46 protein-coding genes, 1 tRNA gene and 1 pseudogene (1 of these 48 only partly in view) are annotated in these 52,512 nt (G+C 65.8%); 31 read left to right on the top strand and 17 right to left on the bottom strand.

The window, feature by feature from the left end; translation table 11 throughout:
• Positions 1-156 precede the first annotated feature (156 nt).
• The 6 genes from G9408_RS07770 to G9408_RS07745 form a co-directional block, all read right to left on the bottom strand.
• Complete coding sequence (locus G9408_RS07770; RefSeq protein ID WP_328804408.1) at positions 157-828, bottom strand: spermidine synthase; 672 nt, start codon at positions 826-828, stop codon at positions 157-159.
• 3 nt (positions 829-831) lie between these two features.
• Complete coding sequence (locus G9408_RS07765; protein WP_168453374.1) at positions 832-2,079, bottom strand: N-succinylarginine dihydrolase; 1,248 nt, start codon at positions 2,077-2,079, stop codon at positions 832-834.
• 3 nt (positions 2,080-2,082) lie between these two features.
• Positions 2,083-3,084, bottom strand: coding sequence for an arginine N-succinyltransferase (locus tag G9408_RS07760; protein WP_168453373.1), 1,002 nt, complete (start codon positions 3,082-3,084; stop codon positions 2,083-2,085).
• Complete coding sequence (locus tag G9408_RS07755; RefSeq protein ID WP_168453372.1) at positions 3,081-4,292, bottom strand: hydrolase; 1,212 nt, start codon at positions 4,290-4,292, stop codon at positions 3,081-3,083. Before G9408_RS07755 ends, G9408_RS07760 begins: the two co-directional genes overlap by 4 nt.
• A gap of 64 nt (positions 4,293-4,356) precedes the next feature.
• Positions 4,357-5,259 carry a hypothetical protein gene (locus G9408_RS07750; RefSeq protein ID WP_210423199.1) on the bottom strand — a complete coding sequence of 301 codons (903 nt, stop codon included), beginning with the start codon at positions 5,257-5,259 and terminating at the stop codon, positions 4,357-4,359.
• A 414-nt stretch (positions 5,260-5,673) separates the two neighbouring features.
• The gene (locus G9408_RS07745; RefSeq protein ID WP_168453370.1) at positions 5,674-5,973 is read right to left on the bottom strand and encodes a WYL domain-containing protein; all 300 of its coding nucleotides are present in this window, start codon (positions 5,971-5,973) and stop codon (positions 5,674-5,676) included.
• Between the two features lie 214 nt (positions 5,974-6,187).
• Between G9408_RS07745 and G9408_RS07740 the strand changes: the two genes are divergently transcribed.
• The 4 genes from G9408_RS07740 (at position 6,188) to trhO (ending at position 12,774) form a co-directional block, all read left to right on the top strand.
• Positions 6,188-8,293 (top strand): malate synthase G, encoded by a 2,106-nt coding sequence (locus tag G9408_RS07740; protein ID WP_168453369.1) that lies wholly within the window; start codon positions 6,188-6,190, stop codon positions 8,291-8,293.
• Positions 8,294-8,625: 332 nt separating this feature from the next.
• Complete coding sequence (locus G9408_RS07735; RefSeq protein ID WP_168453368.1) at positions 8,626-9,777, top strand: hypothetical protein; 1,152 nt, start codon at positions 8,626-8,628, stop codon at positions 9,775-9,777.
• A gap of 208 nt (positions 9,778-9,985) precedes the next feature.
• The gene (locus tag G9408_RS07730) at positions 9,986-12,001 is read left to right on the top strand and encodes a GMC family oxidoreductase N-terminal domain-containing protein (RefSeq protein WP_168453367.1); all 2,016 of its coding nucleotides are present in this window, start codon (positions 9,986-9,988) and stop codon (positions 11,999-12,001) included.
• A 44-nt stretch (positions 12,002-12,045) separates the two neighbouring features.
• Complete coding sequence (gene trhO / locus G9408_RS07725; RefSeq protein ID WP_168453366.1) at positions 12,046-12,774, top strand: oxygen-dependent tRNA uridine(34) hydroxylase TrhO; 729 nt, start codon at positions 12,046-12,048, stop codon at positions 12,772-12,774.
• Positions 12,775-13,010: 236 nt separating this feature from the next.
• Here the strand turns inward: trhO and G9408_RS07720 are convergent, their stop codons facing one another.
• Complete coding sequence (locus G9408_RS07720) at positions 13,011-14,333, bottom strand: caspase family protein (RefSeq protein ID WP_168453365.1); 1,323 nt, start codon at positions 14,331-14,333, stop codon at positions 13,011-13,013.
• Between the two features lie 16 nt (positions 14,334-14,349).
• Positions 14,350-14,973, bottom strand: a complete 624-nt coding sequence (locus G9408_RS07715) for a class I SAM-dependent methyltransferase (protein ID WP_168453364.1) — start codon at positions 14,971-14,973, stop codon at positions 14,350-14,352.
• Between the two features lie 93 nt (positions 14,974-15,066).
• On the opposite strand from G9408_RS07715, the gene trxB reads away from it, so the two are divergent.
• A complete protein-coding gene (gene trxB, locus G9408_RS07710) occupies positions 15,067-16,032 on the top strand; it encodes a thioredoxin-disulfide reductase (RefSeq protein ID WP_168453363.1) in 966 nt (321 codons plus the stop codon).
• A gap of 120 nt (positions 16,033-16,152) precedes the next feature.
• On the opposite strand, the gene G9408_RS07705 is transcribed toward trxB, so the two are convergent.
• The 4 genes from G9408_RS07705 to G9408_RS07690 form a co-directional block, all read right to left on the bottom strand.
• The gene (locus G9408_RS07705; protein ID WP_168453362.1) at positions 16,153-16,953 is read right to left on the bottom strand and encodes a hydrolase 1, exosortase A system-associated; all 801 of its coding nucleotides are present in this window, start codon (positions 16,951-16,953) and stop codon (positions 16,153-16,155) included.
• Positions 16,938-17,624 (bottom strand): alpha/beta hydrolase family protein, encoded by a 687-nt coding sequence (locus G9408_RS07700; RefSeq protein ID WP_168453361.1) that lies wholly within the window; start codon positions 17,622-17,624, stop codon positions 16,938-16,940. The genes G9408_RS07705 and G9408_RS07700 overlap by 16 nt, the downstream gene beginning before the upstream one ends.
• Before the next feature lie 115 nt (positions 17,625-17,739).
• Positions 17,740-18,006: an acyl carrier protein gene (locus tag G9408_RS07695; RefSeq protein WP_168453360.1), complete on the bottom strand. Its 267-nt coding sequence runs from the start codon at positions 18,004-18,006 to the stop codon at positions 17,740-17,742.
• The gene (locus G9408_RS07690) at positions 18,003-18,998 is read right to left on the bottom strand and encodes a GNAT family N-acetyltransferase (RefSeq protein WP_168453359.1); all 996 of its coding nucleotides are present in this window, start codon (positions 18,996-18,998) and stop codon (positions 18,003-18,005) included. The genes G9408_RS07695 and G9408_RS07690 overlap by 4 nt, the downstream gene beginning before the upstream one ends.
• A 35-nt stretch (positions 18,999-19,033) precedes the next feature.
• On the opposite strand from G9408_RS07690, the gene G9408_RS07685 reads away from it, so the two are divergent.
• From G9408_RS07685 to G9408_RS07590, 21 genes and pseudogenes are all read left to right on the top strand, one after another.
• A complete protein-coding gene (locus tag G9408_RS07685) occupies positions 19,034-20,566 on the top strand; it encodes an acyl-CoA ligase (AMP-forming), exosortase A system-associated (RefSeq protein WP_168453358.1) in 1,533 nt (510 codons plus the stop codon).
• Positions 20,563-21,792, top strand: a complete 1,230-nt coding sequence (locus G9408_RS07680) for a pyridoxal-dependent decarboxylase, exosortase A system-associated (protein ID WP_168453357.1) — start codon at positions 20,563-20,565, stop codon at positions 21,790-21,792. The genes G9408_RS07685 and G9408_RS07680 overlap by 4 nt, the downstream gene beginning before the upstream one ends.
• A gap of 173 nt (positions 21,793-21,965) precedes the next feature.
• Positions 21,966-22,622 (top strand): XrtA/PEP-CTERM system exopolysaccharide export protein, encoded by a 657-nt coding sequence (locus G9408_RS07675; RefSeq protein ID WP_168453356.1) that lies wholly within the window; start codon positions 21,966-21,968, stop codon positions 22,620-22,622.
• 48 nt (positions 22,623-22,670) lie between these two features.
• Positions 22,671-24,218, top strand: a complete 1,548-nt coding sequence (locus G9408_RS07670; protein WP_168453355.1) for an XrtA system polysaccharide chain length determinant — start codon at positions 22,671-22,673, stop codon at positions 24,216-24,218.
• A 14-nt stretch (positions 24,219-24,232) separates the two neighbouring features.
• Positions 24,233-25,246, top strand: a complete 1,014-nt coding sequence (locus G9408_RS07665) for a P-loop NTPase (RefSeq protein ID WP_168453354.1) — start codon at positions 24,233-24,235, stop codon at positions 25,244-25,246.
• On the top strand, positions 25,246-26,958 hold the full coding sequence (locus tag G9408_RS07660) for a hypothetical protein (RefSeq protein WP_168453353.1): 1,713 nt from the start codon (positions 25,246-25,248) through the stop codon (positions 26,956-26,958). Before G9408_RS07665 ends, G9408_RS07660 begins: the two co-directional genes overlap by 1 nt.
• 33 nt (positions 26,959-26,991) lie before the next feature.
• A complete protein-coding gene (locus tag G9408_RS07655; protein ID WP_168453352.1) occupies positions 26,992-28,242 on the top strand; it encodes an XrtA/PEP-CTERM system-associated ATPase in 1,251 nt (416 codons plus the stop codon).
• Between the two features lie 45 nt (positions 28,243-28,287).
• Complete coding sequence (locus tag G9408_RS07650; protein ID WP_168453351.1) at positions 28,288-29,148, top strand: XrtA system polysaccharide deacetylase; 861 nt, start codon at positions 28,288-28,290, stop codon at positions 29,146-29,148.
• A gap of 20 nt (positions 29,149-29,168) precedes the next feature.
• Positions 29,169-30,212, top strand: coding sequence for a FemAB family XrtA/PEP-CTERM system-associated protein (locus G9408_RS07645; RefSeq protein WP_168453497.1), 1,044 nt, complete (start codon positions 29,169-29,171; stop codon positions 30,210-30,212).
• Positions 30,213-30,222: 10 nt separating this feature from the next.
• Entirely contained in the window at positions 30,223-31,428 is a 1,206-nt protein-coding gene (locus tag G9408_RS07640) for a TIGR03087 family PEP-CTERM/XrtA system glycosyltransferase (RefSeq protein ID WP_168453350.1), read from the top strand.
• On the top strand, positions 31,425-32,903 hold the full coding sequence (xrtA, locus tag G9408_RS07635; RefSeq protein ID WP_168453349.1) for an exosortase A: 1,479 nt from the start codon (positions 31,425-31,427) through the stop codon (positions 32,901-32,903). Before G9408_RS07640 ends, xrtA begins: the two co-directional genes overlap by 4 nt.
• Positions 32,904-32,913: 10 nt before the next feature.
• Positions 32,914-34,809: an XrtA/PEP-CTERM system amidotransferase gene (locus tag G9408_RS07630; protein WP_168453348.1), complete on the top strand. Its 1,896-nt coding sequence runs from the start codon at positions 32,914-32,916 to the stop codon at positions 34,807-34,809.
• A 194-nt stretch (positions 34,810-35,003) separates the two neighbouring features.
• Positions 35,004-36,188, top strand: a complete 1,185-nt coding sequence (locus G9408_RS07625; protein WP_168453347.1) for a GNAT family N-acetyltransferase — start codon at positions 35,004-35,006, stop codon at positions 36,186-36,188.
• Positions 36,185-37,051 (top strand): cupin-like domain-containing protein, encoded by an 867-nt coding sequence (locus G9408_RS07620; protein WP_168453346.1) that lies wholly within the window; start codon positions 36,185-36,187, stop codon positions 37,049-37,051. Before G9408_RS07625 ends, G9408_RS07620 begins: the two co-directional genes overlap by 4 nt.
• 72 nt (positions 37,052-37,123) lie before the next feature.
• A complete protein-coding gene (gene infA / locus G9408_RS07615; protein ID WP_120216844.1) occupies positions 37,124-37,342 on the top strand; it encodes a translation initiation factor IF-1 in 219 nt (72 codons plus the stop codon).
• A 26-nt stretch (positions 37,343-37,368) separates the two neighbouring features.
• Positions 37,369-37,941 carry a Maf family protein gene (locus G9408_RS07610; protein WP_168453345.1) on the top strand — a complete coding sequence of 191 codons (573 nt, stop codon included), beginning with the start codon at positions 37,369-37,371 and terminating at the stop codon, positions 37,939-37,941.
• On the top strand, positions 37,934-38,917 hold the full coding sequence (locus tag G9408_RS07605) for a ribonuclease (protein ID WP_168453344.1): 984 nt from the start codon (positions 37,934-37,936) through the stop codon (positions 38,915-38,917). Before G9408_RS07610 ends, G9408_RS07605 begins: the two co-directional genes overlap by 8 nt.
• On the top strand, positions 38,907-39,089 hold the full coding sequence (locus G9408_RS07600) for a DNA gyrase inhibitor YacG (protein ID WP_120216839.1): 183 nt from the start codon (positions 38,907-38,909) through the stop codon (positions 39,087-39,089). The genes G9408_RS07605 and G9408_RS07600 overlap by 11 nt, the downstream gene beginning before the upstream one ends.
• 96 nt (positions 39,090-39,185) lie before the next feature.
• Positions 39,186-39,261 (top strand) — tRNA-Phe (locus G9408_RS07595).
• Positions 39,262-39,299: 38 nt separating this feature from the next.
• Positions 39,300-39,499, top strand: a pseudogene (locus G9408_RS16565) (pseudouridine synthase); the annotation flags it as partial.
• A 210-nt stretch (positions 39,500-39,709) separates the two neighbouring features.
• Positions 39,710-42,358, top strand: a complete 2,649-nt coding sequence (locus G9408_RS07590; RefSeq protein WP_168453343.1) for a TonB-dependent receptor — start codon at positions 39,710-39,712, stop codon at positions 42,356-42,358.
• 112 nt (positions 42,359-42,470) lie between these two features.
• Here the strand turns inward: G9408_RS07590 and G9408_RS07585 are convergent, their stop codons facing one another.
• Complete coding sequence (locus G9408_RS07585) at positions 42,471-45,458, bottom strand: TonB-dependent receptor (protein ID WP_168453342.1); 2,988 nt, start codon at positions 45,456-45,458, stop codon at positions 42,471-42,473.
• A gap of 437 nt (positions 45,459-45,895) precedes the next feature.
• On the opposite strand from G9408_RS07585, the gene folE reads away from it, so the two are divergent.
• A complete protein-coding gene (folE, locus tag G9408_RS07580; protein WP_120216835.1) occupies positions 45,896-46,498 on the top strand; it encodes a GTP cyclohydrolase I FolE in 603 nt (200 codons plus the stop codon).
• 646 nt (positions 46,499-47,144) lie between these two features.
• Here folE and rplI read toward each other — a convergent pair.
• The 3 genes from rplI to rpsF are packed head-to-tail and all read right to left on the bottom strand — an operon-like array spanning position 47,145 to position 48,393.
• Positions 47,145-47,774: a 50S ribosomal protein L9 gene (gene rplI, locus G9408_RS07575; protein WP_168453341.1), complete on the bottom strand. Its 630-nt coding sequence runs from the start codon at positions 47,772-47,774 to the stop codon at positions 47,145-47,147.
• A 14-nt stretch (positions 47,775-47,788) separates the two neighbouring features.
• On the bottom strand, positions 47,789-48,013 hold the full coding sequence (gene rpsR, locus G9408_RS07570) for a 30S ribosomal protein S18 (RefSeq protein ID WP_088440322.1): 225 nt from the start codon (positions 48,011-48,013) through the stop codon (positions 47,789-47,791).
• A gap of 11 nt (positions 48,014-48,024) precedes the next feature.
• Positions 48,025-48,393, bottom strand: a complete 369-nt coding sequence (gene rpsF, locus G9408_RS07565; protein ID WP_137869468.1) for a 30S ribosomal protein S6 — start codon at positions 48,391-48,393, stop codon at positions 48,025-48,027.
• 253 nt (positions 48,394-48,646) lie between these two features.
• Here rpsF and G9408_RS07560 point away from each other — a divergent pair, with 253 nt between their 5' ends.
• Complete coding sequence (locus tag G9408_RS07560; protein WP_145985977.1) at positions 48,647-48,928, top strand: hypothetical protein; 282 nt, start codon at positions 48,647-48,649, stop codon at positions 48,926-48,928.
• On the opposite strand, the gene G9408_RS07555 is transcribed toward G9408_RS07560, so the two are convergent.
• Positions 48,925-50,307, bottom strand: a complete 1,383-nt coding sequence (locus G9408_RS07555; protein ID WP_168453340.1) for a Mur ligase family protein — start codon at positions 50,305-50,307, stop codon at positions 48,925-48,927. The genes G9408_RS07560 and G9408_RS07555 overlap by 4 nt on opposite strands.
• A gap of 156 nt (positions 50,308-50,463) precedes the next feature.
• Between G9408_RS07555 and G9408_RS07550 the strand changes: the two genes are divergently transcribed.
• The 3 genes in view from G9408_RS07550 to fabG are tightly spaced (at most 45 nt apart) and all read left to right on the top strand, a layout consistent with a single transcriptional unit that may run on beyond the window.
• Positions 50,464-51,291: an LD-carboxypeptidase gene (locus tag G9408_RS07550; RefSeq protein WP_168453339.1), complete on the top strand. Its 828-nt coding sequence runs from the start codon at positions 50,464-50,466 to the stop codon at positions 51,289-51,291.
• A gap of 45 nt (positions 51,292-51,336) precedes the next feature.
• Positions 51,337-52,275 carry an ACP S-malonyltransferase gene (gene fabD, locus G9408_RS07545; protein WP_168453338.1) on the top strand — a complete coding sequence of 313 codons (939 nt, stop codon included), beginning with the start codon at positions 51,337-51,339 and terminating at the stop codon, positions 52,273-52,275.
• A gap of 25 nt (positions 52,276-52,300) precedes the next feature.
• A protein-coding gene (gene fabG, locus G9408_RS07540) for a 3-oxoacyl-[acyl-carrier-protein] reductase (RefSeq protein WP_168453337.1) crosses the window boundary here: on the top strand, positions 52,301-52,512 show its beginning. Its footprint extends 532 nt past the window's final position; only the first 212 of its 744 coding nucleotides appear in the window; its start codon is at positions 52,301-52,303; the stop codon falls past the right edge of the window.

Genomic DNA, 52,512 nt, shown 5'->3' with positions numbered 1-52,512 from the left:
TAGGGGCCAGCGGCCTTGCGCAAGGCCGACGGCCCCCACCCCACTACGACTAGGCAGCAAGCTGCCAAGTCTCCGTTGCCCCTCCCCTGAAGGGGAGGGGCTGCCTCTTCGCTACGTCCTACTTCACTCGCTCGCCACCCACCGCGTGGCACGCGCCTAACCCGCCCGCGCAAACCAGATCATATGGCGCGGACCCTTGCCATTGCTGCGCGCGCGCACGCCGACCTCTTCGACCTCAAAGCCCGCGGCGCTCAATCGGCGGGTAAAGCGTGTGTCGGGCGCCGCCGACCAGATCGCCAATATGCCGCCAGGGCGCAGCGCCGCCCTGGCCATCGCCAACCCGGTCGACGAGTAGATCTGGTCGTTGGCGGCCCGCGTCAGGGCGTCGGGCCCATTGTCGACGTCGAGCAGGATCGCATCGTAACGGCGCGTCGCCGACCCGATCACGGTCGCGACGTCGTGCAGGACAAGCTCGACCCGCGGATCGTCGAGGCAGCCGGCGGCAAGGTCGGCCATCGGTCCGCGCGCCCAATCGATGATTCCGGGGACCAGTTCGGCGACGGTGATCCTTGCGTCCGGCCCCAGCGTCGCCAGCGCGGCGCGCAGCGTAAAGCCCATGCCATAGCCGCCAATGAGCAGGTGCGCGCTATCGGTGCTGCTCAGCCGGTCGCAGGTCATCGTCGCCAGCGCTTCTTCCGAACCGCTCATCCGGCTGCTCATGAGCTCATTGCCCTCGACCGCTATGATGAAATCGTCGCCGCGCCGAAACAGCCGCAGTTCGTCGCCGCCCGGGACCAGCGCCGTGCCGATCAGTTCGCGCATTTTCACGGGTCAGGCCAATATGCTGAGGTCGAGCGCTTCGAGCAGCGCGGCGCGCGCCTTGCGAACCTCGCCCGCCAGCGTTGCGGACGCCAGGTCGCCCGGCGCGATCGCTTCGGGCCAATGCTTCGCGACCACCGCGGCGATCCGGTCGAGCTTCGCCGCGTCGGCGACAAAGCGCGGATCCACCGTCACCGGGTCGGCGACGACGCGCAGCCGCAGGCAAGCGGGGCCGCCGCCGTTCGCCATCGACTGGCGGACGTTCACCGGCAGCAGTTTGCGGATCGGGCCATTGCCCGCGACATGCGCCTCCAGCCACTTCCAGACCGCGGGTGTATCCTGCGCCTCGGTCGGCAGCACCAGCCCCATGCCGCCCTCGGGCAGGCTGACGAGCTGGGCGTTGAACAGATAGGATTTGATCGCGTCGGGCAGCGTCACCGCGCTTGCGGGAACCTCGACGATTTCGACTGCGGGAAAGGCAGCGCGGATTTCCGCGTGCGCGGCCTCGCGATCCTCGAACGCGGTTTCATGGGTGAACAGCACATGCTCGTTCGCCACCGCGACGACATCGTTGTGAAAGGCGCCGCCCTGGATCGCGATGTCCGACTGGCGGATGAACAAGGTGCGCGTCGGATCGAGCCGGTGGTGGCGCGCGATCGCTTTCGATGCGTCGAGATGCTGGCGCGCGGGAAAGCGGCCGCCGCTCAACCCATAAACGAAGATTTCGACGCCCGCGGCTTCATGTCCGCTGCACAGCCGCATATGGTTTGCCGCGCCCTCGTCGCCAAAGGGCGCAGGGATTGGCGCGTGGACCGCAAAGGCCGGGTTGGCGAAGGCCAGCCGCAGCTGCGCCAACGTCCCCGGCCATTCGTGGCTGCGGTGCGGCATGGTGACCAGGTTGGCGACGGTCAGGTGGCACTTGCCGTCGGCGCTGTCGGGGGCGGGCGAGACGGTCGCGGCGTTGGCTGCCCACATCGACGACGCCGACCAGGCCTGCGCGCGAAGGTGAGCCTCGGCGCCTTTTTCGGTCGTGCCTAGCGTTTCCAGCCAGCGTGTATCGGGGCGATCGAGCGGCACGAAAAAGCCCTGCGGCAGGCCGAGCGCCAGATTATGGCGCATCTTGTCGATGCCCTGCAGCGCCGCTGCGCGCGGCTGCGACACGTCACCCGCGTTCGACGCCGAAGCGATGTTGCCGCGGCTGAGCCCCGCATAATTGTGGCTGGGGCCGATGATCCCGTCGAAATTGATTTCGGTTAGCATCGGTCAGCGTCCGATCCAGCTGATCTGGTCGCCCTTGTCGACGCGCAAGATGCGTGCTGCGTCGGCATCGATCGTGCCGTCCGCGCCGACCTTGCCAAAACAGCAACGGAAATCGGCGAGACGACCGGTCGCAATCAGCGCGTCCTCGCCGCCCTCACCGATGCCGGTGACCTCGACATGCTTTGCATCGCGGATGCTCGCCACTTGGTCGGTGCGCGCGGTCATCGTCGGGCCGCCGTCAAAGATGTCGACATAATTTTCGAACGCAAAGCCTTCATTCTCCAGCATCCGCATCGCGGCGCGGCCGGTGGGGTGGGGGACGCCGATGACGCTCCGCGCATGTTCGCCCAGCATCGCGATATAGACCGGATGCTTGGGCATCAGGTCGGCGATGAACTGGTTGCCGTGGACCGCGTTGAACTGGTCGGCTTCCTGGAAATTCATCCCGAAAAACTTGCCCGCGACCCCGTCCCAGAAGGGCGATCCGCCGGCTTCGTCGATCACCCCGCGCAGCTCGGCAAGGATACGGTCGCCGAAGCGCGCGCGGTGGCGCGCGATGAACAGGTAGCGCGATCGCGCCAGCAACAGCCCGAGCCCGCCCGCGCGCGCGGCGGGGTGCAGGAACAGCCCGCCGACCTCGCTCGCGCCGTTGAGATCATTGCTGAGCATCAGCACCTGCGCGTGGAAGGTGCGCCCCAATTGTTCGCTATGCTTGCTGTCGGTGCCGATACGGTACGAGTAAAAGGGCCAGCGCTGGCCGACCTGACCGAAAATCTGGCAGGTGCCGCGCACCTCGCCGCTGTCGAGATCCTCGAGCATCATCAGATACAGCTCGTCGGCGGGATATTCCTTTTCGGACGCGAAACTGGCCTCGGCGCGCTCGAGCTTGGCGCGCAGCGCCTTTTTGTCGGGGGGCAGGTTGGTGAAGCCGCCGCCGGTCAGCTTCGCCATCTCGTAAATGCTTTGCAGGTCGCCCGGTTTGGCCGCCCGGATCACATAATTCACACAGTCCCCCGTTCCGCTATTCTGGTTATGGCGAGCGCCGACAGCTGCGCGCGTTCGGCGAGGCTGTCGACGATCAGAAATTCGTCGGATGAATGGATCGCGCCGCCGCGCGGCCCCATGGTGTCGACCACGGGAATGCCGCACGCCGCGATATTATTGCCGTCGCACACGCCGCCCGTCGCGTTCCAGCGGATCGGCGGCAGGCCGAGCGCGGCGCCGCAGTCGCGCACCAGTTCGAACAGGCGCGTCGCGGCGGCGTCGAGCGGCTTCGGCGGACGGTTGAAACTGCCGTGGATATGGCAGTGCACGTCATGGTCGCGCGACACCGCGGCGACCGCAGCGCGCAGCGCGGCTTCGGCCTCGATCATCGCTTCGGGGGTCGATGGCCGCATGTTGACGCGCAGGATCGCCTGATCAGGGACGACATTGTTCGGGCCGCCGCCGTCGATCTTTGCGGGGTTGACCTTGAGCTCGGCCGATTTGAGCGCCGAGAGCCGCAGCGCAAGGTCGGCGGCGGCCAGCAGCGCGTTGCGACCGTCGTCGGGATTGCGCCCCGCATGCGCGGACAGGCCGTGGACGACGACCGAGAAATTGCCGCTGCCCGGCCGCGCCCCCGCGAGCGTGCCGTCGGGCAGCGCGGGTTCATAGGTCAGCGCCGCGGTCTTGCCCTTCGCCAGCTCGGAGATCAGCGCGGCGGAGGCGTGGCTGCCGGTTTCCTCGTCGCTGTTGATCATCACGTCATAGCCGACGCGGTTCGCGAGCGGCGAGGCTTCGAGCGCGGTGAGCGCGGCCAGGATCACCGAAATCCCCGCCTTCATGTCGGCGGTGCCGGGGCCGTTGAGGACACCGGGCTCGCGCCATTGCAGCGACTGGAAGGGGTGATCGGCGGCGAATACCGTGTCCATATGGCCGGTGAAGAGGAGCTGGACCGGCGCTTCGGGCCGCACGCGCAGGTGCAGATGGTCGCCGCGCTGCGTCGTCCGGATCTGCCCCGCGGCGTCCACGCTCTCGATCGGGTCGGGGGTGATCAGGCGGATGTCGCCGGGTAGCGATGCGAAGGCGTCGGCGAGCTGGCCCGCAACATTTTTCAGGCCCACAAGGTTGCCGGTCCCGCTGTTGATAGCCGCCCAGCGTTCGACCTGCGCCAGCATCGGCGCATCGGCGGCGCGCTCGATCGTAGCGGTTTCGGTGGCCGAGATGGAAGTCATGCTGCGGCTATAGCCGCGAGTGGAGTCGTTTGGCGACCCCCGAGATTGCGTGACGCACTGCGCGTCAGGGAGCCTTTTCGGACTTCGGCGACGGCTGCAGCAGCCGAGCATAGCCGTGAAGCTGTAGCGCCTTTCGCGGCGAAAGATCGGTGGTGAGGGGCGCGAGTGCCTGCTCTGCCCGGCGCGCCTGCTCCTGTGCAAACAGCGTCCGCGCCAATTCGACGCGGGCGCGTTGCCGCACATCGAGATTGCCAAAGGGGTCGAAGAACGAATCGATCCGCGAGCGATCCTTGACGCCATTCCAGGTAAAAGGCACTGCTGCCGACGCGTCGTTGGCGATCAACTCGTAACGCCGCGCGGCATCGGTAAGCGACAGTTTTCCCGTCAGCACTGCGTGCCGCGTCTGGAACAGCTTCGCTTCGGGTGAAGGTGTTGCTCCCGCAAAATCGGTGAGTACGCGCTCGATCCAACCCCAGTTCACGTTGCCCGTCGCCGCCTGCATTCCGAGCAGGTTGAACGCGAGGATCGCGCCGCGATGTTCCGCGGTCGTAGCAGCGCGCACCGCCGCGTCGGTCGGCCGACCAACGCTGGTGGCGGGTACCAGTTCGATCGTGGGGTCATGCTGCAGTATCGCTTCGATATCGGGTTTGTGGAAGTGGCCGACAACGACAAGAACGGTTTGGCCGCGCCTCTTGTGCGCGATGGCACGAATGCGCTGCGCCTGCATGTAAGTGCGATAAAGATAGAGGCGACGTGGCAGGTCGCGATCGGCGCGCGGCGCTGGTTCGGCCGCCCATTTTTGCGCGGGGGCCAAGGTTTCGGGCTTTTCAGCGGCGAAGAAGTCCCAGTCCAACATTTTGGCATCGGGAAACGTCAGGAAACCCTGAAACCCTTGCGGGCGCCGTATTTCGAGCGGGGTGTCGAGATCGACGCCAAAGCCCAATAGCTGGTCGTCGATCGGGGGCATCCAGTCGATCGGACATAATTCGATGCCCCGGCCGGTCGCATAGGGCAGGATGATCCCCTGAACCTCATAGGTGAACTCATAAAAATCCTGACGAGACGCCTGCTCCGGCGGTCTTTCGATGCAAATCGCCGCAGGCTTCAGGAGATCGAAATAGGCTGGGTAAATGCCGGGCTGGTCCCGTTCGGCAACAAGTTGGGCGGCATGGTCGACGCCCAGAATCACGAGCCTGCTCTTGGCTTCCTGCGCAGCGACGAGCGATGGAAATGCGATCGCGAGCGAAACAAGAATCCATGCAAAAACAGTGCGGGGACAAATGTTCTTCATGATCGTTCATCCGATGGCTGGCGTTCGGCGACCCCATAGCCATGGTGCGCTCAATCGGCAATCCACGCCAATTTGGCGTGGGCCCGGCGCTCAAATCGCGAGAAGCAACGTGTCGTCGCTTTGCGGCGCGGCGGCCTCGAACGAGGGGAGGGGGTCGAATTCGGCGTCGATGATCGCCGGGGAAACCAGTCCGTCGAGCTTGAAATGGCCAAGCCGCCGTTCGTCGTCGGACCGCCAATTCTTGTCGAGGTTGAGCGCGCTCACGAACAGGTCGCCGCGGCGTTCGAACATCTGGTGCGGCGCCAGCTTCATTTGCTGGCCGTTATATTGTGCGGTCACGACGCGCTTGCGCGCGATCGCTTCCATCAGGGTGAGCCGGGTTTCGCTCATGATCTAGCCTTGGAGAGGGGAGGAGAGTTTTGTTGTGCGTTGCAGCATAATGCACATGGCGAAGGCTCCGGCAAGTGTCGAAACGCAACTTATTCCCTGAAATCCTGCGCGCGATATCGTCGCCATTGCCATATCGGGCCAATCGCGGCATAGGGCGCTGGCCCTTTCCTCCCCGGGTCCACTGGCGCAGCCGCGCCGACCAGAGGGTGCATAAATGACCGAATTTCTCGACCGTGCCGGGCTGTCCGTCGATTCGCGACTGGCGGAGTTTATCGAGGCGCGTGCACTGCCCGGCACCGGGATCGATGCCACCAAATTCTGGGCCGACTTTGCCGCCTTGCTGGGCAGATTCGCGCCCGAGAATGCGGCTTTGCTCGCCAAGCGCGAGGATTTGCAGGCGCAGATCGATGCCTGGCACGAAGCGCGGGCGGGGCAGGCGCATGATCCGGAAGCCTATCAGGCGTTCCTGCGCGATGTCGGCTATCTGGTCCCCGAACCCGCGCCGTTCAAAATCGGCACCCGGAATGTCGACCCCGAAATCGCGACGATGGCGGGGCCGCAGCTGGTTGTGCCTGCGCTCAACGCGCGCTTTGCGCTGAACGCCGCCAACGCGCGTTGGGGCAGCCTTTATGACGCGCTCTATGGCACCGACGCGCTCGACGCGCCGCCTGCAAAGCCGGGGGGCTATGACGCCGAACGCGGCGCCGCGGTGATCGCGCGCGCCAAGGCGTTCCTCGACGAAGCGGTGCCGCTTGCATTGGGCAGCTGGGCAGATTGGGATTGGCATGGCGGCCAGCCGGAACTTGCCGATCCCGCGCAGTTGGTCGGGCATTGGTCGGACGGTCTCCTTTTTAGGCACAATGGCCTGCATATCGAGCTGTCTTTTGATTTGACCGGAGGCGTGGAACGTCGGGACGGGGACAAATCGCGGATCGCCGATGTCGTGCTCGAAGCGGCGCTGACCACGATCATTGACCTGGAGGACAGCGTCGCGGCGGTCGATGGCGAGGACAAGGTGCTCGGCTACTCCAACTGGCTGGGCCTGATGCGCGGCGATTTGACCGAAAGTTTTGCCAAGGGCGGCGCGACCGTGACGCGCGCTATGGCTGCCGACCGCGACTGGACGTCGCCGTCGGGCGAGCCGGTCACCCTCCACGGCCGCAGCGTGATGTTCGTGCGCAACGTCGGCCACCTGATGACGACGCCGATGATCCGGCTGCCGAATGGCGCCGAAGCGCCCGAGGGGGTGTGCGATGCGGTGATTACCGCGCTGTGCGCGCTCCATGACCTCAAAGGCCTTGGCACGCTCACCAACAGCCGCGCGGGCAGCATCTATATCGTCAAACCCAAGCAGCACGGGCCGGAGGAATGCGGCTTCACCGATCGCCTGTTCAACGCGGTCGAGGATATGCTCGGCCTCGCGCGCTACACGATCAAGGTCGGCGTGATGGACGAGGAACGGCGCACCAGCGCCAACCTGGCCGCGTGCATCCACGCGGTGAAGGACCGTATCGTCTTCATCAACACCGGCTTCCTCGACCGCACCGGCGACGAAATCCACACCAGCATGCGCGCGGGGCCGATGATCCCCAAGGGCGAGATGAAGGCGAGCGACTGGATCGCGTCCTACGAGGACCGCAACGTCCGCATTGGCCTCGCCTGCGGGCTCAGCGGCAAGGCGCAGATCGGCAAGGGCATGTGGGCGATGCCCGACCTGATGCGCGGCATGCTTGACGCCAAGATCGCCCACCCGAAATCGGGCGCGAACACCGCGTGGGTGCCATCGCCGACCGCCGCGACGCTGCACGCGCTGCATTATCATGCGGTCGATGTGTTCGCGCGGCAGCGCGAGATCGCGGGCGAGGCGGTGCCGTCGCTCGACCGATTGCTGAACATCCCCGTCGCCACCGGACGCAACTGGAGCGAGGCCGAGATCACCCGCGAGCTCGACAATAATTGTCAGGGCATTTTGGGCTATGTCGTCCGCTGGATCGATCAGGGCGTCGGCTGTTCGAAGGTGCCCGACATCGACGACGTCGGCCTGATGGAAGACCGCGCGACGTTGCGCATCAGCAGCCAGGCGCTCGCCAATTGGCTGCTCCACGGCGTGTGTTCGGCGGATCAGGTCGACGCCGCGCTCGCGCGCATGGCGGCCAAGGTCGACGCACAGAATGCGGGCGATCCGCTCTACGAAAAGCTGACGCCCGAGGGGGTCGCCTATCAGGCGGCGCGCGCGCTGATCTTTGAGGGCGTGGCGCAGCCGTCGGGCTATACCGAGCCGTTGCTGCACAAATATCGACTGGCGAAGAAGGCGGGGTAAGGGGCACGGCGGCTGGCGACCAGACGCTGCTCCTGACCAAATTCGTCATCCCGGCGAAGGCCGGGATCTCACCCTATCGGATCTACGCACCGGCGAGATCCCGGCCTTCGCCGGGATGACAGAAGAGAAGATGTGCAGGAACGACCGAAGTCGGCTGGGCCCCGGCTTTCGCCGGGGAGCAGAAGGTCCGCCCCCCACCCCAAAGAGGACAAGCCATTGTAAGCATTGCGCGACGAGCGTAGTCCTTCAAGGTCAATTGATCCTTTGGGTGAACAGCTATCGTGGCGAACCGAGCCTTTCGCGAGCTTCAGTCGAACGCGGGTGGTCGACAAATGCGGTTGCGTTCGCGCGCTCGCCTCGCCGCCGCGATTGCGCTGTTCGTCAGCGCCAGTTTCGCGGCATCGCCCGCCGCCCACGCGCAAGGCAATGTCAGCACCGTCATGGAAATCGGCGGCAGCAAGCTCGCCGTGTCGGCGCAGGAAATGCGCGCACTGTCGGCGCTGGGCAATCTGGCGCGCGCTACGCAGTCGGCGCGGCAGGATCGCGCGCTCGCCGATGCCCGGCGGGTGGCGAACAGTCGCGACGCACGCTTCGCATTGGCCCTGTATGAGCTGGAGATCGGAAATCGGCGCGGCGACGATGCCATGCGCGCCGGGGCGCTCGACGTGCTGATTGCCAGCCCCTTGACGCGGCCCGAACGGCTGGTCGGGCATTTGGCGGCCCGCGGGCAGATCGCCTATCGCGCCGGTGATTTCGATACCGCGGGCGCTTTGTGGGGGCGGCTGGCCGAATTGACCCCCGCCGATCCTGACGCGCTGGCCAATGTGGCGCAGGTTCGGCTGGCGCAACAGGATGCGGTGGGCGCGATGGACCTGCTCACGCGCGCGATCGCGGCGCGGACGGCGCTGGGACAGCCGGTGGCGGAGGGCTGGTATCGGCAACGGCTGAGCATTGCGCAGCAGGGGCAGCTGGTTGCGCCCGGCGTCGATGCGGCGCGCGCGTTGGTCGCTGCTTATCCGACCCGCGAAAACTGGCGCATCGCGCTGGTGGTGTATCGGCAACTGGTCGCCACAGAGGGGGCGCTGGAAATCGACCTGTTTCGGCTGACCCGCCAAGTGGGCGTGCTGACGCAGGCGGCGGAATATCAACGGATGGCACAGCTGCTCAACGAAGCGGGCCAGCCGCGCGAAGCGAAGGCTGTGCTGGCGGAGGGGACGCAGCGCGGGCTGCTCGACGCCGCCACGTCGCCGACGCGCGAAATCATCGCCGAGGTCGAGCGGGCGATTGCGCGGCCCGGTGTCGTGCGGCCGGAGCCGCCAAGCGCGGCGGGGGCAGCGGTCCGGTCGGGCATGATGCGGCTGAACGCCGGACAGCGCAGCGAGGCAGAGGCAGCGTTTCGCGTCGCGGCGGACGATCCGGCGGGTGGGCGTTACACCGATCTGGGCTTTTTCTGGCTGGCATGGTTGGCGCAGGGACCAGGTTGAACCGCCGTCGCCCCCGCGCAGGCGGGGGCCGCTGTCGGTGTTACGCAGCAGCGCAGGATCAGACCGATTGCGGCCCCCGCCTGCGCGGGGGCGACGATCGGCTTAGGGGCGCTCGCTCCGTTCCGCGCCGCCGTTTCCATACAATACGCCTTGCCCTCATTCGCTATAACGCGCCATCTTGGGCGCAGGGCAAACTGGGGGCAGGGCGATGACGGCACCGTTTAATTTCGGGCAGCTCAAATTTCTGAAGGCGCTGACCGAGGCGCTTTTTCATGGCGCCGAGATGGTGATTACCGCCGATCAGGTGGTCGACAATATCTGCGACCTGTTCGCCAAGGTCGGCGGGACCAAGCTCGATGAAATCCGCCTGTCGCTGACCGCGACCGAGGTCGTGCTGGGCGGGCCGTTCTTTACCGAGGATGATGTTGCGGGGCGCGCCGCCAAGCTGAAGAACCGGCTTCAGAACAGCCAGATCGACTTGTTTCAGGACATGGCGCGGCTGCGCGGCATCGTTTACGCCTGCTATTACGGCCATTGGCAGCCGGGGCTGGAGCCCGGCGATCAGGACGCCAATGCCGCCAATCCGGTGCACCGCCAGATCGGGTTCAAGCTGCCGAAACACCGTGTCCGCGGCGATGGCGAGGTAGAGATCAAACCGGTCGTCGGCCGCGAGATCGACGAAGCGCATATTCTTGATGCTACAACGCTGGGCGACGAATATGATGTAGTCGTTATCGGGTCGGGCGCGGGCGGGGCGGTCGCGGCGCATAATATCGCGGCGCAGGGTTATAAGGTGCTGATCGTCGAGGCGGGACCTTTTTTCCCGTCGCCCAAGATCAACCACCACGAACTCGACATGATCGCCAGCCTCTACAAGCATGGCGCGCTCCAGACCTCGACCAACCGCGATTTTGTCGTGTTCCAGGGGCGCTGCGTCGGCGGATCGTCGACGATCAACAACGGCATCTGCCTGCGCGTCAACGAAGCGGGACGGACGCATCCCGATGCGTTGGATGTGCTGGCGAAATGGGCCGCCATCGGCGCGCCGATCGACGCCGCAGCGTTCCACGCGAGTTACGACGCGGTGCAGGCAAAGCTGGGCATCGCCCGCATCGAACCGCGCAGCGGGCGCCACAACGGCCCCCATCTGATCGAGGGGTGGAAGACCTATGCTGCGCAGTCGGGCAATCCGCGCGACGCGCGCGCGGTCACCGACTGGTTCGCCAAGAATTTCGGGCCGCCGAACACACCCAACGCCTGCGCCTATTGCGGCTATTGCAATTCGGGCTGTCCCTATGGGCGGCGGATGGGCGTGGCGCAGACCTATCTACCCGCGGCGTGCCGCGATTTTGGCGCGCGCATCCTGCCCGATACGAAGGCCGAGCGGATCGTCTGGCAGACCGCCTATGACGGGCGGCGCGAGGCCGAGGCGGTGGTGCTGATCCTGCCCGGCGATGTGCGGAAAATGGTGCGCGCCCGCGTCGGCGTCGTGGTCGCGGGCGGCACGATCGCCTCGTCGAAGCTGCTCGACCGCAGCGACATCGACGGCACCGGTTATCAGGTGTCGCTCAACGTCGCCTCGCCGGTCGTTGCGTTGATGCCCGAGGGAGTCGGCGGCAATGCGTGGGACGAGGACCAGATGTCGAGCTATGTCGATGTCGGCGACTATCTGCTCGAAAGCCATTTTCAGCCGCCGATGTCGATGGCGTCGCTGATGCCCGGCTGGTTCGCCGACCATGCGAGCCGGATGAAGAATTTCGGCCGCGTGCATTCGGCGGGCATCCTGTTTCCCGCCGACCGGCGCGGGCGGGTGACGGGCGACAAATTGCAGTTCAGCCTCGATCCGACCGACGATCTGCCGGTGCTGCGCGACGCGATGGCGACGCTGACCAAGGTGCATTTCGCCGCCGGGGCGATCGAATGCTATCCGGCGCTGGCGCGGGGGCAGGTGGTGACGCCCGACATGGACGTTGATGCCTTTTTCGCCGCTGCGATTCGCGAACAGGACGACGTGACGCTGTCGAGCAGCCACCCGCATGGCGGCAATGCGATCAACGAAGACCCCGCGCATGGCATCGTCGACCTCGGCTGCCGGGTGCACGGGACGACCAATGTACTGGTCACCGATGCGAGCGTGTTTCCGAGCTGCATCCGGGTGAATGCGCAATGGACCACGATGGCAATGGCGCATTATGCGACCGGGCGGGGAGATCCGTTCGGGTAGAAGGGGCTAATTCGCTCGACACGAACGGCTAAGGGGCGTTGATCATGACCTTCACCGTTGCCGCCCTTTACCGCTTCGCGCCGTTCGACGATCCCGCCGCGCTGCGTCAGCCGCTGATCGACCTGTGTGCCGAGTATGGCGTGAAGGGGACGGTGCTGCTGGCGCGCGAAGGAATCAACGGCACGATCGCAGGCAGCGCCGAGAGCATCGCCGCAGTGATCGACCATATTCGCGCGCTGCCCGGTTGCGCCGAGCTCGATGTCAAATATTCGACCGCCGCAGCCATGCCGTTCCAGCGGATGAAGGTACGGCTGAAGAAGGAAATCGTCACGCTCAAGGTTTCGGGCCTCGACCCCGCGCGCGATGCAGCGCCCTATGTCGACCCCGCCGACTGGAACGCGCTGGTCGACGATCCCGGCACGGTGCTGATCGATACGCGCAACGGGTTCGAGGTGGGCTATGGCAGTTTCGACGGCGCCGTCGATCCCGCGACCAAAAGCTTCGGCGAATTTCCCGACTGGTGGCGCGCCAACGCCGACGAATTTGCCGGCAAACGCGTCGCGATGTTCTGTACCGGCGGCATCCGCTGCGAAAAATCGACTGCCTTCCTGCGCAGCGAGGGCGTCGAGGAGGTCGTGCATCTGAAGGGCGGCATCCTCGCCTATCTGGAACAGGTTCCGGCGGAAGAAAGCCGCTGGCACGGCAGCTGCTTCGTCTTCGACGAACGGGTGAGCGTCGGGCATGGGCTGGTCGAGGTGGGGGAGAAGGAATAGGCCGACGGTTGTTTAGGGGTGGGGAGCGGACGTCGCGGCAAAGACACGCCCTCCCCTTCAGGGGAGGGCAGCGAGACTTACGAACTTGTTCGTTAGTCGCAGCGGGTGGGGGCCAGCGGCCTTGCGCAAGGCCGCTGGCCCCCACCCCACTACGACTAGGCAGCAAGCTGCCAAGTCTTCGTTGCCCCCCCCCTAAAGGGGAGGGGCTGCTTTTCCCTTACGTCCCCTTCCGGTCGCTAGCTGACCACCAACGTGTACGTGACCCGATAGTCGCTCGCATCGCCGTCCAGCGTTTTGGTGAATGTCCCCGCTGTTTCGCCAATGTCGATCGTCCCGATATTGTCGCTGCCGCCGATGTCGTCGAATTCGCGCAGCTGGAAACTCACCGGCTGGTCGAATTCGAAAACCTGATCGACGACCCAGCTTTCGCCCTTCTTGATCGAATAAATGTCGCCCTTGCCCTCGGGAAAACGCTGGCCGGTGTTGAAGCGCAGGAACAGCTGATCGGGCAGGCCAAGCCCCAATCGCCCGGTCAGCTTGATGCATTCGACGCGGATGTTGGTCAGCGTGAATTTGCGCGTTGCCGGGCGGGCCGATGCCGCGGGCTGCTTCATCGCCACCATCGTTACCGGTGCGGCAATCGCGTCGGGCGTTTTCAGCAGACGATTGATATTGTCGTTCGCCTGACCCGCATATTTTCCCGATGGAAATTCCGCGAGATATGCCTTGAATGCCTCGACATTATTTTCGGCCATCGCACCTTTCCACAGCAATTCCTCCAGCCCGCGGCGTTCACCCGATGCGCCGGACGGGCGCGGTACGAGATAGACGGGCGTGCCGGTGATGCTGGCGCTGACGAACGGCCGCTGGCTGCCGCCCGTCGCCGCCAGCACATCGTCGCGGATCAGCCCGCCGAGTAGCTGCACCGGCACGTCGGGTTGCGGCAGGCGCTTGGCGAGCGAGGTCGCAAAGGGTGAATTGCCGGTGGTGCCGTCGGCGGCGGTCTGTCCCGGCGCGGCAGCAAAGATGACGAGCACATCGTCGGCCTCGACCCCCGCCAGCCCGTTCACCACCGCGCGCGTCCCCGATCGCCACGACCGCCCGAAGGGATTGTTGCGGCACGAATCGAGGATGACCATGCGAATCTGCGCGCCCGACACCGATTCCATCAAACGGTCGAGGTTGATCGCCTCATAAGGCAGGTCGAGGTCCGATTGCAGCTGCGCATCGGTCGGGATCAGCCAGTTCTTGCCCTGCGCCTCGATCCCGTGGCCGGCGAAATAGACCATCGCGACCTCGGCGCCGTCGGCCTTGGCGCGAAAGTCGCGCATCGCTTTCTGGAAATCATTGACCGCAAGGTCGGCGGCGATCGTCACGTCGTCGAACCCGGCCTGCCGCGCCGATGCGGCGATGATCCTGATGTCGTTGACCGGGTTGGCAAGGCGGCTGGTGTTGGCATAGTCGCTGTTGCCGATGACCAGCGCGACCTTGCGCGCTTCCGCCGCGGTTGGCGCGAGCAGGAAAAATGCGGTGAGGATGACAGGCCAGAATCGCAACATCTCGCAATCCTCTCTCTCAGGCGGCGTGCGCCGCGCCATATTCGTACCAACCGAACGGCCGGGGGGTTTTGGGGATATAGGCGGCAGCCTGCCGGTCGACCGCAAAGCCTGCCTTTTCATAAGCCTCGCTGATCGGGCGGGTCAGGTGGCAATTGCCGCCGATGCGTTTCCATACCGGTTCAATCCGCCGCTGCCATTTCGCGACCCCGGCATCGGGTGCGGCGCCATGTTCGAGAAACAGCGCGGTGCCGCCGGGCTTCAGAACGCGGCGGATTTCGGCGAGCACCGCCGCCTGATCGGCGACCGAGCAGAGGGTGAAGGTGGTGACGACGGTGTCGAACCGGCCACTCTCAAACGGCATCGCTTCGCCAACCCCGCCCCGGATGTCCGCGTCCATTCCGCGCGCCTGCGCCGCGGCGCGGCTCATCGCGAGCAGCTCGGGCGAGGGGTCGAGGCCGGTAAAGCTGGTGATCCGGGCGGGATCGTAAAATTCCATGTTGATCCCGCCGCCGCAGCCCAGCTCGAGCACATCGCCGCTGGCGTTCGGCACAACCTTGCTCCGCACCTTCATGATCTGCCCCTGCGAACAGGCGCATTTGATCAGCCGCGGCACCTCATGACGTTCCCACCAGCTTGCCATTTAACGGACTCCCCTTGGCGCGGAAGGTGACCCTTGCTAGCGCGGTTGGCAACACCCATCTGTGCCTGCCCGCACAGCCAGAGAAAGATCGTCATGCCCACCACCCATCACACCAAGATGCTCATCCTCGGTTCCGGCCCCGCGGGCCTGTCCGCCGCCATCTATGCCGCGCGCGCCGGGATGATGCCGATCGTGGTGCAGGGGCTGCAACCCGGCGGCCAGCTGACGATCACCACCGACGTTGAAAACTACCCGGGTTTTGCCGAGGTGGTGCAGGGGCCGTGGCTGATGGAGCAGATGACCGCGCAGGCGACGCATGTCGGCACGTCGATGATCTGGGACACGATCGTCGACGTCGATTTGTCGCAGCGCCCGTTCAAGCTGACCGGCGATGGCGGCGACGTCTATATGGCCGAGACATTGGTGATCGCGACCGGCGCGCAGGCGAAATGGCTGGGCGTGCCGGGCGAGCAGGAACTGGGCGGCAAGGGCGTTTCGGCGTGCGCGACCTGCGACGGATTTTTCTATCGCGGCAAAAAGGTCGTGGTGATCGGCGGCGGCAATACCGCGGTCGAGGAGGCGCTGTACCTGACGAACCATAGCGACGATGTGACGCTGATCCATCGCCGCGATCACCTCCGCGCCGAAAAGATTTTGCAGGACCGGCTGCACGCCAATCCCAAGATCAAGGTGCTGTGGAACAAGCGCGTCGACCGCTTCGTCGCGGGAGAGGGCGTTTCGGGGCTCGTCGGCGTCGACCTGATCGACACGGTGACGGGCGAGGCGAGCTACGAGCCGACCGACGGCGGCTTCGTCGCGATCGGCCACAGCCCGTCGACCGAGCTGTTCAAGGGCAAGCTGCCGCTGGATAGCGACGGGTATCTGGAAGTGACGCCGGGAACGTCGCTGACGTCGATCCCGGGGGTTTTTGCCGCGGGTGACGTGACCGACAAGGTCTATCGTCAGGCGGTCACCGCCGCGGGCATGGGCTGCATGGCAGCGCTGGATGCTGAGCGGTTTCTGGCCGAGGCGGAATATAAGGCGTTGGTCGAGGCGTAATTTCAAAAGCCCCTCCCCTTCAGGGGAGGGGTTGGGGTGGGGGCCAGCGACCTTGCGCAAGGCCGCTGACCCCCACCCGCTGCGACTAGGCAGCAAGCTGCCAAGTCTCGCTGCCCTCCCCTAAAGGGTAGGGCGGAGAATCTTCAGTATCTGCTCAGCCAACCAATCCCCATCATCCCCCGCAAAGCTGTGCGACACGCTGTCCAATCGTTCGACCGGTACCGCGCCCGGATGGCAATTCTCGACGAACGCCTGCGCCGTGCGGTCGCCGGTGGCGAGCAAAATCGTGGCCGGACAGGCGAGGTTGGCGAGCGCGGCGTCGAGGCGCGCGGGCAGGCTGTCGGACGCGGCGGACGCGGCGCGGCGGCCGAGCGCCGACAGGCCGCGTGCCAGTTTCTTGAAGTCGATGTCGCCCTTCAGCAGCCGCAGCAGGCTTTTGGGATCGGTCAGCCGCGCAAGGTAACGCGCGCGGATCGCCGATGCGGGGGGCAGCGCGGGTTCGTCGGCCTCATCGTCGGCGCCGCCTTGATAGGTCCACGGATTGGCGAGGATCAGTTCGTCCAAGCCAAGCGGCTGGTGGAGCAGCAGCGCGCTGGCGGCGTCACAATTGCCAAAGGCGACGATGCGGGTGAGGTGCGGCGCGGCCGCGCGAAAGGCGGCGATCGCGGCGGCGACGTCGGGGGCGCTGCTTTCAAAGCCGCCGTTCGCGCCGTCGCTGTCGCCGATCCCGCGGCGGTCAAAGCGGAAGACGGGGTGACCGGCGTCGGCGATGCGCTGTGCCAGCATCGCCATGCCGCGATGCGCGCCGCTGCGGATTTCGTTGCCGCCCGACACAATCAGCAGGCCGGTAGTACCGGGCGCGTCGTCGAAGCTGGCGGCGAGGGTCGCGCCTTCGCAGGCGAAGCTCAGCTGATGCCGCATGTCTGGCTCCAGGCGGCGATGTCGGCGGCGATCGCCTCGGCCATCGCGCCATCCTCGCCGGGTTCGGCGCGCAGCCACAGCGGGGTTCCGGCGATCGCGTTGGCACCGCTGCCGAGGGTGACGGTGCGGAGCGGCGCCACGGGCTCGACCGCGGCGCTGCCAAGCTGTCCCATCATGGCGGGCGACAGCAAATTTCCCGCGAGGAGCAGCGGCGCGGTGGCAGCTTCGGCTTGCAGGCTGTCGAGCGACGAGGTCAGCCCGGCTTCGCGGTCGGCGGCGACGCGGGCACGCATCAACGTGCGGAGCAGCGACGCGCCGCCGATAGGGGCAAGCCGCCACCACGCGGCGGCGCTCGCGAGGTGATCGATCAGCGCGCCGCCGCGCAGCGACGCGATGATCACCGGGCCATCAAGCGTCGCGGAAACCTCGGCCAGCGCTTCTTGCCAGCGATGAAGATCGGTCTGGTCCAGCGGCACAAGGCTTTCATTCTGGCCGGGCAGGTCGGGGAGAACGGCGGCGAGCCCATGGCGCGCCAGCGCGCGCATCGCCAGCACCAGTGTGCGCCGGGTGCGGTTCGCTTCCTCGAACAAAGGTGGGACGAACAGCACGGTGGCGCGCGGGGCGTCATCGGGTGCGATGCGGAGGATATGTTCGGGGGTGGGGAGAGGCATTCGCATGCTCCCTGTCGTCATCCCGGCGAAGGCCGGGATCTCTCCGTGGCGTTTTCCGCGACGGCGAGATCCCGGCCTTCGCCGGGATGACGAGGTAGGGAGGACGGCGCGACCTTCAATCGGTCACCTTGCGCAGCGAGAACGCCAGCAAATTGCCATAGGTTTCAAAAATTTCGCCGTCGATTTCATCATCGTCGATGAGAATGCCGAGCCGGTCTTCCATCTCGGTCAGTACCGTCGCCACCGCCATCGAATCGAATTCGGGCAGCGCGCCGAACAGGCCGCTGTCGTCGGTCAGTGCCGCGGCGCGCGCTTCGCCCAGGCCGAGGACGTCGGCGAGCAGGGCGCGGAGGGTGGTATCGACGGTGGCGGCTTGGGTCATTTGTCTTTCCTGAGCAGCGAGCGGGCAAAAGCCTTCAATGCCGGTCCCCATGCCGCGATGCGCACGGGATTGAAAGCCTCGATCCGCCACAGCGGGTCGTGGCGGTTCATCCAGTCGCGTTTGTAGCTGTCGTTGCCGGTCCCGAAATCGACGCGCTTTACGCCGTCTATCGTGATGACGTGACGGAACAGCGCCGCCGACAACAGCGTCCCGGGTGAGGCTCTCAGACTATCCTCGACATGCGCCAGCTTGTGGATGAAGGCGGTGCCGTCCTCGACGGTCCAAAACTGCGCCGCGACCGGCGTCCCGTCGATGCGGGCCAGCCCCATGCGAAGCGTGCCGCGCCCGCCCTCTGCCTCGGCAAAGGCGCGCAGCAGGGCCGGGTGCCCTTCCTCGGGTTTCCAGCTCGCGGCGTAGATTGCCTCATAGGCAGCCCAGCTGTCCGGGTCGAATTGAGTGAGCAGCTGAATATCGACGACGCCCTTTTTCGCCTTACGCTGGACGGTGCTCCGGAGCGCGCCGGGGCGGCTCGCCCACCAGGCGTCATGGTCCATGTCGCCGAGATCGAGCCAGTGGCGATCGCCCGCTGGCGTTGCTTTCATCCACCAGCCGGCAGCGCGCAACGCGGCGGCGAGGTCGTCGGGGGCGCTGACCGGGTAGAGCGTCAGATGCGCGGCTTGCTGGCGGGCATTGCGGAACAGCGCCCGCAATGCGGCGCTCCGGTCGCCATCGCCGGTAAATAGCGGTCTGATCGCAAAGCTGTACCAGTTGGTGAGGCCCGCGAACTTGCCGGGCTTTTCGATCCGCAGCGGCAGCCATGCGGTGACGTTGCCCGCGCGGCCCTGCGCGTCAATCCGACCCTTTCCTGCAAAGCCATGTGCCGCGAGCAGGTCGAACCACGCCGCACGGTCGAAGGGCGAGGCAACGCCCTCGGCGCGCGCCGTAGCGGGCAGCCGTTCATCATTAGCGTGATGTTCACCGTTCCCTTGCATGGTGTCGCCCTCTATCACTGCACTCCTAACAGCCGATGACCAAAGCCGAAAACCCAACTTCCAGGCCGATCGACCATCTCGCCCGCTGCGGCGCGCCCGATGCGGCTGCGTTGTTGATCGGAGACGCTGGGCTGACCTTTGCTGAACTTGACGCAGGGGTCGGGCGGCTGGCGGCATGGTTGCTGGCGCAGGCGGGCGCGCCGGGTGAACGGGTGGCGAGCTGGAGCGCGAAGACGCGGCTGGCCTGCCTGATGCCGCTGGCGGCGGCGCGCGCGGGGGTGATCCATGTGCCGGTCAATCCGCTGCTCAAGGGTCCGCAGGTCGCGCATATCCTGGCTGACAGCGGGGCGAAACTGCTGCTCACGAACAGCGCGCGGGCAGAGATGCTCGGCGACGGTTTGCCCGCGGGTTGCATCGTGCAGGATCTGAAGATCGCCGAGGAAGTAATCGATTCGAGCGGGGACGGGCTGGTGCCATCGTCAGCTGATCCCGACGATCTGGCGGCGATCCTCTATACCAGCGGATCGACCGGGCGGCCCAAGGGCGTGATGCTGAGCCATGCCAATCTGTGGCTCGGCGCCGAAAGCGTTGCCTCCTATCTTGAACTCGCGCCCGAAGACCGCGTGCTTGCGGTGCTGCCGCTCAGCTTCGATTATGGGCAGAACCAGTTGCTTTTGAGCTGGTATGCCGGCGCCGCGGTGGCGCCGCTCGATTATCTCACCCCGCGCGACGTCGTGAAGGCGGTGGCGCGGCATCGCGCGACGACGCTGGCGGGGGTGCCGCCGCTCTGGGTGCAGCTGGTCGAGAGCGACTGGCCCGGCGAGGCCGCAGCGTATCTCAAACGGCTGACCAACAGCGGCGGCGCGCTCACACCGTCGCTGATCGACGCGATGCGGGCGACCTTTCCCAATGCCGACATTTATCCGATGTACGGGCTGACCGAGGCGTTCCGGTCGACCTATCTCGAGCCGAAGCTCGTTCCCCACCATCCGACCTCGATGGGCCGTGCGATCCCGCATGCCGAAATATTGGTGTGCCGCCCTGACGGGACGATCACTGCCGACGAGGAACCGGGCGAGCTGGTGCATTGCGGGCCGCTGGTCGCAAAGGGCTATTGGCGCGATGCGGAACGGACCGCCGAGCGCTTCAAAGCGGCGCCGCGCGCGTCCGAATATGGCGGAACGGCGGTGTGGTCGGGCGACACGGTGCGCCGCGACGCCAACGGCCTTCTCTATTTCGTCGGCCGCGACGATGCGATGATCAAGACCGCGGGCAACCGCGTCAGCCCGACCGAGGTCGAGGATGTCGCGGTCGCGTCGGGGCTGATCTACGAAGCGGTCGCTTTCGGGGTGTCGGATGCGCGGCTGGGGGCCGCGATCATCCTGATCGTACGCGGCAAATCCGGAGTGGCTGACGAAGCAGGGCTGAGCGCTCATCTGCGCCAGAATCTGCCCAATTTCATGCAGCCGCAGACGATCGAATGGCGCGATACGCTGCCCCGTAACCCCAACGGCAAGCTCGACCGCGTGGCGATTGCCGCCGATTGGGCGCAGGCGGTGGCGGCATGAAGCCGCACGGTCCGATTCCGCCGGGTTACGCCGCCGATGACGACGGGATGCTGCTGATCGGCGGCGACCGCGCCGATACGCTCGCCGACATGGCAGGCGACACGCCGCTGTTCGTTTACGACAGCGCGATGTTGACCGCGCGGGTCGCCGAATGGCGCGCCGCAATGCCCGCCGACGTGCAGCTGCATTTTGCGATGAAGGCAAACCCCTATGCGCCGCTGCTTGCCTTCATGGCGCGGCTGGTCGACGGGTTCGACGTCGCGTCGGGCGGCGAGCTGAAAGCCGCGATCGACGCCGGGATGCCCGCGGGCGACATCAGCTTTGCCGGACCCGGCAAGCGCGACCGCGAGCTGGAGGCAGCGATTGTGGCGGGCGCCACGCTCAATCTGGAATCGGCGGGCGAGGCGGAGCGCGCGCTGTCGATCGCCGCGCGTCTCGGTCTGACACCCAGCCTGGCGGTGCGGGTCAATCCCGACTTCGACCTCAAGGGCTCGGGGATGAAGATGGGCGGCGGCGCCAAGCCGTTCGGGGTCGATGCCGCCGAGGTTCCGGCGCTGGTTCGACGCCTGATCGCGGCGGGCGCCGACTGGCAGGGCTTCCATATTTTCGCGGGATCGCAGGCACTTGATGCCGAGGCCATCGCCGACACGCAGGCGCAGACGGTTGCGCTGGCCGCCAGACTGGCGGACGAAGCTGGCGCGACGCCGCCGCTCGTCAATCTGGGGGGCGGCATGGGGGTGCCTTATTTCCCCGGCGACACCGCGGTCGATGCCGCGGCGGTCGGCGCGGCGCTGGGCGACACGCTTGCCGCTCGCGCCGATGTGCTCGCGAAAAGCCGCTTTGCAATGGAACTTGGGCGCTGGCTGGTGGCCGAGGCGGGCGTCTATCTGACCCGCGTCGTCGATCGCAAGACCAGCCATGGCGAGACGTTCCTCGTCACCGACGGCGGGCTCCACCACCAGCTCGCGGCGAGCGGCAATTTCGGGACGGTGATCCGGCGCAACTATCCGATCGCGGTCGCCGGGCGGTTCCGCGATGCGCCTGCCGAAACGGTGTCGGTGGTCGGGTGCCTCTGCACCCCGCTCGACCGGCTGGGCGATCAGGTCGCGTTGCCGCGCGCCGACGTCGGCGACCTGATCGCGATCTTCCAGGCGGGCGCCTATGGCGCAAGCGCGAGCCCCGCCGCCTTTCTGGGGCAAGGCCCGGCCCGCGAGATGCTCGTCTGACGCGGCAAAACCTGTTCCTTAACGGGACAGTTCTGCCGATGTGCTAGTCAAACCTATCTCAATACTAACTCTATGTTCACCCTTTTCGCGCAAGGGTGGATGCTGACGCATTGACGGTTGCCGCGGGGATTTGCGCCGTGGCGGCTGCCCGCGGCACGAAAGGTTGATTGATTATGGCTTCGTTCCCTTCGCTTCGCGTCGCCCGCGCCGCGCTTGTTTGCGGTATCGCGTCGACGGCGCTCGCGGGCTGCGCCAGCACGGGCGGCGGCGCGCCGCAGCTGCCGAGCGCGACCTTTGTCCAGAATCAGGAAGGCCCGGGCGAGGAATATATCATCGGCCCGCTCGACGAGCTTCAGATCTTCGTGTGGCGCAATCCGGAACTCGGCGGCAAGGTTCAGGTGCGGCCCGACGGGCGGATCACGACGCCGCTGATCACCGATATGCCCGCGGTCGGCAAGACCCCGACGATGCTCCAGCAGGATATCAAGCTGCAGCTCAGCCAATATATCACCGACCCGATCGTCAGCGTCATCGTCACCACGTTCAACAGCACCTTTTCGCAGCAGGTGCGCGTCGTCGGCGCGACCGAAAAGCCGGCATCGATTCCGTTTCGCGCCAACATGACCGTGCTCGACGCAATGATTGCAGTTGGCGGCCTCGGCGAATATGCGGCTGGAAACAAGGCGCGACTCGTCCGTTTCGACAAGGGCAGCGGCAAGCAGCAGGAATTTGCCTTGCGGCTGAATGACCTGATCAAGCGCGGCGACATCAAGGCCAATGTGCGGTTGCAGCCCGGCGATGTCATCATCATCCCCGAAAGCATGTTCTGACCCAGACCGACCGCCGACCGACCCATATCCAAGGATTGACCGTAGCCGATGACCAGCCTTTACGACGAATTCCGGGTGGCGCTGCACAGCGTCTGGACGCGCCGGTGGCTCGTGCTGGCGGTGGCATGGGGCATTTGCATCCTGGGCTGGCTGGCGATCGCGTCGATCCCAAACCGTTATGATTCGCGCGCCCGGCTGCTCGTCGACATCAACGAAATCCTGCCCGATGATCCGCAGGGCGGCGCCTATGGCGGACGCCAGCGCATCGACCAGATCCGCGAAACGCTGACCAGCGCGCGCAATCTGGAAAAGGTCGCGGCGACGACGGGTCTGCTTCCCGCAGGCGCGGGCGAGCGCGAAAAGGCGGGCGCGGTCGCGATGCTGCAAAAGAATATCAAGGTTGTACCGCAACAAGATAATATCTTTGAAATAACCTCGAGCGTCGGGGTCGGCAGCCTGTCCGATGCCGACAATGCCAAGCTGGCTTCGGGTGTGCTCGACAGCCTCATCACCGTGTTTCGCGACGACCAGCTGCGCGGCGGGCGGATGAACGCGCGCGAAGGGCTGAAATTCCTCGATGCGCAAATCGCCGACCGCGAAAAGGCGCTACGCGAAGTCGAGGCGCGCCGCGCGGCGTTCGAGGCGCAGAATATCGGGCTGATCCCCGGCGGGGCCGGATCGCCGGCACAGCGCGTCGAAGCGGCGCGCGCCGAGCTGGGCCAGATCGATTCGCAGCTTGTTGCCGCGCAGGCACAGCTCGCTGCCGCCAACGGCCAGCTCGCGTCGACCCCCGCGACGATCAACGTCCCCGGCATGGGCGGCGTCGGCGGCGGGGTTGCGCGGCAGCAGCTGGCAGGCGCGCAGAACGAACTGTCGTCGATGCGCGCGCGCGGGCTGACCGATGCGCATCCCGACGTCATCGCGCTGAAAAGCCAGATCGCCTCGCTCAAAGCCATGGCCGACCGCGAAGGCGCGGGCAGCGGTGGCGGCGGCAATTCGCAGAACCCGGCCTATGCCTCGCTCGCCGCGATGCGCGCCGAGCGGCAGGCGACGGTCAGCGCGCTCAATGCCCGCAAGGCGCAGCTGAGCGGCGACATCGCGCGGATCACCAGCCAGCAGATCCAGAACCCCGGCATTGCCGCCGAATATGACCGGATCAACGGCGAATATACCGCGTTCAAGGCGCAATATGACAAGCTGCTGGCACAGCGCGAACAGGTACGGCTGCGCGGCGACGTGCAGACCGAAACCGACGCGATCAAGATCGAACTTCTCGATCCGCCGACGAAGCCGACCAGCCCCGCGGCGCCCAATCGGCCCTTGTTCCTGACCCTCGTCCTGCTCGCCGGGATCGGCGGCGGGATCGGCGCTGCCTTTGGCCTCGGCCAGGTGCGCGCCAGCTATGCCACCGCGGCGAAGCTGGAGCGCGCGAGCGGATTGCCCGTCATCGGTTCGATCACCGAAGTCGTGACCCCCGAACGCCACGTTGAGCGGCGCAAGAAACTGGTTTGGCTGGCAAGCGGCGGCGGCGCCTTGGTCGGGCTCTACGCCCTGCTGCTGGTCGCCGAATTCATCCAGCGCGGCATGGTAGCGTGACGGGGGACGATGACATGAACGACCAACGCAAAGTCAAGCGCCCGCCCTCGCTCCTCGAACGCGCGGCCGACATGTTCGGCCTCGATCCCGCGGCCAATGCGCCGACGATCGACGTGTCGAGCCTGCCCCCCGAAGCGCCCAAAAAGGCCAAAAAGGTCCAGGCCGAACCGGTTGCAGAAGTCTTGCCGCCCGAGGCGATCGCCCCGGCCAGCCCGACGGTCGAAACCGCCCCGACGCCGCAGCCATCGCCGCGCAAGGAGATCGCCAAGGCCGCCCCTGCGATCGTTCCGACGCGGCAGGGGACGATAGACCGCGAGCGGCTGGCGTCGCGCGGGATGATCGTACCCGGCACCCCGGTGACCGGAATTTCCGAAGAATATCGCATCGTGAAGCGCGAATTGATCCGCAACTTCGGCGGCACCGGCAATCGCCCGATCCTGCCGCGCGGCCACCGCGTGCTGATCGCCTCGGCCAACCCGGGCGAGGGCAAGACCTTTTCCGCGGTCAATCTGGCGCTCAGCCTGGCGGTCGAGGCCGACCATGACGTCCTGCTGATCGACGCCGACATCGCCAAGCCGAGCGTGCTGGAAGCGCTGGGGCTGGAGGATGGTCCGGGGTTGATGGACGCGCTGGCCGATGCGCATCTGCCACTTGGTGATTGCCTGATCCAGACCGATATTCCGGGCCTGAAGGTCATGCCCGCGGGCACCGGGCATATGCACGACACCGAACTGCTTGCTTCGGCGCGCACCGATGCGTTGCTGGCGCAGCTCGAACAGGGCGCCCCCGGCCGCATCCTGATCATCGATTCGCCGCCGGTGCTGGCGGCGTCGCCCGCCGCGGTGCTCGCCGGGCATGTCGGCCAGACGATCATGGTCGTGCGCGCCGATGAAACATTGGAATCCGCCCTGCGCGACGCGATCGGCCTGATGGGCGCGTGTCCGCATATCCAACTGCTTCTCAATGGCGTGAAATTTTCGCCGGGTGGCCGCCGCTTCGGCACCTATTACGGACAAGGAGGCGCGTGATGCGCACCACCACCACATTGCGCCGCACGGGCGTGCTGGCGGCGCTGCTGCTGGCGGGAACCGCGACCGGCGCGCAGGCGCAATTTTCGGGTGATCCCGCATCCGGCGCCAGCGACGCTCCGGCTAGCGCGCCGTCGGCCGAGCCGGGCCGATCGGCCAAGCGCGCCGAAGCGCGTCGCAGCCAGCGACAGGTCGATGTCAGCCCCTATCTGGAGGTCGGCCAGGTGCTGACCGCCGACCTGAAGAACGGCGGCGACGTCCTGACCTATACCACGGTGGCGGCTGGCGTTGACGCCGCGATCGTGACCAGCCGCGCCGAATTGGCGGCGACGGTGCGGTATGAACATCGTTTCGGGTGGAACGGCGGGCTTGACGATTCCAATACGATCAGCGGGCTGGCGCGCGGCCGGATCGAAGTGGCGCGTGGGCTGAACTTGGAGGGCGGCGCGCTTGCGACCCGCACCCGCGCCGACGGCGCGGGCGCCGACAGCGGCTTGTTCATCGGCGACGCCAGCAATGTCGCGAACCTCTATTCGGTGTATGCCGGGCCGACCTTGGCGCGGCGGATCGGCGGGCTTGATGTCGGCGCCGGTTACCGCTTTGGCTATACCAAGGTCGATGTCGATACGCCGCCGATCCTGTCGCCGGGATCGCAGCCGCAGGATATTTTCGACAGCTCGACCAACCATGTCGCCTGGGCCAGCGTCGGCGCGCGCCCCGGCGATCTGCCGTTCGGCTGGCAGGTTTCGGGCGGTTATGAACGCGAGGATGCCAGCCAGCTCGACCAGCGTTTCGAGGGCAAATATGCCCGCGCCGACGTGACCATGCCGATCGGGCCGACCGTCGCGCTGCTCGGCGGTGTCGGTTACGAGGATATCGAAATCGGCCAGCGCAATCCGGTGGTCGATGCGGGCGGCGTGCCGGTGCGCGATGCGAACGGACGTTTCGTGACCGACAAATCGACCCCGCGCCAGCTGTCGTTCGATACCGACGGCCTGATCTGGGACGCGGGTGTGATGTGGCAGCCAAGCCGCCGTACGTCGGCGACCGCGCGCGTCGGGCGCCGTTATGGCGATACCATCTATACCGGCAGCTTTTCCTATCGCGCCGACCATGCGACGACGATCCAGGTCGGCGTCTATGACGGGCTGTCGAGCCTTGGTCGCGGGCTGTCGGGCGGACTGGCGGCGCTGCCGACCCAGTTCGATCCGACGCGCAACCCGATCGGCGGCAATATCAACCCGTGCGTATTCGGACAGGCGGGCGGCGGATGCCTCAGCAACCAGCTCGGCAATGCAACGGCGGCGCAATATCGCAGCCGCGGGGTGCAGGCGACGATCGGCTCGCGCTTTGGCGGGTGGAATTACGGGGTCGGCGTCGGCTATGACCAGCGCAAGCTGCTTGCCCCCTTGCTGTCGCCGATCGCCAGCCTGAACGGGATCAAGGACGAGAATTATTATCTGTTCCTGTCGGCTGGGCGCCGACTCGACGCCGATTCGGACATCAGCCTGTCGGGCTATCTCAATTATTTCGACAATGGCGCTCCGGGGGTCAGCGACGTACAGTCGGCGGGGCTGTCGGCCGCCTATTCGCGCCGGTTCTGGCGCAGCCTGACCGGCACCGCGGCGGCGAGCCTGAACGCGTTCGATCAGGATGGCTTCAACAGCCAGCTTATTGGTTCAGCTTTGGTGGGACTGCGTTACAACTTCTGATGGGCTCGACCCATTGGGCAACGGGAATTCGCGATGTACGATCAATTCTATGGTTTCACCGGCCGTCCGTTCCAGCTGACGCCTGATCCGCATTTCTATTTTGAAAGCGGCACCCACCGCAAGGCGATGTCCTACCTCGGCTATGGGCTGGCGCAGGGCGAAGGCTTCATCGTCATCACCGGCGATGTCGGCGCGGGCAAGACGACGCTGGTCGGGCATCTGATGAACACGATCGATCCCAACCGCCTGACCGCGGTCAAGCTGGTGTCGACGCAGGTCGAGGGCGACGATCTGCTCCGTCTGGTCGCCGAACAGTTCGGGATCGAATGGGAAGGCGAAAGCAAGGCCGAGCTGCTGCGCTCGATGGAACAATATCTGCGCGAACAGGCGCGTGCGGGCAAACGCACGCTGCTGATCGTCGACGAGGGGCAGAATTTGGCGATTTCGGCGCTCGAAGAGCTCCGGATGTTGTCGAACTTTGTGCTCGGCGGCCATTCGCTGCTGCAAATCTTCCTGCTGGGTCAGCCCGAATTTCGTCAGACGCTGTTCCATTCGCCGACGCTGGAGCAATTGCGCCAGCGCGTGATCGCGACGCATCACCTCGATCCGATGGAGCCCGAGGAGGTCGAACCCTATATCCTGCACCGGCTGGGCAAGGTCGGCTGGACGGGCAACCCCAGCTTCAGCCCCGACGCGTTCGAGGAAATCTTTGACTATAGCGAGGGCGTGCCGCGCAAATTGAACGTGCTGGTCAGCCGCTTGCTGCTGTACGGCGCGGTCGAACAGATGACGCGGATCACCGCGCAGAATGTGCGGTCGGTCGTTGCCGAGATCGAGGCCGATCGCGGCATCGACGCATCGACGCTGGCGCCGCTGCCGGTCGAAGAGGTCGTGGCCGCCGCCGCCGCTGCGGTCGCGCCGACCCCGGCGCCCTTTGCGGCCCCGACCCCCGCCAATGAAACGACGCTCGAATGGCCGCAGCGTGCTGCCGACGGGGCCCCGCCCTTCGCCCAGCCTGCCGAGACGGTCATCCTGACCCCGCCCGATCCGAGCGCCGACGAGGTGCTGGCGCGGATGGCCGCGGCGGATGGCGATGCCCCCGCGGCACCCGCCATCGACCCCGAACAGCTGGCGGCGCTCGAAGCGCAGATCGCCTCGCTCGAGACGCGGCTGGTCGAACAGGACGCGGCGCTGCGCCGCGTGCTCGACCTGCTGATCGAATGGGTCGAGCGCGATCCCGAGAATGCCCCGAACCCGGCGACGTCGCGGACCTGGGCGGCCTAACAGCGACCGCGAATTCGGCTAGTCTGCGGATGAAGGTGAGAAAAGATGCAGAACGGCCTGTCGGTCGATGTCGAGGACTGGTTCCAGGTCGGCGCCTTTGAGCGCACGATCGACCGCGCCGACTGGCCGACGCTCGAGTGCCGGGTCGAGGCGAATTGCGACGCGGTGCTTGAAATTTTCGCCGATGCGGGGGCCAGGGGGACGTTTTTCACGCTGGGCTGGGTTGCCGAACGCTATCCCTCGCTGATCAAGCGGATCGTCGCGGCGGGGCATGAGCTGGCGAGCCATGGCTATGACCACAAGCGTGTGTTCAACATGACCGCCGACGAATTTGCCGCCGACCTCAAAAAAACGCGGGCGATCCTCGAGGATATCGGCGGCGTCGCGGTTCGCGGCTATCGCGCACCCAGCTTTTCGGTCGATACGCGCACCCCTTGGGCGCATGCGGTGCTCGCCGAGCAGGGCTATGCTTATTCGTCGAGCGTCGCGCCGGTGGTCCATGACCATTATGGCTGGCCGCAAAGCCCGCGTCACGCATGGCGACCGCTGCCCGATAACGAACTGGTCGAATGGCCGGTGACGACCGCGCGCTTTGCCGGGCGGACGCTGGCGGCAGGGGGTGGGGGCTTCGTGCGGATGCTGCCCTATGGTTTCACGCGCTGGGCGATCGCGCGGATGAACGCCGAGGGGCATCCGGCGATCCTCTATTTCCACCCATGGGAAATCGATCCCGGCCAGCCGCGCGTGGCCGACGCGCCGATCAAATCGAAAATCCGTCATTACAGCGGCTTGTCGGCGATGGCTGGCAAGCTGAAGAAGCTGCTCGCCGATTTCGAATGGACGCGCGCCGATGCCTTGCTCCCGGCCCAGCAGAAGCGCGCCGCGCCGTGGCGCGCGGCGGCGTGAATGCGCCGAGCTTTCCGGTGATGCAGGGCTTTTCGGGCGCGCCGCTGTCCGGCGCGGCGGCATGGGATGCCTATGTCGCCGCGCACGCACAGGCGACGCCCTTTCACAGCCGTGCCTGGTGCGAGGCGGTCACCCGGGCGACCGGGCATCAATGCCATCTGGTGACCGCGCGCGACGCCGAAGGGGCGCTGACCGGACTGTTGCCGCTCCACCATGTCCGCTCGCCGTTGTTCGGGCAGGCGCTGGTCGGCAGCGGTTTTGCGGTCGACGGCGGTATCCTCGCCGATGATCCGGCGGTCGCCGCGACGCTGGCCGAGGGAGCGACGGCGATGGCACAATCGCTGGGCGTGCCGTCGGTCGAACTGCGCGGCGGACCGCAGCCGGATGCCGACGGTTGGCGCCGCGAAGAGGGCGTTTATGCCGGGTTCGCGCGCGACCTGGCCAGCGACGACGATGCCGAATTGCTAGCGATCCCCCGCAAGCAGCGCGCCGAAGTGCGCAAGGTGCTGGACAGCGGCCTGACCGTGACGTCGGGGCGCGATGCTGACGAACGACGCGATCATTATCGCATCTACGCGACCAGCGTCCGCAACCTCGGCACGCCGGTATTCCCCAAAGCGCTGTTCGATGCGGTGCTCGATGCGTTCGGCGACGATGCCGACATTTTGACCGTGCGCGCGGACGGGAAACCCGTCGCGAGCGTGCTCAGCCTCTATTGGCGCGGGACGGTGATGCCCTATTGGGGCGGCGGCACCGCCGATGCACGGCGGCTGCGCGCTAACGAACTCATGTATTTTGCGCTGATGCGCCATGCGCGCGCCAAGGGCTGTACGCGCTTCGATTTCGGGCGGTCGAAAATGGGCACCGGCCCCTATAGCTACAAGAAGAACTGGGGTTTCGAGCCGCAGCCGCTTGTCTATGCGCGCTGGCTGGCGCCGGGCGAGGCGCCACGCGATACCAACCCGAATAGCGCCAAATATCGGCTACAGGTCGATCTGTGGAAGAAATTGCCGTTGTGGGCGGCGAACCGGATCGGGCCGCTGATCGCGCGCGGCCTTGGGTAAGACGCGGGTCATGCCCGAAATCCTTTTCATCGTTCACCGTGCGCCCTGGCCGCCCGACCGCGGCGACCGGATTCGCAGCTGGCATATGTTCGAAGCGCTGGCGAAGCTGGCGCCGGTGCATGTTGCGGCGCTGGCCGACAATGAATCCGACGCTGCACAGGCACACGAAAAAATGACGCCGCTTTGCAAGAGCCTGGCGATCGAAGTGCGCAAGATCTCGCGCCCGCTCGCGCTGGCATCGGCGGTGCTGCGCGGCGAACCGGTGTCGAACCGGCTGTTCCGGAATGCGGCGCTCGCGCGCTATGTCGATGCGCTCGTCCGCCAAGGCAGCATCACCCACATCGTCGGCTTCTCCGGCCAGATGGCGCAATATTTGCCCGCCGGTTTTGACGGGCCGGTACTGATGGATTTTGTCGATGTCGATTCGGCCAAGTTCGCGACCTACGCCGAGCAGGACCAGCGCCAGCCGCTGAACTGGGTCCACCGCCGCGAGGCGCGCGTGCTCGGCGCGTATGAAGCTAAGGTGGCGCGGCACGTCGACGCGAGCCTGTTCGTCAGCGAGGCCGAGGCGGCGTTGTTTCGCACGCGCAGTGGCCTGGGTGGCGACACGGTGCATGCCGTCGAAAATGGCATCGACACCGACCGTTTCGACCCTGCGCTGGGGTTCGACCCCGTCGATACCGACGCAGGGCCACTCGCCATTTTCACCGGGCAGATGGACTATCGTCCCAATATCGACGCGGTGTGCTGGTTCGCCGCCGACATCCTGCCGCTGATCCGTCGGCAGCACCCGGACGCGCGGTTCGCGATCGTCGGGCGCGCGCCGACCGACGAGGTGCGCGCGCTGGCCAAGCTGCCGGGGGTGCTGGTGACTGGCGAAGTGCCCGACGTGCGGCCGTGGCTTGCCGCCGCCGCCGCGGTGGTCGCGCCGCTGCTGCTCGCGCGCGGGGTGCAGAACAAGTTGCTCGAGGCGATGGCGATGGCGCGGCCGGTGGTGGCAAGCGCCGCCGCAGCGACAGGCATCGATGCGACCCGCGGCGAGCATCTGCTAGTCGCCGACGATGCCGCGGGCATGGCCGCTGCGGTGAGTTCGCTGTTTAACGACCGCGAGGCGGCGGCCCGGATGGGACAAGCGGCACGCGCGCAGATGATCGCGCGCTATGGCTGGGACGCGCGGCTGGCGCCGCTCGGCGCGCTGCTGGGACTGTCCGCATGACGCTTTGGCAGCGCCATCTCGCCGCGCTCGCCCTGCTGACGGGTGCTATTCTCGCGCTCTTCTGGCGCGATGCTGCCGATATGGCGGGCATCTGGTGGAACAGCTCGACCTTCACGCACTGCCTGCTGATCGTGCCGATGATTGGCTGGCTGGTGTCGCAGCGGATCGACCTGCTGCGCCCGCTGACCCCCGCCTTCTGGTGGCCCGCGCTCGTCTGGATGGCGGTGGCGGGGCTGGTGTGGCTGGTCGGCGAGGCGGCGGGGGTTGGGCTGTTTCGCCAGCTCGGGCTGATCCTGATGCTGCAGGGCGCGGTTGGCGCGACACTCGGCGAGAAGCTCGTGCGCGGGCTGCTCTTTCCCCTCTGCTACGCGCTACTCCTGGTGCCGTTCGGCGAGGAACTGGTGCCGCTGCTCCAGACCTTCACCGCGCATATCAGCGTCATCCTGCTCCACCTGTCGGGCATTTCCGCCGAGATGGAGGGGGTTTTCATCACGACGCCCGCCGGCTTCTTCGAGGTGGCCGAGGAATGTTCGGGGGTCAATTTCCTGATTGCGATGCTCGCCTATGCGGTGTTCGCGGCGCATCTCTGTTTCAAAAGCTGGACGCGGCGCGTCGTGTTTGTCGCCGCGGCACTTGCGACCACGATCCTCGCCAACGCGCTGCGCGCTTATGGCACGATGGTCGCCGCCGAAATCTGGGGGATCGAGGCGGCGGGCGGGATCGATCATATCTTCTACGGCTGGATCTTTTTCGGGCTGGTGATCGTTATCGTGATGCTGGTCGCACGGCGCTGGTTCGACCGGCCCGCGAACGATGTGGCGGTCGACGTCACCGGGCTTGACGGCGCGCCGCGCTTTGCCGGTGCGGCGAAGGCGGTGCTGCCGGCGGCGCTGGCGATCCCGCTGATCTTTGCTGGCTGGGCATGGCTTGTGGGCGGACGCAGCGCCCCGCTGCCCGCGACGATGGCGGTCGAGGCGCCGCGCGGCTGGAGCGAAACGCGCGCCGAGGGCATGGCATGGGCGCCGCGCTTCGACGGCGCCGATCAGCGGTTGCTGCGGCATTTCGTCGATACGAATGGACGCCGGGTGACGGTCGCGATTGGCGGCTATGAACGCCAGGCCGAGGGCCGCGAGGTGGTTGCCTTCGGACAGGGCGCAGTCGATCCGGACAGCAAATGGGCGTGGAGCGCGTCCTTGCCCGCGGTCGACGGCGCGCGGACCGAACGGTTGCTCCACCCCGGCCCGGTGCTGCGCGATGCGGCGACCTGGTATCTTGTGAACGGGGCGATTACGGGCGATCCGCGTGGCGCCAAGCTCGCGGGCCTGAAGGCGCGACTGCTCGGCGGCGATCCGCGCGCGCTGTCGCTGATCGTGTCGAGCGAGGCGGGGCAGGGCGGGCGCGATGCGATAGAGGATTTCGTTTCCGCGTCGGGCGGAGCCACGGCGATGGCTGACCGCGCGCTGAAACTGCGTTAGGGATCGCGCCATGTGTGGGATCGCGGGCATCTATCATCTGGAAACGGCGAAGCCCGTCGACCCGGCGCGCCTCCGCGCGATGCTGCATCCGATGGCGCATCGCGGCCCGGACGGGTCGGGCGTCTGGACCGCGCCCGGCGTCGGGCTCGGTCATTTGCGCCTGTCGATCATTGACATCGACGGCAGCCCGCAGCCGATGGCGAGCGACGACGAAACGGTGACGCTCACCTACAACGGCGAAATCTATAATTTTCGCGAGCTGCGCTCCGAACTGGAGGATCGCGGCCACCGGTTCCGCACCAGCGGCGATACCGAGGTCATCATCGCGGCGTGGCGGCAATGGGGGCCGGATTGCCTTTCGCGGCTGAACGGGATGTTCGCCTTTGCGATCCACGATCATGCGCGCGGCTGCCTGTTCCTCGCCCGTGACCGGCTGGGGGTGAAGCCGCTGCACTATGCGCGGCTGTCCGACGGGTCGGTGGCGTTCGCGTCCGAACTGAAAGGGCTGCTGCGCAATCCGCTCTTGCGGCAGGAAGCCAACCTGACGGCAATCGAGGATTTCCTCGCCTTTGGTTATGTACCCGACGACAATTGCATCGTCGCGGGGGTCGAGAAGCTGGCCGCGGGGCATTTCCTGCTGCTCGAACGCGGCAAGGCCATCCCCGCGCCGACGCGCTGGTGGGCGCCCGATTTTTCGCGGCGTATCAAGGCCAACGAAGGTGAGGCGGCCGAGCATCTCGTTCACCTGATGCGCGCCGCGGTGACCGATCGGATGGTCGCCGACGTTCCGCTCGGCGCCTTTCTGTCGGGCGGCGTCGACAGCAGCGCGGTCGTCGCATTGATGGCCGAGGCGAGCGCGAAGGCGGTCAAGACCTGCACGATCGGCTTCGATCACGCGGCGCTCGACGAGACCGAATATGCGCGGCAAATCGCCGAACGCTTCGCGACCGATCACCGCACCCGCACCGTATCATCGGGCGATTTCGGGCTGGTCGACACGATCGCCGATCATTTCGACGAGCCCTTCGCCGACGCGAGCGCGCTGCCGACGTATCGCGTGTGCGAGCTCGCGCGTGAAAATGTGACGGTAGCGCTGTCGGGCGACGGCGCCGACGAGGCGTTTGCGGGGTATCGGCGGCTGGTGTTCCAGCATCAGGAGGAGCGGCTGCGCGGGTTGATCCCGGGCTTCCTGCGCCGCGGGGTGCTGGGGCCGTTGGCGAAGGTGTGGCCGCAGATGGACTGGGCGCCGCGTCCCCTGCGCGCCCGCGCGACGCTCGCCAGCCTGTCGAAAAGCGGCGCCGAAGGCTATGCCGAAGCCGTCGGTGTGACGGGGCAGGCGCAGCGGTCGCTCCTGTTCAACGACGCGGCGCATCAGGCGCTGGGCGATCATGTCGCCGAGGCGCGCTACTGGAAGGCGATGGCCGACGCCCCGGCGCGCGAGCCGCTCGACCGCGCGCAATATGCCGACCTGATGATCTGGCTGCCCGGCGACATCCTGACCAAGACCGACCGGATGAGCATGGCGGTGAGCCTGGAGGCGCGCGAGCCGCTGCTCGATTACCGGCTGATCGAATTTGCCGCGAGCCTGCCCGCGTCGATGCGCGTCAAGGGATCGACCGGCAAGGCGATCATGAAGCAGGCCATGGAACGCTATCTGCCGCACGACATTCTGTATCGACCCAAGATGGGGTTTGTGACCCCCGTGTCGCAATGGTTCCGCGGCGCTTTGGTGGAGCAGGCGAGGGGGTTGGCGACGTCGTCGACGCTGGCGCGGTCGGGCTGGTTCGACATGGCCGAGATCGAGCGTATCGTCGCGGCGCACCAGTCTGGGCGGCGCGACCATGGGCGGCTGATCTGGCAATTTTTCATGCTGGAAAAGTCGCTGGCGAAACTGTTCGGGATTTGAGAAAGATCACCCCTCCCCTTTAGGGGAGGGGTAGCGAGACTTGGTCCGGCACAGCCGGGCCTTTAGTCGAGTGGGGTGGGGGCCGTCGGCCTTGCGCAACATCGACAGCCCCCACCCCAACCCCTCCCCTAAAGGGGAGGGGCTTCAGATAAATCGCCACCCCATTTTAACGCTTCCCTGCTAACCTCCACCCGATGACGGTGCACCCCGCCTTTCCCGCCGACGCCACCCCTGCCGATCCGCTGACGGTGCGTATCGTCGATCCGCTGGCGCTGTCGCACGAACTGGCGGCGGCGTGGGACCGGCTGGCGGCGGAGGCCAGCGAACCCAATCCCTTTGCCGAACGCTGGTGCCTGCAATCGGCGCTGCACCTGCTCGATCCCGAACGGCACGCGCGGCTGGTCATGGTGCGCGACGGCAGCGACGGGCCGGTGATCGGCATCATGCCGATCGCCGCTGCGCCGCATTATGGCCGCCTGCCGCTGCGCCATGTGACCGGCTGGGCGCACCCCAATCATTTTCTGGGATTGCCGCTGGTCCGCGCGGGGTTCGAACGCCTGTTCTGGTCGATCCTGCTCGGCTGGTGCGACGCTGCGCCGTGGGCGCGGACCTTGTTGCATTTGCCGCGATTGACCGAGGATGGACCGCTGCACCGCGCGCTGATCGACGTCGCGCGGGTGCGCGGCGGCGAAGCCGAGATCGTCCATCGCGAAGAGCGCGCGCTGCTCGCCAGCGACCTGTCGCCCGCCGAATATTGGGACACCGCGGTGCGCGCCAAGAAGCGCAAGGAGCATCGACGCCAGGCCAATCGGCTCGCCGAGCAGGGGGGCGTGCGTTTTCGGCGCTGGCGGGCGGGAGAGGCGATCGATCCGTGGATCGACAGCTTTCTGGACCTGGAGGCGCGCGGCTGGAAAGGCCGCGCCGGATCGGCGCTCGCCAGCCATGGCGATACCGAGGCTTGGTTCCGCGCCATCATCGCCGGTGCCGCAGAGGCGGGACGGCTCGACATGCGTGCGCTGGACCTCGACGAGCGACCGCTGGCGATGCTGATCAATTTTCGGGCGCCGCCCGGGGGCTTTTCGTTCAAGACCGCGTTCGACGAGGAATATGCCCGCTTTTCGCCCGGGGTGTTGCTGCAACAGGAAAATCTCGACCTGCTGGACGACCCCGCGATCGCGTGGGTCGACAGCTGCGCTGCGCCCGGACATCCGATGATCGACAGCGTCTGGCGCGAGCGCCGCGCGCTGGTGTGGGTAAACGCCGCGCTGTCGTCGCCCGCCGACCGGCTGCGCTTTGCGATGCTCGCCAGGATCGAGCGGCTCTGGCGACGCTGGAAAGCTCCCACCGCCGTCGAAAATGAAGTAGAAAGCCCGACATGACTGCGCATCAGCCGATCTCTGCTCCCGTTTTCCCCGCCGACACGCTGGCGGCGATGGCGGCACTATATCCTTTGAAGGCGGGACTGCTGCGCCATCATCTGCCCGACCATCCCTTGCTGTCGATCGAGGCGCTGGCAGAGCTTGCCGAAAGCATGCCGGTGAGCGCGGTCGAATATAATCCGGGCAATGTCCCGATCGGGATCCGTCCCGAGGATGTCCCGTCGAACGGCTTGTCGATCGGCGAGACGATCCGCACCATCGACACCAATGGCAGCTGGGCGGTGCTCAAGAATATCGAAAATGTTCCGGCTTATCGCACGCTGCTGATGGACCTGCTCGGCGAACTCAAGTCGGTAGTCGAACCACGGACGGGCGCGATGCTGACGCCGCAGGGGTTCATCTTCATTTCGTCGCCGGGGTCGATCACGCCCTATCACTTCGACCCCGAACATAATATCCTGCTGCAACTGCGCGGGACCAAGGTCATGAACGTCTGGCCCGCGGGCGACGAGCGTTTTGCCGATCGCCGCGAGCATGAACGCTATCATGGCGGCGGCCACCGCAACCTGCCGTGGCAGGACGATTTCCATGCCGATGCGCAGCAGGTGCCGCTCGCTCCCGGCGACGCCGTGCTGATGCCGGTCATGGCGCCGCACTTCGTCGCCAATGGCGATGCGCCGTCGATCTCGCTGTCGATCACCTGGCGCAGCGAATGGAGCTATCGCGAATCCGAAGCGCACGCCGCCAACGCCGCGCTGCGCCGCATGGGGCTGGACCCGGCGATGCCGCCGCGCTGGCCAAGCTATGCCTGGGCGCGGTCGGTGGGCTGGCGGATCGCGCGAAAGCTGCGGCTCGTTGCGTGACAGACTGCTTTCCATCGCGGCATTTTGCGGCTATGGGCGCGCATCCTTATTTTGTGAGATCCTAGAGAACTGATGGCGAAAGAAGAACTTCTGGAGATGCGCGGCCAAGTGGTCGAACTGCTGCCCAACGCGATGTTTCGCGTCAAACTGGAAAACAACCACGAGATTCTGGGCCACACGGCCGGAAAGATGCGCAAGAACCGCATCCGCGTTCTGGTTGGCGACGAAGTGCTCGTCGAACTCACCCCCTATGACCTGACCAAGGGTCGGATCACCTATCGCTTCAAGTGAGCGGCGCGGCGAAAACTCCTGCGCCCATGCCGGTACTGGTTCTCGCTTCGACTTCGCCCCGGCGGCGTGAGCTGCTGACGCGCATCGGCGTGATCCCGGCACGGATCGCGTCCCCCGACATCGACGAAACGCCGCTGAAGGGCGAACTGCCGCGTGATTATGTCGCGCGGCTGGCCAAGGGCAAGGCGCTGGCGGTCGCGCGTGCGGCGGACGAGGTGGTGCTGGCGGGCGACACGACCGTCGCGGTCGGGCGCCGCATCTTGGAAAAACCCGCCGACGAGGCGGATCTGCGCCGCATGCTCGGCCTGCTGTCGGGGCGGCGGCACCATGTCTATTCGGGGCTGTGCGTCGTCGGGACCGACGGCAAGGCGCGCGTGCGCGTCGCCGACACCATCGTCGCCTTCAAGGTGCTGAGCGCCGCCGAGATCGACTGGTATGTCGAAAGCGGGGAGGGCATGGGCAAGGCTGGCGGCTACGCGATCCAGGGTCGCGCCGAGGCCTTTGTCCGTTTCCTGTCGGGCAGCCATTCGAATGTCGTCGGGCTGCCGCTGTTCGAAACACGCACCCTGCTGACCAGCGCGGGCATCCCCCTTGGCTGAATGGCTGTACGAAGCCGGGATCGGCGAAGTGCGCGCGGCGCTGGTCGATGGCGACGACATTCTGGAGGCACGGATCGAGCGCGACGGCGCCGGGCCGCGCGTCGGCGCGGTGGTCGCGGCGCGGCTGGTCGAAGCCGGGAAATCGCCACTGGTGACGCTCGACTGGCCCGGCGCTCCCGCCGCCAGCTTGACCGGATTGCCGGCTGCCACATCGATCGGCGCCGCGCTGACGGTCGAGATCACCCGCATGGCGCTGCGCGAACGCGGGCGGGGCAAACCGGCGCGGGCGCGGGTGGCCGAGGCGGGCGCGGTCATCGGCGACGGACCCGACCTGCGCGCGCGGATCGCAGCCAGCGGCCTGCCGGTAACCGAGCTGCGCGCGACCGATCCCGACCGGCTCGAACAGGCGGGCTGGTCCGAATTGTTCGATCATGTCCGCACCGGTCACTGGCCCTTCGACGGCGGCGCGCTGTGGGTCGATGCGACGCCTGCGATGGTGCTGATCGATATCGATGGCGACGGCGATGCGCTGGCGCTGGCCACAGCCGGTGCCAAGGCTGCGGCGGCGGTGATCCGCTGCTGCGACATCGGCGGATCGATCGGCATCGACTTTCCTTCGCTGCCGGGCCGTGCCGGGCGTCACGCGATCGATGCCGCAATCGACGCGGCGCTGCCCCAGCCTTATGAACGCACCGCAGTCAACGGATTCGGGCTGATGCAGATCATCCGGCGCCGCGATCGCCCCTCGCTGATCGAACAGGTCGTGCTCGACCCGGTCGCCACCGATGCGGCGCTGTTGCTGCGGCAGGCCGAGCGCGCGGTGGGGACGGGAGTGTTGACGCTGACCGCGCGGCCCGCGGTGATCGACCATATCGCAGCGCATCCCGCATGGACGGCGCTGTTGCAAACGCGCACCGGGCGTCCGGTCCAGCTCACCGTCGATGCCGCCAGCAAAGGAACCGGACATGCCCAATAAACCGCCGCGCTGTCCGCTCTGCGGCAAGCCGCGCGAGCCGGAGTTCAAACCCTTTTGCAGTCGCGGCTGCCGCGACCGCGACCTCTTGAACTGGTTCGGCGAAGACTATCGCGTCGCCGCGACGCAGGCGCCCGACGGGACCGCCGACAGCGATCGTTTCGACGAAAGTTGACGCGGAAAATCCGACATCACAAAGCCACTGGACAGGACAACAAGCCCTGCCTATAGCCGCCGCTCGCCAGCGCGACCAACGGGTCGCAGCGGCCCTGCCCGGGTAGCTCAGTTGGTAGAGCATGCGATTGAAAATCGCAGTGTCGGCGGTTCGATCCCGTCCCCGGGCACCACTATCCCAGCCGCTGGAATCAAGCCGCCCGAACTTTGACCGGGCGATCCGCCGGTGCGTTTTCGCAAGAGCGTCGCCGACAGCTGGCTGGAGATCGTCATCATCGAGGGACGCAATCGTCAGGTGCGGCGGATGGCCGCGGCGCCGGGCTACCCGACGCTACGGCTTGTGCGGTTAGGCGCCGGCGGCTGGGCGCTGGGCGATCGGGGGCGCCCGGCGCATGGCGCGCGGTGGACTAAGGCATTTGCAGGGCTTTCGGGACTTGTGCGCGACGCTTATGTTGCAGTGCAAACTGTTGCTTTTCGGACACAAATGCGAAGAAAAACGGCATTACCTGATGCCGCCGCGTTGACGCGGCGCGCGCGGCAACTACAGCGGCCTGTTCCGGTGGGGCATCTCCCTCTTTGGCCGCAGGGCCGCGCTTGCACCGGTTTGGAGAGAGAGACATCATGACTTTGCGCAACCTTTTGCTGGGCGCCACGATGCTGTGCGCCAGCGCCACCCCCGCCATCGCTTTTGCCCAGGACGCCGCACCCGCCGACGACAGCGCGGTCGCGGTCGACGATACCGATTATGGCAATGACATCATCGTGACCGCGTCGAAGCGGTCGCAGACCCTGCAGGACACGCCGGTCGCCGTTTCGGTGACGTCGGCGGCGCAGCTGGAGGAATCGCAGATCCGCGACCTCATCGACCTGCAGACCGCGGTCCCCAGCCTGCGCGTGTCGCAGCTCCAGTCGAGCGCCAACACCAACTTCATCATCCGCGGTTTCGGCAACGGTGCCAACAATGCCGGTATCGAACCGTCGGTCGGCGTGTTCATCGACGGCGTGTATCGGTCGCGCTCGGCCGCGCAGATCGGCGACCTTCCGAACGTCGAACGCATCGAAGTGCTGCGCGGGCCGCAGTCGACCCTGTTCGGCAAGAACGCATCGGCAGGCGTCATCAGCATCGTCACGCAAAAGCCGCAGTATGAATTCGGCGGTTCGGCCGAAGTGACCTATGGCAATTTCGACGCGATCACCGTCAAGGGCGACGTGACCGGGCCGATCAGCGAGACGGTCGCCTTCTCGATCGGCGGCAGCTACAATCGCCGCGACGGCTATGCGCAGGATCTGAAGCTTGGCACCGACGTCAACGACCGCAACCGTTGGGGCGTGCGCGGCCAGCTCCTGTTCGAACCGACCGACGCGCTGTCGATCCGCCTGATCGGCGATTATGACAAGATCGACGAAAATTGCTGCATCGCGGGCAATGTCATTGCCGGTCCGACCGTCGCGATCACCAACGCGCTGGCGGGCGGCCCCAGCGTCGATGCCAACAACCCCTTTTCGTACAATGTGTACAACAACTTCCTGTCGTCGAACGAGATCGAAAACTACGGCGGTTCGGGTCAGATCGACTATGACCTCGGCAACCTCGCGCTGACGTCGATCACCGCGTACCGCAAGGTCAAGGCGCTGACCAACCAGGATTCGGACTTCACCGGCGCTGACCTGATCGGTGAAAACAGCCAGGACCTGGGGATCAACACCTTCACCCAAGAACTGCGCGTCACGTCGGATTTTGACGGCCCGATCAACTTCCTGCTCGGCGGCTATTATTTCAACGAAAAGATCCGGCAAAAGAACGACATTCGCTTCGGCACCCAGTTCCGCCCCTATGGCGACCAGCTGATCCGCGCCGCGAGCGGCAACGCGCTCAACGTCGCGCTGCTCGAAGGCACCTTCGGCGCGCTCGAAGGCGCCCCGACCCGCTATCTCGGCACCTTCTTCCGCGCCGGCGACGGGCTCGACGAAGCCTATCGGATGAAGGACGAGGCGTTCTCGATCTTTGGCACGCTCGATTTTGAAGTGACCGACCGGCTGACCCTGTCGTTCGGCGGCAACTACACCAAGGACCGCAAGAATTTCTCGACCAACGTGATCAGCACCGACACCTTCTCGGGGCTCAATCTCGACGCGCCGCAATATGCGCCGTTCCGCAACCAGCTGCTGTTCCAGGGCGGCCTGGCGCAGACGATCGGCGGCCCGAGCGTGCTCAACCTCGGTCGTTCGGCGACCGCGGCTGAAATCGGCGCGTTCGCAGCGGCGAACCCGGCGGCTTTCGCGGGGATTTCGGGACAGGTGCAGGCTTTTGCCAACGCCAACCAGAACAACCCGGCGGCGAACCCGCTCAATGGGCTGAAGGCGTTCCAGTTCCTGCCGCCCTTCCTGAACGTCCCCAATTCGGTTGAGGATGGCAAGACCAGCGACGGCGATTTCTCGTACAGCGTTCGCGCCGCCTATGAGGTGACCGACACGGTCAACGTCTATGCGACCTATGCGACCGGCTTCAAGGCGAGCTCGGTCAACCTGTCGCGCGACAGCCGTCCGCTCGCGTCGGACCTGGCGGCGATCACCGCTGCGGGCCTGCGCACCCCGAACCTGGCGACGGGCTCGCGCTTTGCGGCGCCCGAAGAATCGACGGTTTACGAATTCGGGATCAAGGGCCAGTGGGACGTTGCGGCGGTCAACGTCGCGGTGTTCAAACAGTCGATCAAGGGCTTCCAGTCGAACGTGTTCACCGGCACCGGCTTCGCGCTGGCGAACGCCGGCAAGCAGTCGACCTTTGGCATCGAGTTCGACGGGTCGGTGCGGCCGGTCGAGGGGCTGAACCTGACGCTGGCGGCGACCTACCTCGATGCCAAGTACGACAGCTTCGTCAATTCGGCGTTCGGCGACATCTCGGGCACGACCCCCGCGGGCATCCCCGCGCTGTCGATGTCAATGGGCGCGACCTATACGCATGAATTTGCGGGCGGGACGAAGGCGATCGCGCACGTCGACTACAGCTATGAAAGCCCGGTGCAGATCGTCGAAGGCCTGAGCGGTTTCCCGGCAGGCGTGGTCGAAAGCCTGCAGCGCGAGGTGAACTCGCTCAACGCGTCGTTCACGGTTCGCCTGACCAATGGCCTGGACGTCGGCGTGTGGGGTCGCAACCTGACCAACGCGCAGTATCTGACGACGATCTTCCCGGCCGTGGCGCAGGCGGGCAGCGTGTCGGGCTATCCCAGCCAGCCGCGCACCTATGGCGGCACCGTTCGCTTCAAATTCTGATCGCGGCGGGCTGGAGCGCTCGAACGCTTCGGCCCTCCGGTCAGCAGACAAAAGAAACCCCGGCCTCTCGATGGAGAGGCCGGGGTTTTTTGTCGGCGTTACCGCCGGTCGCTTAGAACTTCACGCCCGCCGCGATGCCATAGCGGCGCGGTTCGAGGGTGAAGATGTTGGTGTAGTTACCCGACGACTGGTCGGTGATGTACAGGCCGGTGACGCTGGCCGAGTCGAAGACGTTCTGGATGAAGCCTTTGACATACCATTTCTCGTCGGGGCCGTTGAGCTGCAGCTGGGCATTGACCTGGGCATAGCCCTTGATCCGGTTCACATTGCCGTTGAAGATGCTGCCGTAGCTTTCGCCGGTGTAGGCGAGGTCGAGGCGGGGAACGAGCGTCATGTCGCCGCCGCCCAGCCGCGCGGTATATTGCACGCCGGCGCTGAACTTGTAGTTCGGTGCCTGCGGCAGCTGGTTGCCCTTGATGTTGACGGGAACCCCGGCAGAGAAATATTCGATCCCGCCGAAAGCGGTCGGATTGAGCCCCGCCCCGGCAAAGGCGCCGGCGGCCGCTGCTTCCATGACGCCGCAGATGCTGAACGCGCCGGTTGACGCGATGCCGCCGTCGGCAGGGAAGGCGGTGGTGGGTTGCAGGCCGGCCCCGCCCTGGACACCGGGAACGAAGCCGCCGTTGATGACCTGCTGTACCCCGTTCACAAAGGCATTGACCCCGGCGACGTTGCCCGACCGCGACGCCACGGCGCAGTTCGCGGCATTGGTGATGTCCTTGATGATCACCGCGTCAGAACGGCCACCACCAAAGTCGCGCGGATTGCTGGTGAACTTGTCGTCGCTGACCTTGCTGTGCAGGTAGCTGAAGCCCAGGTTGATCACCAGGTCCGGGTCGGGCCGCACGATCGCTTCGGCTTCGAACCCGTAAATGTTGGCGCTGACATTGTCGTTGACCGCGGTGCGGGCGACGATCTTGCTTAGCTGAAGATCCTTATATTTGTAATAGAAGGCGGTCAGGTTCAGCTGGAGCGCGCCGTTGCCGAAGCTGTTCTTCGACCCGATTTCGAACGCGTCGACCTGTTCGGGGGCGAAGCTTTCGGGAACCGCAAAGATCGGCTGCAGCGGCGGGTTGATCCCGCCCGATTTATATCCGCGCGAATAGGACGCATAGAGCAGATTGTCGTCGGTGACCTTGAAGTCGAGGACGGCGCGTCCGGTCAGCTTGTTGAACTTGACCTGGCGTGACTGGATGATCTGATTGCCCGGCGTGCCCGGATCGGCGTCGAACGACCCGACGAACGGCGATCCGAACACGGTGTCGCTGGTTCCGCCATGCGGGGCCAGGAAGCTGGCGAGCGTCGAGCGCGCCGTCACCGCCTTTTTGTCATTGTTGTAACGCAGGCCCGCCGTCAGTTTCAGCCGGTCGCTGAACTCGAAATAGGCTTCACCGAACAGGCCGTAGGACGTGATCTTGAGGTCGTCGGTGTTGTTGCGGAAAAAGGGCGTCGCCAGGAACGACGGCGGCAACGGACCGCCCGCAGCGGGCGGATTGGTCGCCGCGGTGAATGCACCCAACACCCCGGTCAGATAATCGATCGGGAAGGCGTTCACATAATAGCTGTTCTCGGTCAGATGATAATCGGCATAGATGCCGCCGACCAGGAAGTTGAACGGTCCGTCAAAATCGCTGGTCAAAATGCCTTCGACCGACCAGCTGCTGTTATTCTGGTTCGACCGGTCGAATTGCAGCGACTGATCGCTACAGATTTTTTTGCCGCCATAGGCGCCATAACCCGTTTCCTCGGCGAGCGAGGTGCAGAGCTGCCCGGTCGGCCCGTTGGGAATGATCGCCGCGGCGACCGGCGCAAAATAGGGGGTGAACGCAGCGCCCAGCGCGCCGCCTGCCGCCGCCTGCAAGGTAGCGAGGCCGCCCGCGTAGAGCGCGCGGTTGCCGACATTGCTGTTATAATCCTGCGAGGCGTCGAGTTTGACCTTTTGATACTGGCCCGACACCTGCAGCGACACCGGCCCAAAATTATGCTCGATCTGGCCCTGAACGGTCAGTTCGCTGGTGAAATAGCTGGGGGTGTAAGCGGTGTTCACCACCCGCGGATCGGCGGGAACCGTGGTGTTGGCATACACATCGGGGCCATAAAGGCTGCCTAGCGCGAATGCAGTGGGGATCCCGCGGATGGCGAGGAACTCGCGCGAGGTCAGCGCCGCGGTAAAGGTGGCGTTGCCGTTGAACGGGGCGTTGTCGCGGCGGGTGTTGAGACAGCCCAAAATGCCGGTCGGGTCGCGCTGGCAAAGCTGTTTCTGGATACGGGTGCGTTGGTCCCTTTCGTGGAAATAGGACGCCAGAATGTCGATCGTCGTGTCGTCGCTCGGTTCCCAGCGCAGCGAGCCGCGGACCGAATAGAGATCGCGATCGTCGATACGGGTATTGAGGAAGGCGTTGCGGGTATAGCCGTCGCGGTTCAGGTAGATGCCCGCAACGCGGAACGCCATATTGTCGCCGAGCGGGATGTTGACCATCCCCTTGCCCTTGATCGAATTATAGTTGCCATATTCGCCCTCGGCGGCGGCTTCGAACGTCCCGAGCTTGGGCTTGGCGGTGATTACGTTGACCACGCCCGACGTTGCGTTGCGGCCGAACAGCGTACCCTGCGGCCCGCGCAGAACTTCGACGCGTTCCAGGTCGTAGAATTCGGTTTCGAACAGGCGGGTTGAAAACAGCGGGTCGCCGTTCAGATGGATCGCGGTCGCGCTGTCGCAGGTGGTGCCGACGCACAGGTCGCCGATGCCGCGGATCGTAAAGCTGGCGCCGGTAAAGTTGGTTTTTGTAAAGGTCACATTGGGCAGGGTCAGCTGCAAATCCGACGGCGTCTTGATCTGCTGCGCTTCCAGGGCTTCGGACGAAAAGGCGCTGACCGCGATCGGCACGTCCTGGAGCCGTTCGGACTGACGCTGTGCCGTGACGACGATTTCGCCGCCGAACGCGTCGCGTTCGACTTCCTCCGCCGGATCCTGCGCCCATGCGGGTGTCGCCACCGCCATCGCAAGAATCGACGTTCCGATCAGAGCCTTGAACTTCATTTACAGCCTCCCTTTTTCGAACCCGCGCACTGCGGGGCCGCCCAAATTCAAGTTGTGGTAAGGGGAGGGGATAGGACCAGACATGGCAAAGGCTGTCCGACCGAAACGGCCGGATGCCCGGGTGTATCCCACTTGCCAGCTGTGCTGGTCATCGTCCTCTCCCACCGGCGTCGGGGAAAAACGCCGGCCTCTCCGGATCACGACCCGCTTGAGCGGGTTCTGTAATGCAACCCAAAGGTGCGCTTAGTTGACGCGAGCGTCAAGCCACTTGTTCGATCTGGAAAGCGACATGAAATGGGGCAGTTGCAATGATGCAAAATCCCAAGTTTCCGCAACGTAAACTTGCGCACGCTGCAATATTGTTGTCGTTCCACCCTTGTTTATCTAGGCGTGGGCACCGAAATGTGCGGCAAGAATGCAACAGTGAAAGTGGGGCGATGAGCGACAGCAAGGTTGAAGTGGGAGCGGATGGCAAGGTGGTCGTTCCCGACCATGTCGCGGACGCGGTGCGGACGCTGATCGAATGGGCCGGCGACGATCCGGCGCGCGAGGGATTGCTCGATACGCCCAAGCGCGTGGCGCGCGCGTGGAAGGAATATTGCAGCGGCTATGCCGACGACCCGGCGATCCACCTGGCGCGCACCTTTGAAGAGGTGGGGGGCTATGACGAGCTCGTGCTGCTGAAGGATATTCCGTTCCAGTCGCATTGCGAACATCATATGGCGCCGATCACCGGCAAAGCGTCGATCGCCTATATGCCGCGCGACCGCGTCGTCGGCATTTCCAAGCTGGCGCGCGTGCTCAACGGCTATGCCCGGCGGTTGCAGGTGCAGGAACGGCTGACCGCCGAGGTCGCGCGCTGCATTTGGGACAATCTGCACCCGCACGGCGTTGCGGTAGTGATCGATGCGCAGCATGGCTGCATGACTGGGCGTGGCGTGCGTACCCCCGGGGTAGGGATGGTGACGAGCCGGTTGCTCGGCTGTTTCCTCGATGACCAGCGCAGCCGCAAGGAAGTGCTGAGTTTGATGGGGTATTGAGGGGGGCGCTTGCGGCCAGTTGCGGACGTTCATTGCATCGTCATCCCGGACTTGATCCGGGATCCATTCTTCCGGCGTTGCGTGAATGGATCCCGGATCAAGTCCGGGATGACGAAGGTCTGGAGGCGACCGGAAGCTGCCATGTCTTCTCCCCTCCCTTTTAGGGAGGGGCTGGGGGTGGGTAGCCGCCGAAGGCGGCATTCTGCCTCAGCTCGCTTCGCTCGCACCCACCCCTAACCCCTCCCTGAAAGGGAGGGGAATGGCTTAAAACCACCCCAAAGCCGCCACCCGCCGCTAAAAAAACGCTGTCCTACAATCTTCGGCTGTGCCAGCCTTCGTCTCAGCTCTGTCCATATGTAGCCAAAAAGCGGTCACCGCCCGGTTTCCGGACGCGGCAAAGACTCAACCGCCCCTTGTCCGCCGAGCACGACAATCCGGGCGCCGCAATGGGCTGAACTTTCCTGAACTTTGGGATGATGGCGCGGGGCACGCGCCGCGCGGATCGCGGCTCCAGCCCGCGTAACCGGGGACCGGAATGTCCGCTTCCTGCCCATGGGCTGACATTGAACCCTATGGAAAGCCAAAGAAAAAGGCTCCGGAACGCCAGGTTCCGGAGCCTTTCCTGTCTCGTGCGAGAGCGAAAAGCTTACGCCTCTTCGTCCTCGGTTGCAGCCGGAGCTTCCTCGGCAGCGCGTTCCGACGGCGGCGTCGCGTCGTCGAATTCGTCTTCGCTGTCGGGTTCCAGCGCCGAAGCGACGGCTTCGGCCTGTTCTTCCTCGAACATCGCGGCGATGACGTCGATGCCCTGCTTCTGCATTTCGGCTTCGTCGGGCGAGCGCGCGACGTTGACGCCGACGGTCACGGCGACCTCGGGGTGCAGCTTGACCTTGACGTCGACCAGGCCGAGCGCCTTGATCGGGCGTTCCAGTTCGACCATCGACTTGGTCACGCCGGTGACGCCGTCTTCGACCAGGGCGTCAACGATGTCGCGGACCGAAACCGAACCGTACAGCTGGCCGGTGTTCGACGCCTGGCGGATCAGGACGATCTGCTTGCCGTCGATGTCCTTGGCGCGGACTTCTGCTTCACCGCGACGTTCGGCGTTGTCGGCCTCGATCTTGGTGCGGTTGGCTTCGAACAGCTTGCGGTTCGCGTCGTTCGCGCGCAGCGCCTTGTTGTTCGGCAGCAGATAGTTACGGGCAAAGCCGTTCTTGACGGTGACGACATCGCCGATGCCGCCGAGTTTCTCGATGCGTTCGAGCAGAATGATTTCCATCAGACCAGCCCTCCTTACTTCACAATGTAGGGCAGCAGGCCGATGTGGCGCGAGCGCTTGATCGCTTTCGCCAGCTCACGCTGCTTCTTGGCGGATACCGCGGTAATCCGCGACGGGACGATCTTGCCGCGCTCCGACAGGTAACCCTGGAGCAGGCGGACGTCCTTGTAATCGATGACCGGTGCGTCCTTCGCAGTGAAGGGGCAGGTCTTGCGGCGACGGAAAAAGGGTCGTGCCATGGTCTTTATCCTTATTCTTCGCCGTCGCGGTCACGGCCGCCACGGCCGCCCCGACGTTCCTGCTTGCGCATCATGACCGACGGGCCTTTTTCGAGTTCGTCGACCTTGATCGTCATCCAGCGGATGATGTCTTCGCTGATCGCGGCCTGACGCTCGATCTCGGCGATCGCTTCGCCCGAAACTTCGGCCGACAGCATCACATAATGACCCTTGCGGTTCTTCTGGATCTTGTAGGCGAGCTGCTTCAGGCCCCAGGTCTCGGTCTTGTGGACCGTGCCCTTATATTCGCCAATGACGTTGGTGACGGTTTCCGCCAGCGCGTCGACCTGAGCCTGGCTCAGGTCCTGACGCGCGATAAAAACATGCTCGTAAAACGGCATGGTGCGCTTCCTTCGATTTGGCCGATCGCTGACCTGCGCCAATCGCAGGCCCCTCCGGCTGTCGTCTTGCCCTGCGAAATCGGTGCAAAGCAAATGGGGCGACGGCAAAGCGCCTCGCCCCAATGGAGCGCGCCTATACAGATTCGGCGGCGGAAAGCAAGGGTTGGGGCCGGATATTCGACCGCATCCGAAATGGCTTGCTCCGCAGGCCGCGCCGCGCGACACCATGGCAGTGCTTTAGGGGGAAATGGCGATGTTGGAAATTGCGGCGCTGATCGGTCTGTTCAGCTGGGGCATGAACAGCGACCGGCTGACGTGGAAGCATGCGGGCGTTATCCTGCTGCTGGCCAGCCTGTTCGGCGGTCTCGGCGGCTTGATCGCTGGCGTCGACGGGATTCCGCTTGGTGTGGCGATGATTTTCACCATCGCATTCGAACTGATGCTCCAGACACTCGTGTTCTTCGTGGGCTTCGGTATCGGACGCTATCGCGCGCGCAAGGCCGGGATCAGCAATATCGAGGACACGTTCGGCTAAGCGCCGAGCTTCTCCAGCAATTCCAACCCGAACTCGGTCAGCGTGTCGTCGCGCGCGCCGAGGATGAGGATGCGGTCGCCCGCCTTCGCCTCGTCGAGCATCGCCGCGCCGCAGTTCGCACGCGTCGTCAGATGAACCGCATCGCCGCCGCCCGCGACGATGTCGGCGACCAGCGCTTCGCTGCCGATGCTGCGGTCGACGGTGCCGCCGAAATAGACGGGGTCGCACACGAACAGCCTGTCGCCGTCGCGCATGCCCTTCGCGAAGCTCGCGGCGAGTTCCTTGCCCATCTGGCGCAGCGGGCCATAGCCGTGCGGCTGAAAGAAGATCAGCGCGCGGTCGGGGAGCTCGGCAACGGCGGCGAGCGTTGCCGCCACCTTGTCCGGGTTATGCGCGAAATCGTCGATGACCGTGACGCCGCCCGCCTGACCAAGTACCTCGTAGCGGCGCGCGAGACCAGTGAAATCGGCCAGCGCCGCGGCTGCGTCGGCGACCGATATGTTGATCGCGCGCGCCGCCGCGATCGCCGCGAGCGCGTTCATGGCGTTATGCCGCCCGGGCATGCGCAGCCGCACCTCGTGGGTGGTCGCGAGGAAATGAACCTTGAAGCGGCAGCCGTCGGGCAGCGGCTCGAAATCGCTGCCGCGCATCGCGGCGCCATCGCCAAAGCCGAAACGCAGATTGTTGTCGGCGTTGAACAGCGCCGCCGATTCGGGATCGTCGGCGTTGATCACCGCGATCCGCGCCGTGGCGACAAAATCGCCGAACAGCGCGTGGAGTTCATCGAGGCTCTTGTGGTCGAGGCTGATGTTGGTGACCACCGCGACGTCGGGGCGATAGAGCGCGATCGACCCGTCGCTTTCGTCGACTTCGCTGACGTACAGCGCGTCGTCGCCGACGAGCGCGCTGGCAAAGGGTTGGTCGGCTTTCGCGAAATTGCGCATCACCGCGCCGTTCATCACCGTCGGCTTTTTCCCGGCGCGATCGAGGATCCAGCCGATCATCCCGGTGACGGTCGACTTGCCGCTGGTCCCGCCGACGCCGATCGCCTTGTCCGCGCCATTGAACAGGGCCGCATTAAGGTCGGCGCGGGTCATGCGCGCGAGGCCCAGCCTGTTCGCGGCGGCAATGTCGGGAACGCTGTCCTCGACCGCCGCCGAGGCGACAAGCGTCTGGTCCGCGGCGACGCCGCTGCCGTCCTGCGCGAAGAGCGCGATGCCCTGACCCTCGATCCACGCGAACTTGTCGGCGCTGCGGCCCTGATCGCGGCTGCGGTCCGAGCCCGACACGCTGGCGCCGCGGGCCGCGACGATCATCGCCAGCGGCAACATGCCCGACCCGCCGATACCGCAGAAGAAATAGGATTTGTTTTCCGACATGGCGCGGCGTTATGGGCTTGTCGAAGGGTTTGCAACCGGCACTGACCCCAATTTCCGTTCGTGTCGAGCGAAGTCGAGACACCGATGGGGATGGCGTAAGGCCGATGGGCATCTCGACTTCGCTCGATGCGAACGGTTTGAGGGGAAGTTTGGTCCATGCGTATCGGGATTGTTGCACCCTCGACCCCCATCCTGCCCGACGATGCCGAGGCGGTGCGCGCGCTCGCCAGCCTCGGCTACCCCGACGTCGAGCTGGTGTTCGATCCGCAATGTTTCGCGACGCACGGCCATTTCGCGGGCGAGGACGGACATCGTTTCGCGGCGCTGGTGGAAATGGCGAACCGCCCCGACATCGACGCGCTGTGGTTCGCGCGCGGCGGCTATGGCGCATGCCGGATCGCCGAGGATGCCGTTGCGGCGATGACCGACGTTGCAAGGGCCAAGGCCTTTCTCGGCTATTCGGACCAGGGCAATCTGCTCGGCGCACTCTATCGCGACGGTTTCGACCATGTGGCGCACGGCCCGATGGTCGCCGACATCCGGCGCGAGGGCGGTGATGTGGCGGTGCTCCGCGCGCTCGACTGGCTCGTCGCGCGCGATCCGGGCGCGTGCGAGAGCGGGCTCGAACATGGCGCGCGCCATGCGGCGTTCAACCTGATGACGCTGTCGATGCTGCTCGGCACCCCGCTCGAGCCCGATCTGACGGGGCATGTCCTGCTTGTCGAGGAAGTCAGCGAGTATCTCTACGCTTTCGACCGCGCCTTTTTCCACGTCGCCAGCTATCTTGGCCCTCGCGGGCTTGCCGGCATCCGGCTGGGGCGGATCAGCGACGTCCGCGAAAATGACCGGCCGTTCGGGCTGGAGGCCGAAGAGATCGCGCAGGGCTGGTGCGCGCGATGCGACATTCCCTATCTTGGTCGCGCCGACATCGGCCATGATGCGGACAACAAGGTCGTACCCTTCGGCTTGCATCGCGCAGGGTGAGGGAATAGGCGCGGCGCATTCAAGGAACAGGCTAGGGGACGCAATATGCGCGCATTCATCTTTCCGGGTCAGGGCAGCCAGTCGGTCGGCATGGGCAAGGCGCTCGCCGATGCGTCGCCCGCAGCGCGCGAGGTGTTTCAGGAGGTCGACGATGCGCTGGGGCAGAAGCTGTTCCAGCTGATGACCGAAGGTCCGGAGGATCAGCTCACCCTTACCGAAAATGCGCAGCCTGCGATCATGGCGAACGCGATCGCGACGCTGCGTGTGCTCGAAAAGGAAGGCGGCGTGACGCTGTCGGCGAAGGCCGATTATGTCGCGGGCCACAGCCTCGGCGAATATAGCGCGCTCTGCGCCGCGGGCGCTTTCGACCTCGCGACCACCGCGCGGCTGCTCAAGACGCGCGGGCAGGCGATGCAGGCGGCGGTGCCCGTCGGCGTCGGCGCGATGGCCGCGCTGCTCGGCGCCGACATCGACACCGCGCAGAAGCTCGCCGACGCCGCCGCCGAAGGCGAGGTGTGCACCGTCGCCAACGACAATGACCCGTCGCAGGTCGTGATTTCGGGCCACAAGGGCGCGGTCGAACGCGCGGTCGCGCTCGTCAAGGATTATGGCATCAAGCGCGGCGTGTTGCTCCCCGTCTCGGCGCCCTTCCACTGTCCGCTGATGCAACCCGCCGCCGACGCGATGGCCGAAGCGCTCGGTACAAACCCGCCCGCCGCGCCGCTGGTCCCCGTCGTGGCCAACGTCACCGCGAGCCCGGTGAGCGACGCCGACAGCATTCGCGACCTACTGGTGCAACAGGTGACCGGCCGCGTCCGCTGGCGCGAAAGCGTGGCGTCGATGGAGGATATCGGCGTAACGCACTTCGTCGAATTCGGCGGCAAGGTTCTGTCGCCGATGGTGAAGCGCAGCGCGAGCGGTGAGGTCGAAACGGCCAGCGTGATTTCGATGGACGACATCGAAGCGCTGCTCAAGTCGCTCTAAGAATCAGATTTCAGGAGAATTGCAGATGTTCGATCTCACCGGCATGACCGCCCTTGTCACCGGCGCCTCGGGCGGCATCGGTTCCGCCATCGCGCAGGCGCTCGCGGCGCAGGGCGCGCGGCTCGCGGTTTCGGGGTCCAACGCCGACAAGCTGAGCGCCTTTCGTAACACGCTCGGCGGCGATCATGTCGCGCTGCCATGCAACCTCGGCGATGCTGCGGCGGTCGATGCGCTGGT

This window comes from Sphingopyxis microcysteis (genome assembly GCF_012274265.1).
Taxonomy (GTDB): Bacteria; Pseudomonadota; Alphaproteobacteria; order Sphingomonadales; family Sphingomonadaceae; genus Sphingopyxis; species Sphingopyxis microcysteis.
The sequence above is the reverse complement of the archived record's forward strand: the minus strand, read 5'-3'. Positions and strand labels throughout refer to the sequence as shown.

Excerpts from the sequence above, each read along its gene's own strand:
- G9408_RS07765 (WP_168453374.1), bottom strand. The coding sequence starts at position 2,079 with ATGCTAACCGAAATCAATTTCGACGGGATCATCGGCCCCAGCCACAAT.
- rpsF (WP_137869468.1), bottom strand. The coding sequence starts at position 48,393 with ATGCCGTTTTACGAGCATGTTTTTATCGCGCGTCAGGACCTGAGCCAG.
- G9408_RS07650 (WP_168453351.1), top strand. The coding sequence starts at position 28,288 with ATGCAGAACGGCCTGTCGGTCGATGTCGAGGACTGGTTCCAGGTCGGC.
- G9408_RS07690 (WP_168453359.1), bottom strand. The coding sequence starts at position 18,998 with ATGCAAGGGAACGGTGAACATCACGCTAATGATGAACGGCTGCCCGCT.
- G9408_RS07715 (WP_168453364.1), bottom strand. The coding sequence starts at position 14,973 with ATGGCAAGCTGGTGGGAACGTCATGAGGTGCCGCGGCTGATCAAATGC.
- G9408_RS07685 (WP_168453358.1), top strand. The coding sequence starts at position 19,034 with ATGACCAAAGCCGAAAACCCAACTTCCAGGCCGATCGACCATCTCGCC.
- G9408_RS07750 (WP_210423199.1), bottom strand. The coding sequence starts at position 5,259 with ATGCCCCCGATCGACGACCAGCTATTGGGCTTTGGCGTCGATCTCGAC.
- G9408_RS07620 (WP_168453346.1), top strand. The coding sequence starts at position 36,185 with ATGACTGCGCATCAGCCGATCTCTGCTCCCGTTTTCCCCGCCGACACG.
- xrtA (WP_168453349.1), top strand. The coding sequence starts at position 31,425 with ATGACGCTTTGGCAGCGCCATCTCGCCGCGCTCGCCCTGCTGACGGGT.
- G9408_RS07645 (WP_168453497.1), top strand. The coding sequence starts at position 29,169 with ATGCAGGGCTTTTCGGGCGCGCCGCTGTCCGGCGCGGCGGCATGGGAT.
- G9408_RS07555 (WP_168453340.1), bottom strand. The coding sequence starts at position 50,307 with ATGTCGGAAAACAAATCCTATTTCTTCTGCGGTATCGGCGGGTCGGGC.
- trxB (WP_168453363.1), top strand. The coding sequence starts at position 15,067 with ATGCCCACCACCCATCACACCAAGATGCTCATCCTCGGTTCCGGCCCC.
- G9408_RS07735 (WP_168453368.1), top strand. The coding sequence starts at position 8,626 with ATGCGGTTGCGTTCGCGCGCTCGCCTCGCCGCCGCGATTGCGCTGTTC.
- G9408_RS07655 (WP_168453352.1), top strand. The coding sequence starts at position 26,992 with ATGTACGATCAATTCTATGGTTTCACCGGCCGTCCGTTCCAGCTGACG.
- G9408_RS07730 (WP_168453367.1), top strand. The coding sequence starts at position 9,986 with ATGACGGCACCGTTTAATTTCGGGCAGCTCAAATTTCTGAAGGCGCTG.
- G9408_RS07600 (WP_120216839.1), top strand. The coding sequence starts at position 38,907 with ATGCCCAATAAACCGCCGCGCTGTCCGCTCTGCGGCAAGCCGCGCGAG.
- G9408_RS07610 (WP_168453345.1), top strand. The coding sequence starts at position 37,369 with ATGCCGGTACTGGTTCTCGCTTCGACTTCGCCCCGGCGGCGTGAGCTG.
- G9408_RS07745 (WP_168453370.1), bottom strand. The coding sequence starts at position 5,973 with ATGAGCGAAACCCGGCTCACCCTGATGGAAGCGATCGCGCGCAAGCGC.
- rplI (WP_168453341.1), bottom strand. The coding sequence starts at position 47,774 with ATGGAAATCATTCTGCTCGAACGCATCGAGAAACTCGGCGGCATCGGC.
- G9408_RS07560 (WP_145985977.1), top strand. The coding sequence starts at position 48,647 with ATGTTGGAAATTGCGGCGCTGATCGGTCTGTTCAGCTGGGGCATGAAC.
- trhO (WP_168453366.1), top strand. The coding sequence starts at position 12,046 with ATGACCTTCACCGTTGCCGCCCTTTACCGCTTCGCGCCGTTCGACGAT.
- G9408_RS07670 (WP_168453355.1), top strand. The coding sequence starts at position 22,671 with ATGACCAGCCTTTACGACGAATTCCGGGTGGCGCTGCACAGCGTCTGG.
- G9408_RS07680 (WP_168453357.1), top strand. The coding sequence starts at position 20,563 with ATGAAGCCGCACGGTCCGATTCCGCCGGGTTACGCCGCCGATGACGAC.
- G9408_RS07550 (WP_168453339.1), top strand. The coding sequence starts at position 50,464 with ATGCGTATCGGGATTGTTGCACCCTCGACCCCCATCCTGCCCGACGAT.
- G9408_RS07755 (WP_168453372.1), bottom strand. The coding sequence starts at position 4,292 with ATGACTTCCATCTCGGCCACCGAAACCGCTACGATCGAGCGCGCCGCC.
- G9408_RS07585 (WP_168453342.1), bottom strand. The coding sequence starts at position 45,458 with ATGAAGTTCAAGGCTCTGATCGGAACGTCGATTCTTGCGATGGCGGTG.
- G9408_RS07720 (WP_168453365.1), bottom strand. The coding sequence starts at position 14,333 with ATGTTGCGATTCTGGCCTGTCATCCTCACCGCATTTTTCCTGCTCGCG.
- fabD (WP_168453338.1), top strand. The coding sequence starts at position 51,337 with ATGCGCGCATTCATCTTTCCGGGTCAGGGCAGCCAGTCGGTCGGCATG.
- rpsR (WP_088440322.1), bottom strand. The coding sequence starts at position 48,013 with ATGGCACGACCCTTTTTCCGTCGCCGCAAGACCTGCCCCTTCACTGCG.
- G9408_RS07695 (WP_168453360.1), bottom strand. The coding sequence starts at position 18,006 with ATGACCCAAGCCGCCACCGTCGATACCACCCTCCGCGCCCTGCTCGCC.
- G9408_RS07740 (WP_168453369.1), top strand. The coding sequence starts at position 6,188 with ATGACCGAATTTCTCGACCGTGCCGGGCTGTCCGTCGATTCGCGACTG.
- G9408_RS07675 (WP_168453356.1), top strand. The coding sequence starts at position 21,966 with ATGGCTTCGTTCCCTTCGCTTCGCGTCGCCCGCGCCGCGCTTGTTTGC.
- G9408_RS07630 (WP_168453348.1), top strand. The coding sequence starts at position 32,914 with ATGTGTGGGATCGCGGGCATCTATCATCTGGAAACGGCGAAGCCCGTC.
- G9408_RS07705 (WP_168453362.1), bottom strand. The coding sequence starts at position 16,953 with ATGCGGCATCAGCTGAGCTTCGCCTGCGAAGGCGCGACCCTCGCCGCC.
- G9408_RS07625 (WP_168453347.1), top strand. The coding sequence starts at position 35,004 with ATGACGGTGCACCCCGCCTTTCCCGCCGACGCCACCCCTGCCGATCCG.
- G9408_RS07665 (WP_168453354.1), top strand. The coding sequence starts at position 24,233 with ATGAACGACCAACGCAAAGTCAAGCGCCCGCCCTCGCTCCTCGAACGC.
- folE (WP_120216835.1), top strand. The coding sequence starts at position 45,896 with ATGAGCGACAGCAAGGTTGAAGTGGGAGCGGATGGCAAGGTGGTCGTT.
- G9408_RS07700 (WP_168453361.1), bottom strand. The coding sequence starts at position 17,624 with ATGCCTCTCCCCACCCCCGAACATATCCTCCGCATCGCACCCGATGAC.
- G9408_RS07660 (WP_168453353.1), top strand. The coding sequence starts at position 25,246 with ATGCGCACCACCACCACATTGCGCCGCACGGGCGTGCTGGCGGCGCTG.
- infA (WP_120216844.1), top strand. The coding sequence starts at position 37,124 with ATGGCGAAAGAAGAACTTCTGGAGATGCGCGGCCAAGTGGTCGAACTG.
- G9408_RS07640 (WP_168453350.1), top strand. The coding sequence starts at position 30,223 with ATGCCCGAAATCCTTTTCATCGTTCACCGTGCGCCCTGGCCGCCCGAC.
- G9408_RS07590 (WP_168453343.1), top strand. The coding sequence starts at position 39,710 with ATGACTTTGCGCAACCTTTTGCTGGGCGCCACGATGCTGTGCGCCAGC.